General features: G+C 43.5%; 57 protein-coding genes and 4 pseudogenes. 30 read left to right on the forward strand and 31 right to left on the reverse strand.

Annotated elements, in window-relative coordinates; translation table 11 throughout:
• Positions 1-542: 542 nt before the first annotated feature.
• Positions 543-1,571, reverse strand: coding sequence for a Delta(5) desaturase DesA (desA, locus tag SB724_RS17645; protein ID WP_410572153.1), 1,029 nt, complete (start codon positions 1,569-1,571; stop codon positions 543-545).
• A 184-nt stretch (positions 1,572-1,755) separates the two neighbouring features.
• On the opposite strand from desA, the gene SB724_RS17650 reads away from it, so the two are divergent.
• Together SB724_RS17650 and cspC are read left to right on the forward strand one after the other, a co-directional pair.
• Positions 1,756-1,896 (forward strand): molecular chaperone TorD family protein, encoded by a 141-nt coding sequence (locus SB724_RS17650; protein ID WP_410572206.1) that lies wholly within the window; start codon positions 1,756-1,758, stop codon positions 1,894-1,896.
• 403 nt (positions 1,897-2,299) lie between these two features.
• Complete coding sequence (gene cspC, locus SB724_RS17655) at positions 2,300-2,503, forward strand: cold shock protein CspC (protein WP_003156143.1); 204 nt, start codon at positions 2,300-2,302, stop codon at positions 2,501-2,503.
• 663 nt (positions 2,504-3,166) lie between these two features.
• On the opposite strand, the gene SB724_RS17660 is transcribed toward cspC, so the two are convergent.
• Positions 3,167-3,628 carry a CarD family transcriptional regulator gene (locus SB724_RS17660; protein WP_095061564.1) on the reverse strand — a complete coding sequence of 154 codons (462 nt, stop codon included), beginning with the start codon at positions 3,626-3,628 and terminating at the stop codon, positions 3,167-3,169.
• A 450-nt stretch (positions 3,629-4,078) separates the two neighbouring features.
• Here SB724_RS17660 and SB724_RS17665 point away from each other — a divergent pair, with 450 nt between their 5' ends.
• Entirely contained in the window at positions 4,079-4,759 is a 681-nt protein-coding gene (locus SB724_RS17665; protein ID WP_265973408.1) for an aspartate/glutamate racemase family protein, read from the forward strand.
• A gap of 104 nt (positions 4,760-4,863) precedes the next feature.
• Here SB724_RS17665 and SB724_RS17670 read toward each other — a convergent pair whose 3' ends face one another.
• The 3 genes from SB724_RS17670 to cotR all read right to left on the reverse strand — a co-directional run bounded on the left by SB724_RS17670 (position 4,864) and on the right by cotR (position 7,059).
• The gene (locus SB724_RS17670) at positions 4,864-5,433 is read right to left on the reverse strand and encodes a DUF2812 domain-containing protein (protein ID WP_061581802.1); all 570 of its coding nucleotides are present in this window, start codon (positions 5,431-5,433) and stop codon (positions 4,864-4,866) included.
• Positions 5,420-5,737 carry a PadR family transcriptional regulator gene (locus SB724_RS17675; RefSeq protein WP_061581803.1) on the reverse strand — a complete coding sequence of 106 codons (318 nt, stop codon included), beginning with the start codon at positions 5,735-5,737 and terminating at the stop codon, positions 5,420-5,422. The genes SB724_RS17670 and SB724_RS17675 overlap by 14 nt, the downstream gene beginning before the upstream one ends.
• Before the next feature lie 356 nt (positions 5,738-6,093).
• Positions 6,094-7,059: a sporulation hydrolase CotR gene (cotR, locus tag SB724_RS17680; RefSeq protein WP_410572157.1), complete on the reverse strand. Its 966-nt coding sequence runs from the start codon at positions 7,057-7,059 to the stop codon at positions 6,094-6,096.
• Positions 7,060-7,259: 200 nt separating this feature from the next.
• On the opposite strand from cotR, the gene SB724_RS17685 reads away from it, so the two are divergent.
• Both SB724_RS17685 and SB724_RS17690 read left to right on the forward strand, forming a co-directional pair.
• Positions 7,260-7,736 carry a DinB family protein gene (locus SB724_RS17685; RefSeq protein WP_202729431.1) on the forward strand — a complete coding sequence of 159 codons (477 nt, stop codon included), beginning with the start codon at positions 7,260-7,262 and terminating at the stop codon, positions 7,734-7,736.
• Between the two features lie 35 nt (positions 7,737-7,771).
• Positions 7,772-8,137 carry a cupin domain-containing protein gene (locus SB724_RS17690; protein WP_202729432.1) on the forward strand — a complete coding sequence of 122 codons (366 nt, stop codon included), beginning with the start codon at positions 7,772-7,774 and terminating at the stop codon, positions 8,135-8,137.
• A 169-nt stretch (positions 8,138-8,306) separates the two neighbouring features.
• Here the strand turns inward: SB724_RS17690 and SB724_RS17695 are convergent.
• The 4 genes and pseudogenes from SB724_RS17695 to SB724_RS17710 form a co-directional block, all read right to left on the reverse strand.
• A pseudogene (locus SB724_RS17695) lies at positions 8,307-8,414 on the reverse strand (hypothetical protein); the annotation flags it as partial.
• Between the two features lie 290 nt (positions 8,415-8,704).
• Positions 8,705-8,911, reverse strand: coding sequence for a hypothetical protein (locus SB724_RS17700; RefSeq protein ID WP_061581805.1), 207 nt, complete (start codon positions 8,909-8,911; stop codon positions 8,705-8,707).
• 81 nt (positions 8,912-8,992) lie between these two features.
• Complete coding sequence (locus SB724_RS17705) at positions 8,993-10,393, reverse strand: FAD-dependent oxidoreductase (RefSeq protein ID WP_410572160.1); 1,401 nt, start codon at positions 10,391-10,393, stop codon at positions 8,993-8,995.
• A 236-nt stretch (positions 10,394-10,629) separates the two neighbouring features.
• Positions 10,630-10,947 carry an ArsR/SmtB family transcription factor gene (locus SB724_RS17710; RefSeq protein WP_153014813.1) on the reverse strand — a complete coding sequence of 106 codons (318 nt, stop codon included), beginning with the start codon at positions 10,945-10,947 and terminating at the stop codon, positions 10,630-10,632.
• A gap of 380 nt (positions 10,948-11,327) precedes the next feature.
• Here SB724_RS17710 and SB724_RS17715 point away from each other — a divergent pair, with 380 nt between their 5' ends.
• The 6 genes and pseudogenes from SB724_RS17715 to SB724_RS17740 all read left to right on the forward strand — a co-directional run bounded on the left by SB724_RS17715 (position 11,328) and on the right by SB724_RS17740 (position 16,486).
• The gene (locus tag SB724_RS17715) at positions 11,328-12,059 is read left to right on the forward strand and encodes an IclR family transcriptional regulator (RefSeq protein ID WP_061581807.1); all 732 of its coding nucleotides are present in this window, start codon (positions 11,328-11,330) and stop codon (positions 12,057-12,059) included.
• 39 nt (positions 12,060-12,098) lie between these two features.
• Positions 12,099-13,277 (forward strand): MFS transporter, encoded by a 1,179-nt coding sequence (locus SB724_RS17720; RefSeq protein ID WP_061581808.1) that lies wholly within the window; start codon positions 12,099-12,101, stop codon positions 13,275-13,277.
• A 14-nt stretch (positions 13,278-13,291) separates the two neighbouring features.
• The gene (locus SB724_RS17725; protein ID WP_061581809.1) at positions 13,292-13,747 is read left to right on the forward strand and encodes a heme-degrading domain-containing protein; all 456 of its coding nucleotides are present in this window, start codon (positions 13,292-13,294) and stop codon (positions 13,745-13,747) included.
• Between the two features lie 73 nt (positions 13,748-13,820).
• A pseudogene (locus tag SB724_RS17730) lies at positions 13,821-13,940 on the forward strand (class D sortase); the annotation flags it as partial.
• A gap of 481 nt (positions 13,941-14,421) precedes the next feature.
• A complete protein-coding gene (locus SB724_RS17735; RefSeq protein ID WP_410572164.1) occupies positions 14,422-14,742 on the forward strand; it encodes a hypothetical protein in 321 nt (106 codons plus the stop codon).
• Between the two features lie 397 nt (positions 14,743-15,139).
• Positions 15,140-16,486 (forward strand): FAD-binding oxidoreductase, encoded by a 1,347-nt coding sequence (locus SB724_RS17740; RefSeq protein WP_061581811.1) that lies wholly within the window; start codon positions 15,140-15,142, stop codon positions 16,484-16,486.
• Between the two features lie 73 nt (positions 16,487-16,559).
• Here SB724_RS17740 and SB724_RS17745 read toward each other — a convergent pair.
• Positions 16,560-16,986: pseudogene (locus tag SB724_RS17745) on the reverse strand (VOC family protein).
• A 192-nt stretch (positions 16,987-17,178) separates the two neighbouring features.
• On the opposite strand from SB724_RS17745, the gene SB724_RS17750 reads away from it, so the two are divergent.
• Both SB724_RS17750 and SB724_RS17755 read left to right on the forward strand, forming a co-directional pair.
• On the forward strand, positions 17,179-18,120 hold the full coding sequence (locus SB724_RS17750; RefSeq protein ID WP_410572166.1) for a cation diffusion facilitator family transporter: 942 nt from the start codon (positions 17,179-17,181) through the stop codon (positions 18,118-18,120).
• A 65-nt stretch (positions 18,121-18,185) separates the two neighbouring features.
• A pseudogene (locus SB724_RS17755) lies at positions 18,186-19,223 on the forward strand (flavin-containing monooxygenase).
• A 98-nt stretch (positions 19,224-19,321) separates the two neighbouring features.
• Here SB724_RS17755 and SB724_RS17760 read toward each other — a convergent pair.
• Positions 19,322-19,954 (reverse strand): hypothetical protein, encoded by a 633-nt coding sequence (locus SB724_RS17760; RefSeq protein WP_038461219.1) that lies wholly within the window; start codon positions 19,952-19,954, stop codon positions 19,322-19,324.
• A 472-nt stretch (positions 19,955-20,426) separates the two neighbouring features.
• On the opposite strand from SB724_RS17760, the gene SB724_RS17765 reads away from it, so the two are divergent.
• The 3 genes from SB724_RS17765 (at position 20,427) to SB724_RS17775 (ending at position 22,864) form a co-directional block, all read left to right on the forward strand.
• On the forward strand, positions 20,427-20,969 hold the full coding sequence (locus SB724_RS17765; RefSeq protein WP_038457061.1) for a cupin domain-containing protein: 543 nt from the start codon (positions 20,427-20,429) through the stop codon (positions 20,967-20,969).
• A 434-nt stretch (positions 20,970-21,403) separates the two neighbouring features.
• Positions 21,404-21,787, forward strand: a complete 384-nt coding sequence (locus SB724_RS17770) for a hypothetical protein (protein WP_108654910.1) — start codon at positions 21,404-21,406, stop codon at positions 21,785-21,787.
• Between the two features lie 114 nt (positions 21,788-21,901).
• Complete coding sequence (locus SB724_RS17775) at positions 21,902-22,864, forward strand: arsenic resistance protein (RefSeq protein WP_410572169.1); 963 nt, start codon at positions 21,902-21,904, stop codon at positions 22,862-22,864.
• 59 nt (positions 22,865-22,923) lie between these two features.
• On the opposite strand, the gene SB724_RS17780 is transcribed toward SB724_RS17775, so the two are convergent.
• A complete protein-coding gene (locus SB724_RS17780) occupies positions 22,924-23,973 on the reverse strand; it encodes an NAD(P)-dependent alcohol dehydrogenase (protein ID WP_410572171.1) in 1,050 nt (349 codons plus the stop codon).
• Between the two features lie 159 nt (positions 23,974-24,132).
• Between SB724_RS17780 and SB724_RS17785 the strand changes: the two genes are divergently transcribed.
• Both SB724_RS17785 and SB724_RS17790 read left to right on the forward strand, forming a co-directional pair.
• The gene (locus SB724_RS17785) at positions 24,133-24,537 is read left to right on the forward strand and encodes a MerR family transcriptional regulator (RefSeq protein WP_007409338.1); all 405 of its coding nucleotides are present in this window, start codon (positions 24,133-24,135) and stop codon (positions 24,535-24,537) included.
• A 223-nt stretch (positions 24,538-24,760) separates the two neighbouring features.
• Complete coding sequence (locus SB724_RS17790) at positions 24,761-26,050, forward strand: Na+/H+ antiporter NhaC family protein (protein ID WP_410572174.1); 1,290 nt, start codon at positions 24,761-24,763, stop codon at positions 26,048-26,050.
• Between the two features lie 30 nt (positions 26,051-26,080).
• Here the strand turns inward: SB724_RS17790 and pdxR (SB724_RS17795) are convergent, their stop codons facing one another.
• Positions 26,081-27,463 carry a MocR-like pyridoxine biosynthesis transcription factor PdxR gene (gene pdxR, locus SB724_RS17795; protein WP_410572176.1) on the reverse strand — a complete coding sequence of 461 codons (1,383 nt, stop codon included), beginning with the start codon at positions 27,461-27,463 and terminating at the stop codon, positions 26,081-26,083.
• A 118-nt stretch (positions 27,464-27,581) separates the two neighbouring features.
• Here pdxR (SB724_RS17795) and SB724_RS17800 point away from each other — a divergent pair, with 118 nt between their 5' ends.
• Complete coding sequence (locus SB724_RS17800; RefSeq protein ID WP_061861897.1) at positions 27,582-28,202, forward strand: FMN-binding negative transcriptional regulator; 621 nt, start codon at positions 27,582-27,584, stop codon at positions 28,200-28,202.
• Positions 28,203-28,244: 42 nt separating this feature from the next.
• Here SB724_RS17800 and SB724_RS17805 read toward each other — a convergent pair whose 3' ends face one another.
• Together SB724_RS17805 and SB724_RS17810 are read right to left on the reverse strand one after the other, a co-directional pair.
• Positions 28,245-28,613, reverse strand: coding sequence for a hypothetical protein (locus SB724_RS17805; protein WP_410572178.1), 369 nt, complete (start codon positions 28,611-28,613; stop codon positions 28,245-28,247).
• A gap of 214 nt (positions 28,614-28,827) precedes the next feature.
• Positions 28,828-30,018 (reverse strand): MFS transporter, encoded by a 1,191-nt coding sequence (locus SB724_RS17810; RefSeq protein WP_410572180.1) that lies wholly within the window; start codon positions 30,016-30,018, stop codon positions 28,828-28,830.
• Between the two features lie 260 nt (positions 30,019-30,278).
• Between SB724_RS17810 and SB724_RS17815 the strand changes: the two genes are divergently transcribed.
• Positions 30,279-30,857 carry a TetR/AcrR family transcriptional regulator gene (locus SB724_RS17815; RefSeq protein ID WP_326353274.1) on the forward strand — a complete coding sequence of 193 codons (579 nt, stop codon included), beginning with the start codon at positions 30,279-30,281 and terminating at the stop codon, positions 30,855-30,857.
• Positions 30,858-30,934: 77 nt separating this feature from the next.
• Here SB724_RS17815 and SB724_RS17820 read toward each other — a convergent pair whose 3' ends face one another.
• Positions 30,935-31,819 (reverse strand): DMT family transporter, encoded by an 885-nt coding sequence (locus SB724_RS17820; protein WP_410572182.1) that lies wholly within the window; start codon positions 31,817-31,819, stop codon positions 30,935-30,937.
• Positions 31,820-31,945: 126 nt separating this feature from the next.
• Between SB724_RS17820 and pdxR (SB724_RS17825) the strand changes: the two genes are divergently transcribed.
• Positions 31,946-33,334, forward strand: coding sequence for a MocR-like pyridoxine biosynthesis transcription factor PdxR (gene pdxR, locus SB724_RS17825; protein ID WP_410572184.1), 1,389 nt, complete (start codon positions 31,946-31,948; stop codon positions 33,332-33,334).
• Positions 33,335-33,399: 65 nt separating this feature from the next.
• Here the strand turns inward: pdxR (SB724_RS17825) and SB724_RS17830 are convergent, their stop codons facing one another.
• From SB724_RS17830 to SB724_RS17865, 8 genes are all read right to left on the reverse strand, one after another.
• The gene (locus SB724_RS17830) at positions 33,400-33,699 is read right to left on the reverse strand and encodes a spore coat protein (protein ID WP_014417026.1); all 300 of its coding nucleotides are present in this window, start codon (positions 33,697-33,699) and stop codon (positions 33,400-33,402) included.
• 15 nt (positions 33,700-33,714) lie between these two features.
• Positions 33,715-33,912 carry a hypothetical protein gene (locus tag SB724_RS17835; RefSeq protein WP_029974162.1) on the reverse strand — a complete coding sequence of 66 codons (198 nt, stop codon included), beginning with the start codon at positions 33,910-33,912 and terminating at the stop codon, positions 33,715-33,717.
• 18 nt (positions 33,913-33,930) lie between these two features.
• Positions 33,931-35,067, reverse strand: coding sequence for a zinc-dependent alcohol dehydrogenase (locus SB724_RS17840; RefSeq protein ID WP_410572187.1), 1,137 nt, complete (start codon positions 35,065-35,067; stop codon positions 33,931-33,933).
• Between the two features lie 18 nt (positions 35,068-35,085).
• Positions 35,086-35,454: a spore coat protein gene (locus SB724_RS17845; RefSeq protein ID WP_003156070.1), complete on the reverse strand. Its 369-nt coding sequence runs from the start codon at positions 35,452-35,454 to the stop codon at positions 35,086-35,088.
• A 17-nt stretch (positions 35,455-35,471) separates the two neighbouring features.
• Complete coding sequence (locus SB724_RS17850) at positions 35,472-35,717, reverse strand: hypothetical protein (protein ID WP_015416919.1); 246 nt, start codon at positions 35,715-35,717, stop codon at positions 35,472-35,474.
• Between the two features lie 172 nt (positions 35,718-35,889).
• On the reverse strand, positions 35,890-36,666 hold the full coding sequence (locus SB724_RS17855; RefSeq protein WP_410572189.1) for an MFS transporter: 777 nt from the start codon (positions 36,664-36,666) through the stop codon (positions 35,890-35,892).
• On the reverse strand, positions 36,557-37,081 hold the full coding sequence (locus SB724_RS17860; protein WP_327020556.1) for an MFS transporter: 525 nt from the start codon (positions 37,079-37,081) through the stop codon (positions 36,557-36,559). Before SB724_RS17860 ends, SB724_RS17855 begins: the two co-directional genes overlap by 110 nt.
• The gene (locus SB724_RS17865) at positions 37,078-38,115 is read right to left on the reverse strand and encodes an ROK family protein (protein WP_061581822.1); all 1,038 of its coding nucleotides are present in this window, start codon (positions 38,113-38,115) and stop codon (positions 37,078-37,080) included. The genes SB724_RS17860 and SB724_RS17865 overlap by 4 nt, the downstream gene beginning before the upstream one ends.
• Positions 38,116-38,261: 146 nt before the next feature.
• On the opposite strand from SB724_RS17865, the gene SB724_RS17870 reads away from it, so the two are divergent.
• From SB724_RS17870 to SB724_RS17885, 4 genes are all read left to right on the forward strand, one after another.
• Entirely contained in the window at positions 38,262-38,798 is a 537-nt protein-coding gene (locus SB724_RS17870) for a sugar O-acetyltransferase (protein ID WP_025284328.1), read from the forward strand.
• 156 nt (positions 38,799-38,954) lie between these two features.
• Positions 38,955-40,172, forward strand: coding sequence for a sensor histidine kinase (locus SB724_RS17875; RefSeq protein ID WP_081111621.1), 1,218 nt, complete (start codon positions 38,955-38,957; stop codon positions 40,170-40,172).
• Complete coding sequence (gene ydfI, locus SB724_RS17880; RefSeq protein WP_031378615.1) at positions 40,165-40,800, forward strand: two-component system response regulator YdfI; 636 nt, start codon at positions 40,165-40,167, stop codon at positions 40,798-40,800. Before SB724_RS17875 ends, ydfI begins: the two co-directional genes overlap by 8 nt.
• 98 nt (positions 40,801-40,898) lie before the next feature.
• Positions 40,899-43,052: an MMPL family transporter gene (locus tag SB724_RS17885; RefSeq protein WP_410572193.1), complete on the forward strand. Its 2,154-nt coding sequence runs from the start codon at positions 40,899-40,901 to the stop codon at positions 43,050-43,052.
• Between the two features lie 34 nt (positions 43,053-43,086).
• Here the strand turns inward: SB724_RS17885 and SB724_RS17890 are convergent, their stop codons facing one another.
• The 4 genes from SB724_RS17890 to SB724_RS17905 form a co-directional block, all read right to left on the reverse strand.
• The gene (locus tag SB724_RS17890; protein WP_094296439.1) at positions 43,087-43,809 is read right to left on the reverse strand and encodes a gamma-glutamyl-gamma-aminobutyrate hydrolase family protein; all 723 of its coding nucleotides are present in this window, start codon (positions 43,807-43,809) and stop codon (positions 43,087-43,089) included.
• A gap of 126 nt (positions 43,810-43,935) precedes the next feature.
• Positions 43,936-45,564 carry a ribosomal protection-like ABC-F family protein gene (gene abc-f, locus SB724_RS17895; protein WP_410572195.1) on the reverse strand — a complete coding sequence of 543 codons (1,629 nt, stop codon included), beginning with the start codon at positions 45,562-45,564 and terminating at the stop codon, positions 43,936-43,938.
• Between the two features lie 277 nt (positions 45,565-45,841).
• Positions 45,842-46,369, reverse strand: a complete 528-nt coding sequence (locus tag SB724_RS17900) for a GNAT family N-acetyltransferase (protein ID WP_410572197.1) — start codon at positions 46,367-46,369, stop codon at positions 45,842-45,844.
• Positions 46,370-46,485: 116 nt separating this feature from the next.
• Positions 46,486-47,343 carry a YitT family protein gene (locus tag SB724_RS17905; protein ID WP_410572199.1) on the reverse strand — a complete coding sequence of 286 codons (858 nt, stop codon included), beginning with the start codon at positions 47,341-47,343 and terminating at the stop codon, positions 46,486-46,488.
• A 282-nt stretch (positions 47,344-47,625) separates the two neighbouring features.
• Here SB724_RS17905 and SB724_RS17910 point away from each other — a divergent pair, with 282 nt between their 5' ends.
• Both SB724_RS17910 and SB724_RS17915 read left to right on the forward strand, forming a co-directional pair.
• Entirely contained in the window at positions 47,626-48,759 is a 1,134-nt protein-coding gene (locus SB724_RS17910) for a glycerol dehydrogenase (RefSeq protein WP_014304447.1), read from the forward strand.
• Between the two features lie 147 nt (positions 48,760-48,906).
• Complete coding sequence (locus SB724_RS17915; RefSeq protein ID WP_410572201.1) at positions 48,907-50,118, forward strand: Bcr/CflA family efflux MFS transporter; 1,212 nt, start codon at positions 48,907-48,909, stop codon at positions 50,116-50,118.
• A gap of 28 nt (positions 50,119-50,146) precedes the next feature.
• Here SB724_RS17915 and fabF read toward each other — a convergent pair whose 3' ends face one another.
• Positions 50,147-51,382 (reverse strand): beta-ketoacyl-ACP synthase II, encoded by a 1,236-nt coding sequence (fabF, locus tag SB724_RS17920; RefSeq protein ID WP_033575020.1) that lies wholly within the window; start codon positions 51,380-51,382, stop codon positions 50,147-50,149.
• 108 nt (positions 51,383-51,490) lie between these two features.
• Between fabF and SB724_RS17925 the strand changes: the two genes are divergently transcribed.
• A complete protein-coding gene (locus SB724_RS17925) occupies positions 51,491-52,330 on the forward strand; it encodes a helix-turn-helix transcriptional regulator (RefSeq protein WP_007409314.1) in 840 nt (279 codons plus the stop codon).
• Between the two features lie 41 nt (positions 52,331-52,371).
• On the opposite strand, the gene SB724_RS17930 is transcribed toward SB724_RS17925, so the two are convergent.
• Together SB724_RS17930 and SB724_RS17935 are read right to left on the reverse strand one after the other, a co-directional pair.
• Positions 52,372-53,115, reverse strand: coding sequence for a sulfite exporter TauE/SafE family protein (locus SB724_RS17930; RefSeq protein WP_410564800.1), 744 nt, complete (start codon positions 53,113-53,115; stop codon positions 52,372-52,374).
• Between the two features lie 156 nt (positions 53,116-53,271).
• Complete coding sequence (locus tag SB724_RS17935; RefSeq protein WP_101670059.1) at positions 53,272-53,730, reverse strand: GNAT family N-acetyltransferase; 459 nt, start codon at positions 53,728-53,730, stop codon at positions 53,272-53,274.
• Between the two features lie 123 nt (positions 53,731-53,853).
• On the opposite strand from SB724_RS17935, the gene SB724_RS17940 reads away from it, so the two are divergent.
• Entirely contained in the window at positions 53,854-54,675 is an 822-nt protein-coding gene (locus SB724_RS17940; RefSeq protein ID WP_285980177.1) for a MerR family transcriptional regulator, read from the forward strand.
• Between the two features lie 214 nt (positions 54,676-54,889).
• Positions 54,890-55,762, forward strand: a complete 873-nt coding sequence (locus SB724_RS17945) for a DMT family transporter (protein WP_044803011.1) — start codon at positions 54,890-54,892, stop codon at positions 55,760-55,762.
• Positions 55,763-55,864: the final 102 nt, after the last annotated feature.

A 55,864-nucleotide genomic window follows, 5' to 3' on the forward strand; every position in this document is an offset into this window, starting at 1 on the left:
TGAGGTGTTACAAACCGCGAGTTCTGCTGATTAAAAAAATGGAAAGATAAAAAGCTAGATCAAATCATAGAAAAACATCATCAAGCCGGAGTTCATTATAAAACATGGAGAACTAGCCATTTCAATTGTTCTTATAAAAAATGTTGAAATGTAATTAAGTTAGGCGGTTACTCTAATAGACATGTCACCAGTAACAAGACATTAACTGTCTTGAAATGAAAACCTACTCCATTTTTACCCCAAAAAAATAAATCGAAGTAAACACTCATAACCAAAATAAACAAATGCTGATATTATAGGCTTTTGTAATTCATAATAAAGAATCACTTTATTGAGAGCCCAGCGGGTGAATAACCGTGTGGAGCTTCAAGTCCTCTCGGCCACATCCCAATGATACCAAGGGTTTTGACACCTTTGGTATTTTTTGTTGTAAGTGCATGTGGCATTAAAAAAGTGCTGACCTCTGCACAAAATCTTTGCGCGAGTCTGCACTTTTATTCTGCAAGATACACTGCCCATTATCATCGATTATGGGCGTTTATTTAATCCGTTCTTACCCGAGCTGATACCTGGCTTTTAGAAGTTTTTTTTAAGTGGGTAAAACCAACAAATTTTTTGCCTTCTTCATCCCATAGGCGGAACTTTAACGACTTAATACTTGTTGCCAGTGTGATGGTCGGAACGTTTTGCAATGGTTCAGTGTTGTTATGCACGATTTCAAGCTTATAGTTTGGGACTCTTGGGCTTAAATGATGAACATGATGGAAACCGATATTGCCTGTTAACCATTGCATGACTTTTGGAAGCTTATAAAAAGAGCTTCCTTCAACGGCTGCTTTTACATATTCCCAATGCTCATCTTCTTCGAAATATGAATCCTCAAACGTATGCTGAATATAAAACATCCAAATTCCGAGGGATCCCGATATCATAAAAATTGGCGTCTGGACCAGCAGAAAGTTTTGCCAGCCGATAGCCCAACATAAAAGTGCTGCCAAAGCGACGATCCCCAGGTTGGTTACATATGTATTCATCCGTTCTTTGCGTTTTGCCCCTTTACGATTAAAACGATTGGTAATCCCGAAGACGTAAATCGGTCCGATAATAAACATAACAAACGGATTTCTGTACAAACGGTACATTATTTTTGTCTTAGTTGAGGCTTCTTTATATTCCTCAACAGTCAGTACCCAAATATCGCCCGTACCGCGTTTGTCCAGGTTGCTGCTTGTCGCATGATGGACAGAATGATCGTGTGCCCAATGATCAAACGGATGCAGAGTCAGAATTCCTGTAATTGTTCCAAGGATTCGATTCGCCTTTCGGTTCTTAAAAAAGGAATAGTGGCAGCAATCATGAAAGATAATGAAGGTTCTCACTAAAAAACCTGCCGCAACGACAGAAATCGCTGACGTAAGGATATAAGAAATCGACAAGCTCTTATAGGCCAAATACCATAACAGGAAAAATGGCACCAATGTGTTAATGATTTGATAAATACTTTTTTGTAAATCGGACTTTTCATAAGGGGTAACCAGTTTTCTCAAAGTCCTTAGGTTTTGTTCATTCATTTTTAAAAGCTTCCCCTTCCCTGATGTTCTTAATCTGCGTATAGAAAACGTTTTATTGCCTTTGAAGTTCCAGCTGTCATATTCCATGTATAATAAGTATCTTTCCTAATCCTGTGTAAAATTATTGAAGGTCAGAAAATGATCTCCATCTCGATTAAATCTTTATTAGCAATGGACAGCCGGGATACAAAAAGCGTATGAAGATTATACCCAGCTCTTTATCTGGCCAAACTCTCTCCATGCTCCCCCATGTGAATCAGTTTATTTAGACCGTAAACTTGATTGTTTGAGGAACAAACATGACAAGTTAATAGCGTTAAAATAGGGGTATACCTGAGTGATCGTTTGGAAACATGTGCAGAAACAAAGCTATACCAGTGAACAGCCAAGAATATCTTGTACTTGAACAAGAAACAGCTGAGCTTTTTAAAGAAACCTTTAACAATCAATATGAAGTACTGGGTTTGAAGGCACTCGTGATTCATTTTCACGGTGTTTTCAAACCATAGCTATTAATAGGCATCTTATTTTGCACTGGTATCGACAGGTTTAACAAATAAAACATGAATGAACACATTATTAATTTGCAGTTATTTCCGTTTCGTGCTATGATAAAGGAGAATTATTTTTGTTCGTGTAAAGGATAGTATGAATATCGACTTTTCGTCTTGATGATACTTTGGGCAAGGATAGTAATACAATGTGTAACACACTAGGAGGCAACAAAAATGGAACAAGGTACAGTTAAATGGTTTAATGCAGAAAAAGGTTTTGGATTTATCGAACGTGAAAATGGAGACGATGTATTCGTACACTTTTCTGCAATCCAAAGTGACGGATTCAAATCTTTAGACGAAGGTCAAAAAGTAACGTTTGACGTTGAGCAAGGTGCTCGTGGAGCTCAAGCTGCTAACGTTCAAAAAACTGCTTAATCTTCAATCGTTTATACAAACAGGCTCTTTATATAGGGCCTGTTTTTTTATGTTCTCTTTATCATACTGAATAAAAAAACCCTACTCAACGTTCGAGTAGGGACAGTTGCTACAAGGTAAGAAAAAGGTTTAAAACCTCAAAGGATTGTTTACAGTATAACATACCGGATTGACGATATGTGGAATATATATAAATGATTTGTTTTTATGTTCTCAATATAACTGTATGTTATTCTTTGTTACAATTCGCATATCTCTTTTATGAAAAGAAGATAAACAACTGCTATTCACTGTCGCAAGAGATGTAAGAAATTCTTAAAGATAAAGAGGGGAGTGGTTGTTTTTTCTTCTGGAAATAATCACTTAGACCTAAAACAATGAAAGCCCTGCCTCTCTTCCATCCTTACGGCTCCTTGTCCGTGCCAGTGTGAATCAGGATTACAAAAATCAAGTGACTATTTCATCGAGTTTTTTGATAAAACATCAAATGTTCGTTGAAGAAATTTTTAATAATAAAAACAGATTAGATTGTAGGAATAATAAAAGAGGTTAATGTTCTAAAAGTAAGTTGATGAAGTTAAGCGTCTTCGAAATATTTTAATCGTAATATTCCGAAAACTCGTGGGTGCTTTTTGGAATGCAAAACATTATTTAAAATTAACTTTAGCAGAAACTTTTTATTTGTTTTTCAGTGATTCCTTTAATGACTTCCAGTTCACTAATCAAAAATTCATATGCATGATCCAACATTTTTTTTTCGCTTGAATTAAGTGCTTTTTCTTTCTTCATTCGCATTAAATCACGTACAACTTCAGCGCCTTCTTGTATTTCACCCGTTTTTATTTTGTTCGTGTTTACTACATACCTTTGCTTCCATGGCAGTAACCTATCTGATTCACCATGCTGAAAAATGTGTATAATGTGTTTTAATGCACGTATATCAGTAACTGGCCGTATACTTGAACTCAATATTTTACGCGTTGGAATCATAACTGTCATATTACTGATTGACATTCTTATGACATAATACTGTTGTTTTTCCTCCAAGAATTGTTTTTCTTCTATGGCTTCAATTGTACCTGCTCCGTGCATTGGATAAACAATGTTATCGCCAATTTGAAACATATAATCCACCTCCATATATGGGAACTTAACTTAAGGTTACCATATATGGAGTGAGATATCAAATTTTTAATGATAACATGGTCATTTATTGGTGTCAATAACTTTTTAAAAAAACAACATCAAAATAAGAGGGAACCTGTGGGATTCCCAAAAAAGGAAAGATCAATTTGTCCGTGTATATCTTGGAATCTCGACTAATTAACAGAGATCAGTTTTTCGTTGAAAATGAGTTATTAAATCTCCTTTAGGAGTTCATGACTTGACATCAACGACACGTTTACTAATCTATATGGGCACAATTTAATCACCGATTTTTAACCATAATTCAATTAATGAAATGATAAAATAGGAGAAGACAGCCAAAAAGAAATGAGTGCAGATTCAGATGAGAAACACAAGAATAACTCATCGTGATCGTATTCGTACATATTTTTACAGAGGAGGACAATTATGATTGGAATACTGGCAGGAATGGGGCCAAAATCTACTGGGCCATTTGTAGATAAGGTAGTAGACGAGTGCCAAAAAATATATGGAGCAATACATGACATGGATTTCCCTCATATGATGATTTATTCTTGTCCGACTCCTTTCTATATGAATAAACCTCTCAATCATACGGACATGGAAAAGGCAATTATTGAGGGAGCTGTAAAGCTTGAAAAAACGGGTGTTGATTTTATTGCCATCCCATGTAATACCGCACATATCTATTTTAATCAAATAAAAAATGCGCTTTCAGTCCCTTTACTAAACATGGTTGATGAAACCATAAAAAAAATATCTAAAGGTTCAAAAAAAGCAGCTCTTTTAGCCACCGTCCCTACGGTTCAATCTGGAATATTTCAAGAAGCGTTAAACAGAGAAGGTTATGATTTTTTACATCAAGATAGTTGGCAAATCTATGTCGATCACATAATAGAAAAGATTAAACAAGGTCAAATCGATGAGGCTGGTACATTCTATGATGAATTACACCGTGAATTAGCAGAAAAGGTTGATACGGTTATCATTGCATGTACGGATTTAAATATTGTCACGGATCAAAAAAGAAGCGAACTTACCTTTGTTGATTCATCAGCTTGTCTCGCTCAAGCCATTGTAAATAAGTATGTATCATTAACAAAATAAGCCGTCTGATTTATCAGCAAATGCAGGGCGCTTTTTTCCGTTAAAGCGCCCGGCTTCGGCAGATATATAATCCTCGATTACTTCTTGAATGTAACTTCCCCGTGTTATTGTTCCTTTAACATTGAATATTTTCGATACGCTTTATAGTAACTGATGCCGAAGACAACAGCCATAAGAGCGGGAAGCGACCTTAAAAGGGCAAATGGAGTTTCAAATAAAAATGCTTTCCAAAACATTGCGCCTTCCATACTCCACAGACCTTCAGCTAAATACAAACCTGAATCCTTGTAAATCAAATAAGAATAAAATAAGCAAAGTAAACCAAAACAAGATGAATAACTCATTAATCTTTTATAATAACTACTCTTTGATTGGCGATCCGAGAAGATTTCATTTTGATCATCATCTTCTTTTTGCCAATATCGAGTTCCGCTGAGCCATGGGCTGTTTATATAACTCCAGCCGAAGTCTTCATATATCTCTCTGTAGTTCTTGAATTTTTTCTTTGATAAATAATCATGATAATCCAGTCTCATCACATATCTCTTGTCGGTTTTTTCGAAAGTGTATATTCCTAATCCGCTGATATTTGTGCAGTGATAGCCTTTTTGTAATTGCTCGTTCAGCCATTGCTCCTCTTTTTCAATATCAAAAAACATCTTAAATGTCTTCATTCGATTCACTTCCTTCGTACAGGGATAAAATATGCAGTAACCTGTTTTTTTCCATTTTCAAAATGGCGCTTCCTTCCGCAGTTATCATATAAACTTTTCTCCGGCCCGACTCTCCAACAGGTTCAATCCAGCCATGCTTATTCAAGTTTTCAATCGCGCCGTATAATGTGCCGGCTGCTAAAATAACAGTTCCGTTACTCATCTTTTCGATCTTCTGCATGGCGGCATAGCCATGAAGCGGCTCCCGCAAGGCTAATAAAATATAATGCATGGTTTCAGACAGCGGTAATAATTTATGTTTCATATCCTCATCCTCTATTCAGTCTGACTATATAGTTAAACTTAATACAGTCCAACTGAATAGTCAATGGTCTTTTCAAAATTTGTCAAAGGAACTTGAAAATCAAATCTAAAAAGTCGCTTTTCTTACGTAATGGGAAGCGGCTTCTGGGTAGTCCTATTCAATTAAATAGCCCGATTGTTGGATGTAATGCTTAACTTCAGTGCTTGAAATGCCGGGCGGTAATAAGCTTTCACTTTATCGAATGCCCAGCGTATAAATACCCCATGAAGGTCCAAACCCTCTCAGCCGCATTAAAAATACCAAGGGTTTTGAGTCCCTTGGTATTTTTTGTTCATTGTTTTAAGATGTGAATTTCCTTAGTGGCTGTCGTTCCAGTTTTTCTCTATAAATGTATTCGCAGGCTGTAAGTTGGTTTTGTTCGCAATTTCAATGACAGCGGGCACCACGGAAGGGTCTGTTTTGGAGAAGTTAGGAATCCGCGGATCTAACCGGAAAAAGCGATCTCCCAGCAGATTCGCGCTGACCATGGATTCATAGTAGCCATTTCCGCCGGAGATCATCTGAAGAAATGGCAGTAAAGGTTCATTAGGCGACCTGTCCAAAAGGACTCCCCAATTTGGAGGAAGGTTCTTCAGATTTTCGGGACGTATGTTATCAGCACTCACCATTCCCCATCCCCTCGTATCTCTTCTTAACCGAGTCGGGGCTTCACCTGTACCGATGGATAGCGCCGCAATTTGATCCAGTGGCACGTTGGCTTTACCAACCGCAAACGCGATACTGGCCGTACTGGGGTTCGTTGCCACTACATATCCGTCCACGTAGTTTTGATAGGCTCGTTGCGTCGCGGGAGCACCGCTGCTCCGCAGTATGACATCACTCACTTTCTCATTTAAATAGGGAGAGCCGGGAAAGTTGTGAAATAATACGGGCGTCCAACGATCCAGTGCGGGGGAGTATAATTTGAATGAAGGGACAACAATTCGTTTTTTTACATCTTTAAGACGAAGGCCTGGCGGGAAAAAGTTTCGTACCGCTTTAATAAAACCGGAATATGGTAATTGTTGATTGAAAACAGGTCCGCCCGGCCGGGAAGTGCTGAATGCGGGCAGGATTTCATCCTCAAAATACTGAAGTGTTTCCTTCGGAGATCTTCCGCTTGCTAATGCAAGGGCAGTAAATGAACCGATTGAATTTCCCGCAAATACATGGGTTCGACTTATTAATGCTGGATTTTCTTCAGCCAGTCTGTTCAATAGTTGTAAACTTAAAGCACCTAAGGTACCGCCCCCGTCAAATGTCATGATCCGATATTTTGCCAAAGCTGATTTCTCCTTTCTGATGAAAACTATCATTCAGTATATGTTCAACCAGAGTCTATTGTATGGATGAATGAATATCTCATACCATAAAAATTGCTCAATTTATCAATCTAACGGGGTGGGAAAGAATATATTTTTTATTTAAAGAGGTTTTTTCCGGGAAGAAGGAGAATTATTTAAAAATAAAAGGGGGAAAACACTTGAATACGATTGACCTTATTATTTTAAATTTTGAAGAAGTAAGACGGCGAAGCATCAAGTTATGGACAGCTATACCTCAGGAAAAAATGGGCTGGCGCCCGGATTCCGAAGCAATGTCGTGTGAGGAAATGATAAGACATGTATTAGAAGCGGAATTTCTTTATCATCAAATTTTAATGAAAAATATGAGTGAGTTTTCAGAGGAAACTATTAATCCTTATGAATCAAAAATGTTTACCACTGTAAGCGAAGAATTAGAATTTGCAAAACCGTATCGGGCCGAGTTTTTGACATTCATCAAATCGTTAAACGAAACAGATTTAACAAATATAAAGATTGACAGGTCTGATGTTGGATATATTCGCGAACTAGGAGACATGTTATTAAGAATCGCTTACCATGAGTCCGTACATACCGGTCAGCTTTTAGACTATCTCAGAACTGCTGAAGTGGACAGGCCTTTAATTTGGGACTAGTTAAATGATTGAGTTTTACACGGGAAGGGGAAAGAATGGAATATAGACCGATTAATTTTCAAGAGAAATTAGCTGCGTTCCAAGATCAATGGTCTCCAAAAGTAATCGCTGAAATGAATGATTATCAATTTAAACTTGTTAAGGTACAAGGGGATTTTGTTTGGCATAAGCATGACGAAACAGATGAAGTCTTCATTGTCATTAAGGGTAATTTAATCATTGAATTTCGTGATGGAGAAGTAAAATTAAATGAAGGTGAAATGTTTGTCATTCCGAAAAATGTTGAACATAAACCTTATGCAGAATCAGAGTGTAACATTTTGCTTGTAGAACCTAAAGGTGTTGTGAATACCGGGCAGGAAATAACTGATCAAACAGCTGAAAATGATGTCTGGGTCTAGCCTGTTTCAAAAAAACGATCAAAAATATAATCATTACCTTACAGATGTTAAAAAACTCCGCGGAGGTTTAAATCCTCCCGGCTTCATCTCAATGATACCAAGGGTTGTAGAACCCTGGTGTTTTTTTATGTTCTTTTTTGTTTCTGAAGTTTACTCCTTTTTACTCCACTTAAAATAGCTCATCCAACTTGTCAGGAGTTACTTTCTGTTTATTCTGAAATAAGTGACCATAAACATCAATTGTTGTTTTTATTGAAGTGTGCGCTAAGCGCTTTTTTCATGTTTTACAATTTCACTTCATGGTTATGCATCTAGTGAAAACAAACATTAGTCTGGGACAACGGCAGAGAAAAAGCGGATTGACAATGCTAAGCGTGTTTTCAAGATTACCCCTGATAGTTGGTCTATATTTTGATCCTTTCGAGTTATGCACTTCACATCTTTAATAAATAGGCAATGCAATGTATAAACATGGAGTTTCCTAAAAATAACAAAGTGATGATATATGACGAAGAGGACTGACTTGTTAAAGGAGACATGCTCATCCCCACCTTCTTTATTGAGCTCTCATTTTTCAGATCCTTTTAATTCTTTATAAGCTAAAAGGAAATTTTCATAAGATCTACGGCCTAAGCTATTAGTTTGTGCTCCGAATAACCGTTGAAATGCTAGTTCTTTCGCTTGATCGACTGTATTTTGATGTGCATTCATAATCAGGTTCATATATGAAAGAAAATACTCTTTATTTAATGTACCTGCATGATTAATAGTCATGATTTATATCCTCCTTCAGATTAAACTATACTTTTTTAAAAAAAAGGGAGTAAACAATATGATTACTCCCTTTCTAACCTCTTATTTAACAACCACAGTTTGAACTGTTACTACCGTACTACATGAGTTTTCTTGATGTAGATTTATACTACAAACACCCGTTTCAGGTAAATCAAGTTCTACTCTTCTCGCGGATTCATAATCCCCTGCAAGAGCAGCCGAAATTGATCTCACCTGCTCATAGCCCGTTGCCATGAGAAACGTTGGTGCACGTCCATAACTCTTAGCTCCTACAATGTAAAAGTCTTTCTCAGGTTGACGAAGCTCTTCTTCTCCATGTGCACGAACCGTGCCGCAGCTATGAAGGTTAGGATCAATTAATGGAGCTAAGTCTTTTACACTTTCTGTAATGGAGTCAATAGATGTACGCAATTCGCTAATGATTGTAAAATCCGGACGATTCCCTGCATTTACGATGATTTCGTCTATATTTGAAAGGATTTTCTCTTGTTCATTTTGATTTCCTATCATCTTCATACCATTCACTGAGGCTGTAACATGGTGAATTCTATATGGAGTTATGACCTCTACTTTTCCAGAATCCACAAGATGATGAATACGGCTTCCAAGGGCTCCTCTTGCCGCAAGAGCATCCTTTTCTTCTCCGCCATATGCATCTTCGACCTTTGGTTTTCTCATAATCCAAAGAATTTCAGTTTTCGGATACGTTTCTTGCAATTGGGCTAACTCTAATAAAGCGTTGATAGCTGAATGACCGCTGCCCACAACGGCAACACGCTTATCAGCATAACGATCCTTTTCTTTCTCTGATACATTAGGAATGCCATAAAAGATATGCTCTTTCAGTACTTGTTCATCTTTTAACCATACACCACTAGAATTGACAGGGTTAGGGTTTCCCCACGTGCCTGAAGCATCTAAGATTGCTCTTGCTTTGTATGTTTGAAGCACCCCGCCTTTTTCTGCATAGACGATGAATGGTTTATTCTCACGGCCTGCCGTTTTCATTTTATCTGTTTCCTCACGTGTAATGGAAAGGACTTTGGTATTTACAAGTACATATGGTTTAATTTCTGCAATATTTGCTAATGGCTCTAAGTATTGTTCTACAAGCTCTTTTCCTGTTGGTAATGTTTCTAAGTTTGGAGATATCCATCCATGGTGTTCTAAAAGAGCCTGTGCAGCCTTATCAATGTTATAGCGCCAAGGAGAGAATAAACGAATATGCTTCCATGTTAAAATATTGGCTCCTACTTGCGATCCAGCTTCTAATAAAATAAAAGGCTGTCCTTGCTTTGTTAAGTGTGCTGCAGCAGCTAATCCAATTGGTCCTCCTCCGATAATGACTACAGGCAAATGTCTGTTTTTATTGACTTCTTCTTTCATATTAACTGGAGAAGAATTAGTTTCTGTTGAACAACAAGACACAGTATTTAATGGAATATTATTAATAGGTTTCATAAGAAATCCTCCTTGTTTTTTAGTAATGAAATGCTCTAGTTAATTGGAATATCAAAAAAAATTGATTTATTAGTTATAAAAAAAGAACTGGTTATCTTCACCACCTTTTACGTCTCCCTGCAATAAGAGCCTACTCCCTTCTTACTAACAGTTAAATCACTTCGTTTAGGTTTAATATATATCAAAAAAAATTGATATATATGTTAAAAATGTATATGAGCTATGAAAGCTCAATATTACATTGGTCGGAAGATGCAACATAATTGTTCTGATAACAGCGCATCTACTTCCTCTTTATTAATACTGTAATAATTCCATGTTCCTTTTTTTGTTTTATGAAGTAAGTTTGCATCTAACAAGATTTTTAGATGGTAAGAAAGTTTAGACTGTGAAAGGCTAAAAAGATCTGTCATATCGCAAACACACAGTTCCCCACTTTGGCACAGCTCATAGAGAATATGTAACCTTTTCTCATCTGCTAATGCTTTGAATTTTTTTTCGTATATAGAAAATGAATTACCCATTACTTCGTTATAGAAAGGCAGCTGTTTCATAAAATTCTCCTTACATCAATTTTTTTTGATGTTATCAGTATATCCTCATTTTTATCTTTTTACAACTGTTAAATCAAAAAAAATTGATGTGTTAATAAAAAATACTAACCTCCTTGAGGCATCATTCCATTTTTCCTTATCGAACGATACCTGCAGGAACTTCCGCTCAATTATCTCTTTGAAAGATCCCGCTATTCATAATTCCTTCAAGGGAAATAATTCGTTCATATTTTGTGAATGCTACATCTAAAAGATGAACATTTCGTAATACAATCGTTATATTTAAGGTGTTGTTTTAAATATAGAAACTTTTATTCTTTTTTTGATTTTTATTTCTCGACATTTTATGATGAACATCGTACGAGAGAGAGGTGAATCCATTGAAGCAATACGAAGTAGCTACACTGAAAAAAGGACTTCTAATTTTAGATGCTTTACAAGAAAAAGGTATGACCCTTAGTGAAGTTATACAAACATTCTCATTTAATAAATCAACAGCTTTTCGTTTGTTATATACCCTTGAAATAATGGGCTATATCAAAAAAATTGATAATTCCTACAGTCTTACTAATAAAGTGGGATCTTTATCTACTTCCTATAATTCAAAAGCAAATTGGTTATCGGTTCCACCTTTACATGAGTTGAGCAGAGAAGTTGGGGAAACAGCCTATGTTGGAATCCTTTATGGAACGGACGTAGTGACAGCACAAGTTGTTGACGGCTCCCATTCTATGAGGGCACACTCAGAGGTTGGTGACCGGGCTCCTGTACACTTAAGCGCTCTGGGAAAAGTCATATTAGCCTTTATGGACAAAAACAAACTCGAAGGAGTCCTTAAAGAATTGATATTAGTGCAAAAAACTAAAAATACATTTGCGGACTTGCATTTATTGAAAGAACACCTAAAGGTCATTCGTAAGCAAGGATACGCAGTAGATGACGAAGAGACAGAATTAGGCCTGCGCTGTATCGCTGTACCGGTTATTTTTGAGGGGAATGTGGTTTCAGCTGTGGCGATATCTGGTCCGGCATTTCGTTTAAATAAAAAATTAGATAAGGCTTATAGTAAGAAACTTATTCAATGTAGTTCGCGTATATCAACAATGCTTTGATGGAACACATCATAAATGCTGAGGAGGGGAATGTGAAAAATGTCAACAAAAGTATACATCGCCTTATTTTCTTTGGCCATTAGCGCTTTTGCCATTGGAACAACCGAGTTCGTCATTGTAGGCTTACTTCAAACAGTTGCTGATGATCTATCTATTTCTGTAACTAAAGCTGGTGCTTTAATTTCTGGTTATGCAGTAGCAATAGCTGTTGGAACTCCGATTGTAACAGCTATTACAGGGCGCATTCCTAAAAAAGGCTTTTTACTCATCTTAATGATGGTTTTCATATTAGGTAACGCAATGTCAGCCATTGCTGAAACATATGAAGTATTAATGGTCTCACGAGTTATTACTGCTATCGCTCATGGGGTATTTTTTGCAATTGCAGCTACAGTCGCTGCCGATATCGTACCAGAAAACAAAAAAGGAACAGCTATTTCAATTATGTTTACTGGGTTAACAGTAGCAACCATAGCAGGTGTTCCAATGGGGACTTATATTGGACAACACTTTGGTTGGCGCGCTACATTCGGTGCGGTAGCTGTACTCGGCATTATTGGGCTGATTGTAAATATATTTGCCGTTGATAAAGTAAACAGACAAACAAATCCTCCTACTCTAAAAGATGTAGGGAAACTTGTGAAAAACCAACGTATTCTGCTGGCATTATTAATGACTGCTCTAGGATTTGGCGGAACCTTTGCTTTGTTTACCTATCTCGCTCCTATTCTCCAAGAAATTAGCGGGTATTCATCAGGATCTATTTCATTGTTACTTTTAGTTTACGGGGTTGCCGTGGCAATTGGAAACATAGCAGGTGGGAAAATGGCAAACCGGCATCCTGTTAAATCGTTACGTTTTGTATTTTTATTTCAAGGAATCGTACTTTTATTACAAATGGTACTACTGCCTAGTAAAAGATTAAGTATCTTATCCATTATTCTGTTAGGTTTATTTGCATTTATGATGTCTCCAGGAGTTCAAGCGTACATTGTAACGCTTGCTGAAAAATTAGTACCTTCTGCAAAAGATATTGCCTCTGCATTAAATATATCAGCCTTTAATGTAGGGATTGCTGGAGGATCTGCCTTAGGCGGAGTAGCAGTAGACTATTTAACGTATTTGGATACGGCATGGATTGGTGCCATTATGGCAGCATTCGCATTTCTTCTATCCGTACTGAATTATAAATTAGATAAAAAACAAAAATTATTTTAAGGGAGAGTTTATTCATGAACTTGCAACAACTGGAAAACGTAGAAAATGAATTACAATTTGAAACATTTACAAACGAAGATGCTTTAAATCTCGGTATGACATTAATTTATTATGCAAAAGAAAATAATAAAGCAGTAGCTATCCACATTGAACGTAATCGAGTACCTTTATTCACCCACTTAATGGATGGTACATCTGAAGAAAATGTATTCTGGCTATATCGAAAAAAACGCACAGTGGATCATTACAACCGAAGCTCACATTATATTGGAGCAAGATTCGACGAGCAAGGAACGACTCATGATGAAAGCTCTCTTCTTCAATCATCGGATTATCAAGCTGTAGGCGGCTCGTTCCCTATTCGTATTAAAGGCGCAGGGGTAATTGGAACTGTAACAGTAGCAGGGCTTACCCCTCAACTTGATCATGATTATGCTGTCGAGGGAGTAAAACGTTTCTTGAAAAAATAAGGTGTTAATGAACGAAAATCAATTAAAGGTTAAGCTGTCATATGGAAGCTTTTCATAAATCGCAGACTAAACAGATACGTCTATTATTACGCTGCAGCATAACAAAGAGGAGCTCATTCTTACTTCTTGTTACGCCTTTTCATATTTCGGTAACGCTCCAAAGCGATATAACATTTATGCAAAACGGATATGAGGAAATCAGAATATCAAAAAAAGGCTGACGAAAATTTTCGTCAGCCTTTTTTACTTACGGGACACAAACCCATGTAAGTGTTAACTGTTGAAGTTGCTCTTAGGGAAAGGTATTGGTTTCTGTTATAAAAAAGATAAGGAGCAACCTTGTCAGGATGCTCTTTTAAAATATTATAACCATATTGATCCAGGACGTGTGTATTGCATTGAGCGGGGCTCCCAGTAAAAACAGTGAAAAATTCTGTAGGTTATTTTCATTCTTCGATCCCATAAAGAGCTTGCAGTCTTTGGTGCAGCAGTAATCTTGTATTCACTTTTACTGAGAGAAAGTGCCTTAAAATCATGCAGTCATCCAGAATCTGTTGTATCGATAAATGAAAATTGCCCTAAAAATGTGTCGGTTAATCAAAATACCAGTCCAAGCTGCAGTTATTTCTTTACATAGTATGTAGAGATTAAAAAATGAGAGAAGGAGTGGCGTAATGTATTATAACGAAGGTGACGATCAACAGTACGTCCAGAAGAAAAAGCCATACAACGAGGCCTGTGACCTTGGCCATGATTTTGATATGGCGGACGACGCAGCAAGAGCGGAAGCAGCAAGAGAAGCAGAAGCGAGAGCCAGAGCGGAAGAGGCAATAGCAAGAGCGGAAGAAGCAAGAGCCAGAGCAGCAGAAGCGGCAAGAGCAACAGCAGAAGCAAAGGTAAAAGCGGCAAAATTAGCAGCAAAAGCGAAATGTAAAAAACATCATAAGAAAGAGAAAAAACAGGATTGCAAACGTAAGCACAAGAAGAAAAAATAAGAGCTTTTCATCATGTAAAAGATAAGATTCAATGTGTATTGATGTTATCCGTACAGGGGTGCAAAAACGATAAAGAATAAGATTCTTGTCGGGGGTCAAGCAGAAAGATTGCTCAGCCGGTGTCTCATCAGAACCGCGCATGGCAGGGCAAACATAATTTCTATGGACTTCCATAGTTAAGTCGGGATATCACGCCAATAAATGTAAGTGCCTATCATGATATAAAAGGCAGGAGAGACAAGAGTTTCGGCAGCTTGCCGCTCTTGTCTTTTTTTGTTTTTATATCATCTTCGCGTATATGTGTCTATTTTTAAGTTTGCAGAACATCTGTCTAAGAATTTGTCCAATTCCTACATATACTGGTATCGGAATCAAATGCTTATTGGGAGTGAAATAGATGGGATCAGCACAGTTAACAGGACGCGTCATCTTCAAAGGGGACCCCGGCTATACAGAGGCGGTTAAGAATTGGAACCCTTATGTTGATGTCTGTCCGCTTGTCTTTGTTTTTGCACAAAATTCATACGATGTAAGTAATGCTATTAAATGGGCTCGTGAGAAGAATGTGCCTATGCGTGTCAGAAGCGGCCGCCATGCTCTGGATAAAAATCTTTCCACGGTAAGTGATGGGATTGTTATTGATGTGAGTGACATGAATAAAGTTTTCTTAGATGAAAAAAACGCGGTAGCAACCGTTCAAACCGGCATTCACGTCGGCCCGCTTGTAAAAGGTTTAGCTCGGGAAGGTTTTATGGCCCCGTTCGGAGACAGTCCAACCGTCGGAATCGGAGGAATCACAATGGGAGGCGGATTTGGAGTGCTTTCCCGATCGATCGGCCTGATAAGCGATAACCTTCTCGCACTGAAAATGGTAGATGCCAAAGGCAGGATTATTCAAGCAAATCAATCCCGCAATGAAGATTTACTGTGGGCTTCCAGAGGCGGCGGGGGAGGCAATTTCGGATATAACACCCAATATACGTTCAAAGTTCACCGTGCCCCTAAAACCGCAACCGTCTTTAATATTATTTGGCCGTGGGAACAGTTAGAAACGGTATTTAAAGCGTGGCAAAAATGGGCGCCGTTTACAGACGAACGATTAGGATGCTACCTTGAGATTTACAGCAAAGTAAATGGCTTGTGCCATGTGGAAGGATTGTTCCTCGGTTCAAAACCAGAGCTGGTTCAATTATTAAAACCTTTATTAAATGCCGGAACGCCGGCACAAACAGTAATCAAAACACTATACTACCCGGATTGTATAGATTTCTTAGATCCTGACGAACCGATTCCCGGCAGATCGGATCAGAGTGTTAAATTCTCCTCGGCGTGGGCGCTCAATCTTTGGCCGGAAGAACCTATTGCAGTAATGAGAAAATTTTTAGAAAAAGCGACCGGGACAGAAACCAATTTCTTTTTTATCAATTGGGGCGGCGCGATAAGCAGAGTTCCAAGCAGTGAAACAGCCTTCTATTGGCGCCGGCCATTGTTTTATACGGAATGGACGGCCAGTTGGAAAAATAAATCACAAGAAGCTTCGAATCTTGCATCAGTTGAAAGAGTGCGTCAGCTGATGAAACCATATGTAACAGGTTCATATGTGAATGTTCCGGATCAAAATATCGAGAACTTCGGAAAAGCATATTATGGCTCAAACTTTGCAAGGCTTCAAAGAATAAAGGCGAAATACGATCCCGAAAATGTATTCCGTTTTCCGCAAAGCATCCCGCCATCGTATAAATAGTTTGATCGTTTTGGGAAACAAATAAAAAACACACCAGAACATTCAGGTGTGTTTTTATTGTTGCTAAATTTGGTTATTCAATTGCATCCCAGTGCGGATTCCAAACGATTTCCCATAAGTGTCCATCGGGGGGGTGTCTTGGAAGTGACGGCATATCCGCCCCAAAAAGTATCATGAGCGGGATCAGTTATCGTTGCTCCTGCCTGTTTTGCCTGTTCCATGACTTTATCGACTTCAGCTTTACTGCTGACGTTATGTCCTCATGTAAATTCCGCAGTACTTGGAGCAGTGAACGTAACGTTTGATTCATGTGCGATGTTTTTGCGGTCCCAAAGGGCAAGTTTCAGTCCCGTTTGCAAGTCAAAAAAAGCAGCTGCGCCATGTTCAAATTCTGTACAGGCTATTCCTTCTGTAGGCAGACCCAAGCCATCCCGATAGAAGTGAAGAGATTTTTCTAAATTGTCTGCGCCTGAAGTAATTGCTGTAATCCGCGGCTTCATAGCAATCATTGATTAAGAGCAATATAAAGTATTGGACATTTTCATTGAAAAGATTTTGACATTTCAGTAAAGAACCTATATATTCATATATGAGCACATAATCATATATGGTTATTTTTGTGTCCATGTTAGAATGCTTCATAAAAGAAAAGAAATAATAAATGGAGTGTATGAGATAAGGAGGAGATTTTTATGGGTCACAATCACAATCACGCTGGCGGATCCAATAAGAAGGTTTTATTGATCTCTTTTATCGTGATTACAGGTTATATGATAATAGAAACGATAGGCGGATTTTTAACCAATAGTTTAGCGCTTTTATCAGATGCAGGCCATATGCTGAGTGATTCAATCTCATTAATGGTTGCTCTGATTGCTTTTAAATTGGCCGAAAAAAAGGCAAGTCATCATAAGACATTCGGCTACAAACGATTTGAGATTCTTGCAGCTGTGATAAATGGTGTTGCATTAATATTGATTTCCCTTTATATCATTTATGAAGCAATCAAACGTTTCTCTCATCCGCCGGAGGTAGCAACAACCGGCATGCTGACGATTAGTATCATCGGGTTAGCTGTAAATATATTGGTCGCTTGGATTATGCTGAACGGCGGAGATACAAAGAATAACCTGAACATAAGAGGGGCTTACTTACATGTGATAAGTGACATGCTCGGATCTGTAGGTGCCATACTGGCTGCGATCCTTATCATCTTCTTCGGGTGGAGCTGGGCAGATCCAGCGGCCAGTGTCATAGTGGCTATTCTTGTTCTGAGAAGCGGTTACCATGTGACGAAAGACTCCATTCATGTATTAATGGAAGGAACTCCGGAAAATATCGATGTCACTGACATCATTCATACAATTGAAGAGACAGAAGGAATTCAAAGCATTCATGATTTGCACATATGGTCTATCACAAGCGGATTGAATGCTCTTTCCTGCCACGCTGTTGTTAACGATCAACTGACCATTTCAGAAAGCGAAAGTATTTTACGCAAAATTGAACATGAACTTGGAGATAAAGGCATTACACATGTAACCATTCAAATGGAAACAGCAGCGTATAATCACGACAATACGATTCTTTGTCAGGCTCAAACTGAGAATCCGCATGACCATCATCATCATTAAAGGAGGAAATAGGGGACTCACTTTGTCTTCTGACAATTAAGATAAAACCGGAGGGGGGGATTCATATGTACGACAGAATAGTAATCGGAGCTGGTCAGGCAGGAATCTCAGTAGGATATTATCTAAAGAAGTCAAAACAAAAGTTTATCATTTTGGATAAAAGTCATGAAGTGGGAGAAAGCTGGAAAAACCGGTATGATTCATTGGTTTTATTTACTTCTCGAATGTACAGCTCTTTGCCTGGAATGCAGCTTGAAGGAGACAAGCATGGACTCCCTTCAAAAAATGAAATTGCTGCTTATCTGAAAAAATATGTTGAAAGATTTGAAATCCCAATCCAATTACGGACAGAAGTAATAAGTGTCCAAAAATTAAAGAACTATTTCTTAATAAAAACAAACCGGGAAGAATATCAAACGAAGAATCTTGTGATGGCCGCAGGTCCTTTTCATACCCCTAACATTCCATCAATATCAAGGGATGTAGCCGATCATATTCATCAATTACATTCTTCATAATATAAACATTCAAAACAACTGGCGCCTGGGAATGTACTGGTCGTCGGCGGCGGGAATAGCGGGGCTCAGATAGCTGTTGAATTATCCAAAGAAAGAGTTACATATTTGGCTTGCAGTAATAAACCGGTTTATTTCCCTTTATGGATTGGAAAAAGAAGCATCTTTTGGTGGTTTGATAAATTAGGAGTTTTACATGCAAGTCATACATCAATATTAGGCAAGTTCATTCAAAAGAAAGGCGACCCCATATTTGGGTATGAATTAAAACATGCAATAAGACAGAAGAAGATCATCTTAAAACAAAGAGTCATAGCTGGAAAGCAAAATGAAATCATTTTTAAAGACTCATCTTCATTAGAAGTAAACAATATCATTTGGGCAACTGGTTTTAAGAATCCGCTTTGTTGGATGAAAATAGAAGGTGTTTTGGATAAGGAAGGCCGAATTATACATCACCGGGGTGTTTCAGCTGTGGAAGGATTGTACTTTATTGGTTTGCCTTGGCAGCATAGGCGAGGTTCAGCGCTGCTTCAAGGTGTAGGAAATGATGCTGAATACATTGTAAAACAAATGAATGGTGGATAGACTGAGGAGAGCAGTAACTTACGTGTTTACTGCTCTTTTTTGTGTTGAATAAGTCCGGTTATGTGACTGTGAAAAGCCGAAAAAATCTTTTGGCTTAATTAATAAGAAGATCCCTGACTCATTGATTGTGCAACATTCTGACGTACTTCCCGAGCTAACTGCGCGGCACGTAAGGAAGCCTGCCAAATAGCCGGACTCACTGCAGATTGACTGATGGATAATGCCTGTTGTGTGGCTGGAACCATTGGTCTTAGGAGATTTTCCGCCTCGTCTACAGATGACGCGTATTGGTGACCGGCTGCTCTTCGCAGGTCTGCTATCGCTGCGGGGAAGTTTGACCATAGACGAAGTATTGAATTCATGCAGCCAACCATAAGAGGAAAATGAGGAGCCCGGCCTTGTCCGGAGGCGAGAAGCTCTGCTGCGCCTAAAGCGGAATAAACGTGATAGCTCAACGGAGTAAGATATTTTGCGTGTACAGTATGAAGTTCTCGTAATCCCCAAGTGTCTGGAAGAAATCTGAATTCTGAACTCATACCGCATCCCAGAGCGAGTGCTCTGCTGACAGCCTGCAAGTGTTTCACTACCGCAGCCATTGATTGTTGAAAGGAGGATGAGTGTATTGGAATTTGTTGAATCGCAGATAAATGGCTTCGCATTTTATGATTTGCCTGACTTAAATCAGGCTGCTGTCTGTAATCATATACATAATACGGATAATAATAATACATATCTAAACTCCCTTTATGAATGACTTTTAGGAGCAGGATATGCACCCAGATTGTTTTTGATAAGGGCATGTGCCTAAGTTATCCATCAGTGCAACTATTTTAGTCCGCGCATATTCAGTTTGAACTAAATGGATTCACATGGAGCGCGTGCTTTACTCCTCGTTCAGACTCTCTAATTTAATTCTTTCAAGCAAAAGTCGAAATAGCTCAAATAACAAGCCAGAAAACACACTATCTCTGGTTGTCGGACTGGTGAGTGCATACCCCGGGCAGGTTCAAGTTTCTCGGTTGCAACAGTGTTATCACGAGTTACAGACCTTTGGTACTTTTTATGCAAACGGATTTTGTGGCCAAAACGTTTCTGCTAACTTAAGTCTTTTAGGCTGAACAAGGGAATTTCTTAGTGTGGCACACTCTCATTACAAAAAGCATAGGATAATATCACAAAAATTTAAAATTGCGGGGATGAAAAATGTATTATATACCTTTTTCGCATCAATGTTATTATTGTGTGAATGTACCGATGTATAGCGATGGAAGATCTGTTTATTGGACTGTTCCAAATAACTATGGTGATTTGCGTCCTTCATACGAAGATAGAAACCTTCTCTTGAAAGATTATGGACCAAAACCATTTGTCGTGAATATCAATAAAGCCGCAAAACAAAACAATACGTTCCGTACGGCCCTATGGACAGGAGAGCATTTTCAAATTACTTTGATGAGTCTTGGTATTGGAGAAGATATCGGTTTGGAGATCCATCCTCACGTAGATCAATTCTTACGGATTGAGCAAGGCCGAGGGATAGTTAAAATGGGCAAGAGTAAAAATAATTTAAGTTTCCGAAGAAATGTCTATGATGATTATGCCATTGTTGTCCCTGCCGGCACTTGGCACAATGTTATTAATACGGGTAATACGCCGTTAAAACTATATTCAATTTATGCTCCTCCCAACCATCCGTTTGGTACAGTTCATGTGACAAAGGCCGATGCAGCGGCTGCGGAAGATTAGTATAGGATTCCAGAGGACTTTGCTGCTGCAAAGACTATAGAAAAAATGGTATTGGGACAGCATGATGAAATGGCTGAAACACAAAATATTAACGTTTCAGCTTGTCATAGTGCAGTTGATGCGATGCTTTATTCCACAACTTTTCAACAGCAAATGTGGTTTTTGTCTGACCATTTTAATTGATTGGCAGTCAGTGAAAATAAACAATCCGCAGGACATTTGCAGTGAATTCCTTTTTTATCCTGATAAGGGGATGTAATGTAAAGGTTTCTGTTTCTCTTCAAACCATTTGCTGATACGGCTTCGCGGAAGAAAATGACACGCTTTATTATGATTCATTCATCAATTGACTTCATATTATTTCATTTGATAACATAAAATGGTTATTATGATTGAAAAAAAGATACCCGTTTTATAAAAAAGGAGTCATAACGTTGCTGAAAAGGTTTTTTCTTGTTTTTCTTACGCTGATAATGTCTATATTTGCTGTATTCGCGGCTGCTGAAGAGTCTCCCGGCGATCGTGTCATTTCCTTTGACGAGCCTATGATTTTATTGATCTCACTCGGGATCATCTTATGTTTGTTCATTCCTCCATTCGTCATGTCCTTTTTTGGCAGTTTGGTTGTGAGAATCATATCCGGAGTCTATCAATGTTTTATCGTCCTCACGTTTGCGGGGCTCATTCCGATTGGATTTCTGATTCCCAATGGCTTTTTGACAATTCTTGCTGCCGTCCTGGGAACTTTGGTCAGTTCAGCCAGTGTTGCGGCCACCTTATTCGTTGGCAGGACAGAGAACACAAGTAAACTTTCATAAGCGGTTTTGACAACAATAACCCGCGTTCCAAAAACACCAAGTGTCACAGACCCTTGGTGTTTTTTAATTCCGGAAGAAAAGAAGGTATAATGAGCGGGGAAGAGGTGTCAGCCAATGAAAATAACCAGAGAGACATTAGAAAAACAGCAAATTTGGATATATGGTGTGACTCTTGTGATCGGAGGAATAGCGGGGATCGCCGGGAAAGATTCAGGACTTCGCTGGGGATGGACGATATCACCGCTTATCGCTGTTCTCATGTATGCCATGTTTGCCCAAATCCCATTCTTGAAGCTGAGGGAAGCCATGTCAAACCTCAAGTTTATGGCGGCTTTACTGATCGGTAATTTCTTAGCTGTACCTGTCGTTGTATGGGTGTTAACCGCCATTTTTCCTCAATCTCCTCCTATATTATTAGGGGTTTGTTTGGTATTGCTTACACCTTGTATTGATTACGTCATCGTCTTTACTCAGCTCGGCAAAGGAAATGAGAGATTAATACTGGCTTCCACGCCGGTTTTGTTCGCCGTTCAGATGGTATTGCTTCCGTTATACCTGTGGCTGTTTATCGGGAAAGAAGTGATAGGGGCTGTTCATGCGGGACCGTTTCTGGAAGCATTCTTATTGTTAATAGCAGTGCCGCTGCTGGCGGCGGTGATAACTCAATTATGGGCTGATAAGAAGCCGGCGGGAGAAAAGGTGTTAGAGTGGACGGCATGGCTGCCTGTTCCTTTTATGGCTCTGGTCTTACTGGCGGTCGTCGCCACACAAATCGGCAAGGTCATCAGTGATGCTGACATCATTATACGTGTGATCCCAATCTATTTGTTATTCCTGCTCATTATGCCGTTCGTTTCCCGGTTTATCGCAAATGCGTTCCGTCTGGATACAGGCGAAGGAAGAGCATTGATCTTCAGCACGGGCACAAGAAATTCTCTCGCAGTCCTTCCGTTAGCACTGGCCTTGCCGGATGCTTGGGCCTCATTAGCCGCCGCTGTTATCGTCACACAGACGATCGTTGAATTGATAGGCGAATTGGTTTATATAAAAGTGGTGCCCGGCTGGCTGCTGAAATAAAAAATAATCTGAACATAAAAAAACATACCAATAGATATTGGTATGTTTTTTTATGAGAATTATAAAGTTGCAATATCAATAACGAAACGGTAGCGGACATCGCTTTGGAGAACCCGTTCGTACGCTTCGTCGACTTGATTGGCGGGTATCACTTCAATTTTAGGAGCAATGCCGTGCTCGGCGGCAAAATCAAGCATCTCCTGAGTCTGCGGAATACCGCCGACGAGTGAACCCGCAATGCTGCGGCGGCCCGTGATTAAGGAGAACACACTGTATGAGTCCGGCTTAGCTGGCGCTCCCACATTTACCAATGTACCGTCAATTCGAAGCAGAGATAAGTAGGCATCTACGTCAAGGTTCGCGGATACTGTATTTAAAATAAGATCAAAACGTCCGGCCAGCTCAGTAAATGTATCCGGATCGCTTGTTGCAAAGTAGTGATCGGCTCCAAATTCAAGCGCCTCGTCTTTTTTGTTCATTGAGCGGCTGAGGACGGTGACCTCTGCGCCTAAAGCGTGCGCGAATTGAACGGCTAAATGTCCGAGCCCGCCCATTCCGACAATCGCCACTTTTTTGCCGGGGCCGGCATTCCAGTGTTTCAGCGGAGAATACGTGGTAATGCCCGCGCACAATAGCGGGCTGGCAGCATCCAAATCCAGCTGATCCGGAATCCGGACAACGAATCTGTCAGTGACAACTATTTTTTGGCTGTAGCCGCCGTACGTAGGGTTTCCGTCGTAGTCCAGGTTGTTATAAGTTTGAACAACGCCTTTTGTGCAATATTGTTCGTCTCCGTTAAGGCAGTATTCACATTCCCCGCAGGAGTCTACAAAACAGCCGACACCCACACGGTCGCCGACGGCAAATGTGGTGACTTCTTCACCCACGGCTTCCACAACTCCGGCAATTTCGTGCCCGGGAACCATCGGAAAGATTCCGCCGCCCCATTCATCGAATGCACTGTGGATGTCTGAGTGACAAATCCCGCTGTACTTAATATCAATCAGGATATCGTGCGGCCGTAATGCTCTTCTCTCAATCGTCGTCCGTTCAAATTTAGCTTTTGCATGCGGAGCGCTTAATACACGAGTCGGATGATTATTACACATGGTTATCTTCCTTTCCAAGATAAAGTGATGAATCCTCTGTTCGATTTTACTTTAAATGTTAAAGCGGACTTTAAGTCAAGGAGTTTGGTTTATTTTTTTATGAAATGATATTCTATAATGGCACGCTTATGAAAGGTATGAAGGACGGGTGGTAAGAATATGAAGATTGCGCAGGCTGCAAAGCAGGTTGAGTTATCAGCCGCGACGCTTAGGTATTATGAAAGTATAGGACTGATTCCTCCGGTAAAACGCGATGAAAGCGGCATCCGCGATTATGACGAAGATGATGTGAATTGGATTCAATTTATAAAATGCATGAGAAGTGCCGGGCTGTCGATTGAGGCGCTGATTGAATATACCGCTTTATTTATTGAAGGAGCCGATCATACGATCGAACCCCGAAAAAACATCCTGATAAATGAAAGGAAAAGGCTGACGGAAAAACAGAGGGAAATTGATGAAACCATAAAACGATTAAACAGGAAGATTGAGGATTACGAAGATATCCTTGAAAATGAAGCGAAACTTAAAAACAGATTGAAAGCTGAATGTATTTCTGAATGAAGAGAAGGTGTCCCGGACGCCGGGCCGCATGAAATGTACCAAGGGAAACGAGCCTTGGTTTTTTTATTTTTTAAAGAGAGGAAACAAAACAGCTTTTTCTATCTTATCAATCATTACTTATCCTTTTTTCAGCTTGACTTTTTTACTGCAGACTTTTAAAGTGTGAAATGTTGCTTAGACTGTGATTAGCGACTTTAATGCTGAAAAGAGGTGGTTTACCCAGATGAACAATAAAAAGAACCCTTGGGCGTTATTGCCTTTAGTCTTATTCGTAGGGCTTTTTGTCGGCTCTGGTCTGGTGACCGGAGATTTTTATAAATTGCCGATCTTGATTGCCGCGATCATTGCGTCAGTTTTTGCGCTGTTATCTAACCGGAAGAAATCGCTCAATCAAAAAATAGAATGGTTCGCTTCCGGTGCGGGACATCCTGATATTATCATTATGGTTATGATTTTTATATTGGCAGGTGCCTTTGCTTCAGCGGCTGAAGCGATGGGGGCGGTGCATTCAACTGTCAATCTTGCTTTGAGCTTTATTCCGCAGCAGTTTTTGCTGCCGGGGCTGTTTATCATTGCTTGTTTTATTTCTATATCGATGGGAACATCAATGGGCACGATTGCGGCGGTTGCGCCGATCAGCGCGGGTTTGAGCGGCGAGCTTGGCATCTCCGCCGCGATTCCGATTGCGGCTGTGGTCGGCGGAGCTATGTTCGGAGATAATCTTTCTTTTATTTCCGATACGACCATTGCGGCAGTCCGGACGCAAAAAACACAAATGAGGGATAAATTCAAAACGAACTTTCTGATTGTTTTGCCCGCTGCCATTGTGACTGTTATTATCTTATTTTTTATTCCGGCAGGCCACGCCGTCCATACGGGAACTGCATCTTACAGCTGGATTAAGGTGCTTCCTTATATCGCCGTGTTGGTTTTTTCGTTAATCGGTATTAATGTGATGGCTGTCATATTCGGCGGATTGATTTTGACGGGAATCATAGGGTTAGCGTGCGGCAGCCTGACGTTTGATTCTTATTTTAAGGCGATTACGGATGGAATTGCCGGAATGAGCGATCTGATCATCCTGTCCATGCTGATCGGCGGGATGGTCGGCGTGATGAAACAAAACGGCGGGATCGACTTTTTACTGGAGTTCATCACGAAACGAATCCGTTCGAAAAAAGGAGCCGAAGCCGGCATTGCCGGACTGGTCAGCGTGACGAATCTGGCTGCGGCCAATAATACGATCTCGATTATCGCAGCCGGGCCGATTGCAAAGAATATCGCTGATAAATTCAACATCGACAACAGAAAATCGGCAAGTATTCTGGATATCTTTTCGTGTATGATACAAGGATTGATTCCTTACGGCGCGCAGCTGTTATCAGCCGGGAAATTCGGGAATATTTCACCAGTCAGCATCCTGCCATACTCTTTCTATCCCGTTTTAATCGGAATCTGCGGCATCGCCGCCATCATATTTGGACTGCCGAAATTCACAAGAAATACGAAATAAAAAAAGGCGCCGTTCGGCGCCTTTTTTCTTTCATGACAGCCAAGCATTTCTCAAAAGCTGTACGCCCTGTGTGATCTGATCCGTATCGAGATGGGCGAAACCTAGCTTTATGATCGGCGGTTCGGGTTTTTCGGCAACGAAATAAACGGCGGTAGGATATACCTTCACTCCGTACTGAAAAGCGCGTTCGATTAATGTTTCTTCTGTATAATTCAGGTGAACTCTCACCAATATATACAATCCCGACTGCTCGCCGATGATCGTCACATGATCGCCGAACTGCTGCTTTACATGTGAAATCAAGTGCTGCATTTTTCGCCTGTAAACAATGCGCATGCGCTTAATATGGCGGGTCCATTCACCGGCCTTCATCAATTCAGCCATGGTCAGCTGGTTAAGCGAAGAAGCGGTGCTTTCGAAATGAATAAACCGTTTTTTATACCGGTGCAAAAGGCGATGCGGCAAAACCATATAGCTTATGCGGATGCCAGGAAGAAAGGATTTTGAGAAATTCCCTAAATAAATCACCCGGTCTGATTGAATGGAAGCAAGAGCGGGAAACGGCTGCTGTGTATAACGGAATTCACTGTCATAATCATCCTCAAGAATATAACCCTCTCTATGATTCACCCAATTGATCAGAGTTTGGCGCTGCTGAATGGACATGCTTACGCCGTAAGGGCTGTGATGGGATGGGGTCACATAGATTAATTTTTCTTTCATTGCATGTAATTGAGAAAAATCAGCTCCGTTTTCATAGACAGGCATCGTTTCCAGAGATAGCCCGTGAAATTGAAATGCCGCTCTGGCACCATCAAATCCCGGGTCTTCAACGATCATTCCCGAAAAATCCTCTTTCAGAATCCGGCTGAGATATATCAGCATCTGCTGGGTGCTGCTGCCGATGATAATGGAATCCGCATCTGTTTTCACTCCGCGGGATTCCAAGAGATAAGCGGCAATTTGTTCACGCAGGTCTCTCTCGCCGAACGGTTCACCGTACAGAAAGCTTTTCTCTGATGTCAAAACTTGATTGTATAATTTTCTCCATGTTTTCAGAGGAAAATGCTTTTGATCGACGGCTCCGGCGCGAAAATCAATCAGAACCGGCTGAGTTGATTCGGATTTTTCAGCGTAAACAACATCGTTTTCTTTTTGAAATAAAGAGGGTTCTACTTCATTTGCAAAATAACCTTTGCGTGTTTCTCCGCGAATGTATCCCTCCGCTAAAAGGAGATCATAAGCCATCAGCGTTGTATTACGGCTTACCCGCAGGGAATCTGCCAGTTCCCGAATCGAAGGCAGCCGCTCATCTGCCTGAATATTTCCCTGCTCAATCAATGTTTTAAATTGCTCGTAAATTTGTTTGTATTTCGGGGTGTCGCTCCCGAAAGCGAAAATCATATTTTTCATCAGATGTTCTCCTCTGACATGTATATTTATTGAAAACTGCACCTTTTTAAATGTCAGTTGATATCTTATTATAGCGGAAAGAGCTTTATCAATCCATGTTCAGAGAGGAGAGTTTTGTATGTATATTCCGGCTCCATTTCAGCTGAGTGAAGCTGAAGCGTGCGATGTAATCAAAGAGTATGGTTTCGCAGCATTGTTTTCAACGGCGGAAGGCATGCCGTATGCAACCCACCTGCCATTGATGATGAGTAAGGATAACGAATGCTTATACGGTCATTTTGCATTGCCGAACCCCCAATGGAAAGAGATTGATGGCCAAAACGTGTTAGCCGTTTTTCAAGGGCCTCATTGTTATATCTCGCCTAAATGGTATGAGACGAATCAGGCTGTACCCACTTGGAATTATGTGGCGGTTCATGTTTACGGAGAGGCGGAGCTTTTGGATGAGGAAGAAACCGTGCAGTCGATGAGTGATCTCGTATTGAAATACGAAAGCCCCGACAGCCCGTACAAATTAGAGGATGTCGATGCGAAATTGCTGGCAGGCATGAACAAAGGGGTAAAAGGGTTTAAAATCAAAATCAGCAAAATAGAGGGGAAAGCAAAGCTGAGTCAAAATCATTCAGCCGCAAGACAAGGGCTGGTCGTACAACAGCTCAAACAGATTCCTCATACAAACGAACAGCTCATTTCCGGCTTGATGGAAGAAAACATCAAACGGATCACTGCGAACAACTGACAAGCATATTAAAAACATACCGGCAGCATGCGGTATGTTTTTTCAGGTTATGAAGCTTTTCTCAGGGATGAATAACGACTCAAACAGCACATAAATCAACGGCGCCATTAAAATGAAGAAAGAATGAAAAATAGCATATGGTATGAGTAAGTAAACGATAAGTTTCAATAGAATGGTAGACAGTTTATTGAATGTCCAACGGTTCTTCAAGATATCAGTCATACAAGCTAAAACAAGGCCGACCGTCAAATATCCGGCTGCTATGTACAGATAAATAAAAAGGTAAAACGGGTAAGAAGACAACGGCGGTGTGTCCTCTTGTGTCATTTTTAAACTCACGTAAAAGACTAATAAAAAGCAAACGGACGAAACGAGAGCTAACAAAAGGTGTTTATATAAATACTTCTTCATGTGTTCACCTGCCTATGGCGCAATTATTTCTTAACATATTATGACATGGTTTTACCGCTGCTGAAAGAATTGGAAGTCCGGCTATATGAGCGGGGCGTAAAGAATCAATATCATCTTTTCATGAATCCGGATTTTTTGTTCGGATGGATGTAAAGAAGAATACACCAAAAAAAGCTGTCAGCTTGGCCCTGACGGCTTATTTTTGGTGAAAGGCTTATTTCTCCGTGGTGAAATAAAGCAATGCTATGACCGGAAAAGCGATTCCAATCCATAATGTGATACTCCACCCGCCTGAGGCGTATGCCCATCCTCCGATTGATGATCCTATAGCACCGCCCAGAAAGAAGATTGCCATAAATAATCCGTTTAATCGGCTGCGAAATTCAGGTGCCAACGAAAAAATGGCACGCTGACTGAGTACGAGATTGGCAGATACCCCCATATCCAACAGGATAGCTGCGGCCACCAGAACTGCTATTCCGACAGGGGAGCTGCTCTGAATCATGAGCGGGAGTAATAAAGAAGCGATGACAACACCGAGAGCGATTCCGGTGGCAAGCCGGGTCAAGCCGCGATCAGCCAGACGGCCGCCTATCGGTGCAGCCGCTGCACCCGCAATGCCCGCTAATGCATACAGTGCGATTGCCTTTTGAGAAAAATGAAAAGCAGGGCCGGACAATAATAAAGGTACAGTCGTCCAGAACAAGCTGAAAGCTCCAAATACAAACGCATGATAAATGGCACGGCGGCGTAGGACCGGAGTTGTGCGCAGCAGCTTCCACATTGAACCGAGTAAGACGGTGTAGCTTGTGTTTGCTGTTGGTTTTCTGGCAGGAAGCACTTTTGATAAGACGATTGCCAGGACAACACTTAACGCGGCGGATAAAGCAAATATGGCATTCCACCCCCATATATCAGCGACCAGACTGGATATCGGACGGGAAAGCATAATACCGAGCAGCAGGCCGCTCATCACATTGCCGACAACCCGGCCGCGTGCGGCGTCTGGCGCAAGGTATGATGCGAACGGAACTAGCACTTGGGCTGCAATTGATCCCAGTCCGATGAAAAACGCAGCGGCTAAAAACAGTGTTCCATGCTTTGCAAATGCTGTCAGTGTCAAAGCGGCTGCGCTTAGAAGGAGCGATACAACGACAAGTTTTTTGTTTTCGATAATGTCTCCCAAAGGGACGAGAAACAGTAAGCCGGCAACGTATCCGATTTGAGTCAGCGTGACAATCAATCCGGCGCTGCTTGGAGAAAGCCCGATTGCCGCACTAATGAATCCTGCCAAGGGCTGTGCATAATAAAGATTAGCGACAATGATACCGCATGCCGTTGCGAGAAGAAGGGTTAAACCAGGTGAAATTCCCTGATCTGCTGTTTGTTTGGTTTCTTTAGCCATATGAATGAACTCCTTTTTAAGTGGTTTTTATAATGCTTGATAAATGATTTGCTGATTCATCTCCTTTACGCAGAGGCTTTTGGAGTCTGTGTTTCATCAAGACTTCACTCAAGTTATTTTGTAAACTAAACGTTTAGTTTTTTGTTATAAGCAAATGATATACTAAACGTTCAGTTTTGTAAATGGGTTTCTGTTTTCTTTTTTTATACAGGTTAAGTATACTGAACGTATCGTTTATAATTCGGGAAGGAATGATTCATGTGCAGAGTAAACGAGGACGGCCGCGCGATGAAGGAACACATAAGGCAATTCTTTCTGCAGCGTATAACCTATTGTTGGAAAATGGCTTTGACGCGGTGACAGTCGATAAAATTGCTGAGCGTGCCAAAGTGAGTAAGGCAACGATTTATAAATGGTGGTCAAACAAGGCTGCCGTTATCATGGACAGCTTTCTTTCGACCGCTACGGACAGACTGCCTGTGCCCGATACAGGATCAACAGTGCAAGATATATTGACCCACGCCACGAATTTAGCAAGATTTTTGACGAGCCGGGAAGGAACCGTTATTAAGGAATTAATCGGTGCGGGGCAGCTGGATGCAAAATTGGCGGAAGAATATCGCACGCGATTTTTCCAGCCCCGCCGCCTCCAAGCGAAAGGCCTTCTGGAAAAGGGAATTCAAAAAGGTGAATTAAGAGAGAATCTTGATATTGACGTTAGCATCGATCTCATTTACGGACCGATTTTCTATCGCCTGTTGATCACAGGTGATGAGGTGAATGATTCTTATGTGCATGATCTGGTGATGAGTGCGTTTAAGGGAGTTCAGCCTGCCTGAAAAATATCCGGATCATGTGAAAGAGACGCAGACTTTTGCTGCCTATGGGCGGAACATAATGAAAAGGCCGAACAAGTTCATTGTTCGGCCTTTTCTGATTGATTTGCGAACCGCCGGGCGGCCGCCACGCAAGCGATAACGCCGGCATTCACCGCCGCAAGTTCCCATCCTGCTTTTTCATCGAGAATCATGGCGGCCAGTAACAGTCCGAAGAAAGGCTGCAGAAGCTGCAGCTGTCCGACCGCGGCGATGCCTCCCTGGGCGAGTCCGCGATACCAGAATACGAAGCCGATCAGCATGCTGAATATTGAGACATATGCAAGACTGAGCAGTGCGGGCGCGCCGATGTTTGACCATGAGTCCGGCATGAAGCAGAAAGACAGGATGAACATAAGGGGAAGCGATAAAACGAGTGCCCAAGAGATCACCTGCCAGTTGCCAAGCTGCCGGGAGAGGCGGGCGCCTTCGGCATAACCGAGACCGCACACGATAATCGAAGCGATCATGTACGTATCACCGAGCGGAGAGGATTCTCCTCCTTGCAGCAGAGCATATCCGGCTACGAGGATGCTGCCGGCAGCCGAGAAAATCCAAAAGACCGGCCTGGGCCGTTCGCCTCCGCGCAGGACGCCGAAGATCGCCGTCGCAAGCGGAAGAAGCCCGATGTAGACAATGGCATGAGCGGATGTGACATGCTGAAGCGCTAAGGCTGTAAGCAGCGGGAAACCGATCACGACGCCGAGCGCTACTGTTATTAGTGAAATGATGTCGCTTTTGGCAGGGCGTTTCTCCTGAAAAATAAGGAGCAGAGCGCCTGCCAATATACCGGCTATCGCGGCGCGGCATACGGTGAGAAATACCGGGTCAAAGTCCGCTACAGCCAAGCGGGTCGCAGGAAGCGAGCCGCTGAAAATGAGCACGCCGATAAATCCGTTAATCCAGCCGTTTGCGGCTTTATTCATTCCAATCACTCCAATAGATATTTCTAAACCCATTTTCAAAGTTTATAATGACTATAAACTGAAATTGGCCTTATACAAATGGCCAGTTTTTATAAAAAGAAGAATGCCAGTTTGGAGGGAGTAAAAATGGATATCACGCCATTTTTAAATAGAGATCTGGATATTCCGCTTTATCAGCAGCTTTATCGGCATTTTAAGGAAAATATGCATCAGGGCCGTATTCCTAAAGGACTGAAGCTTCCTTCAAAAAGGCTTTTGTCAAGTCAGCTTTCCGTCAGTCAGACGACTGTGGAGCGTGCCTATGAACAGCTTGCCGCCGAAGGCTATATTGTCAGTAAGCCGAGAAGCGGATGGTTTGCCGATTATGACTCGGACGCCGTCTATGTGAAAAAGCCGGGCGCTTCGCCTGTTCAAACAAAGGCGAAGGAAGACCGCCAATGGATTGATTTTCACTACGGCACTGTGGATGCCGCTCATTTTCCTTTTTCGGCATGGCGCAAAAGCATGGTTGCAAGCTTAGATCAATACGGGCATGAGCTTTATCGGCCCGGGGATGATTTGGGCGAGCTTGAACTGAGAACGCTCATTTCAGAATACTTATATCAGTCGCGCGGCGTGAATTGTCTTCCTGAACAAGTGATAGTCGGCGCCGGGAACCCTGCTCTTTTGCAAATGCTGTGCAAAATATTTGAAGCAAATCTATCCATCGGATATGAAGATCCGGGTTATCCGAGAGCGAGGGAGATTTTTAAAGCCAATCACATGAAGATCATTCCGATACCCGTTGATGATGAAGGAGTCTGTATCCGGAAGCTGAATGAAGAGCGGCCGCGTCTTGTATATGTCACGCCTTCTCATCAATTTACGTTAGGAACGATTATGCCGGTAAACAGAAGGATTCAGCTGCTGAAATGGGCGGAGGAACATCAATCGTTCATTATAGAAGATGATTATGACGGTGAATTCCGATACACCGGCCAGCCGATCCCATCATTGCAGGGGCTTGATCAGCATCACCGTGTCATTTATATGGGAACGTTTTCCCAATCTCTGCTTCCGTCGCTACGCATCAGCTATATGATTCTTCCTTTGACGCTTATCGAAAAAGGCAGGGAAATCGCTTCTTTATATAAACAGACCGTCTCCTGCCACAGTCAGCTGACGCTGGCTCAATTTATCAAAAGCGGAGAGTGGCAGAAACATATTAACAGAATGAGAAAGCTGTACCGGAGAAAAAGAGCGGTATTATTAGAGGCCGTGCGGCGCGAGCTGGGACAATACGTCAGGATTCGCGGAGAAAATTCCGGGCTGCGGATTTTACTTGACGTTCATCTGCCTTTCAGCGAAAAAGAGCTGATTGGAAAGGCGGAGGAACAAGGCGTCAAAATCTATCCCGTGTCTCTTACCTATCAAAAACAGGTCCCTGAAAAAACAGTTTCCCTCGGATTCGCGGGGGTTTCTGAAACCGATATACAAGAAGGCATAAAAAAACTGAGAGCCGCCTGGGCGCTGTAAAAGGCAGCTCTCAGTTTGACATACTAAAGCTTAAGCAAGAGGTGCTGTCTCAGCAGCAAAACGATTTATAGGACGGGCAGGCGGAGCGCCGTATCAATATTTTGCAAATTGAGCCGGACTTGTTCATTTGTGTTCCACGGGTGATACCAGCCTTTTTCCATCATATAGCGTGAGATTTGCTCGTGCATGTCAAGGGCTTCTTCTAAGTGCCGGGTGAGGATCGCTTTCACTTCAGGCGTTCCGGCTTCCGTCGCCGCCATCGCATAGTTCCTGACACCGCTTTTTGCCGAATTCAATAAATCCATTGCGACAATTTGGTCTGTCAGCGCATTCATTCCCGTCAAGTATTCAATAATCGGATTCATTCGTCATTCATCTCCTCATTCATGCTGTGCATCAGATAAAATTGAGGCAAATTCCTGCAATTGCCTTGTTGATGTATCCACATCCTGCTGCATGATTTCTTTCAGCTGCGGATCGGATACGAGCGCTTTCATGGTTTTAGATTTCGTCAGACAAAGTGACTTAAAAGAAGCCATCTCCTGAATTTCAAGTAATTCATGTAAGGCGCTGGTCATTTCTGTAGCCTCCGTTCTCTAAGGTTTGAGTACAACTTTAATACAATCATTTGTTTTCGTGTCAAACATCTCATAGCCGTGCTTCGCTTCACTAAGCGGAATGACATGGCTTACAACATCGCCCGGATCAATTTTGCCGGTTGACACCAGTTCAAACATATACGGCATATAGTGGATGACCGGAGCTTGTCCTGATCGGATATTGACGTTTCGCTGCATGATATCGCCAAGGGGAAACCCGTTGTATCTGCCGCCGTACACACCCGTAATCTGGATCGTTCCGCCTTTTCGCACCGCTTGAGACGCGATGACCAATGCGCTCATCGCCCCGCCCTGAAGTTTTAATCCGCTGGTGAGGAACTCAAGATCCGTCATTTTTCCGTCCATGCCGACGGCGTCAATGACCACATCAGCGCCGCCTTTGGTGATTTCCTTCAGATAGCTGCCTGTATTTTCGTGGTCTTCGAAGTTCACGATTTCCACTTTATTCGTCCGTTTCGCATGCTGGAGACGGTAGTTGACATAGTCTACGGCTATTACGCGTTTCGCTCCCTTTAACCAGCAGAATTTTTGAGCGAAAAGGCCCACGGGCCCGCAGCCGAGAACGATAACTGTATCGCCTTCTTTTACGCCGGCATTGTCAACGCTCCAAAAGCCGGTTGTCATCGCATCGGAAATAACACTCAGTTTCTCATCCGGTTCTTCGCATGTTTCGGGAACTTTAAAATGGGTAAAGTTCGCAAATGGAACGCGCAAATACTCCGCCTGGCCTCCCGGATAGCCGCCGGCATTTCCTGAATAGCCGAAATAAGCGCCTATATCGCCGTTCTCATTTGATTGATCACATTGGCTTTCCAGGTGATTTTTACAATAAACGCATTCTCCGCAGGCGATATTAAAAGGAATAATGACGCGGTCGCCTTTTTTGACTTTCGTCACGCCGGGACCGGTTTCTTCCACGATACCCATCGGTTCATGGCCGATGATGTAGCCTTCCTGCAAATTCGGGATGAGTCCGTGGATTAAATGTAAATCTGATCCGCAAATTGCCGTGCTTGTGACTTTTATAATCATGTCATCGTTTTTTTCAATCTTCGGATCAGGCACGTCTTTGACAACGACGTTTTTCACTCCTTGATACGTTACGGCCTTCATGCTGTAATACCTCCAGTGTTAGTGTTCATCAGGTGTGCGGTCAAACATCCCTTTTCTGTTTGTTTCAACGGGAAACAGGTTCATATTTCCGACCATGAGGGTATTTTTCGCAGAGAGCTGATCCAATTTATACTGTTCGCTCAGATCATGCGGGTGAAACCACTTTTTGCTGACCATCAAGTCTGTTATCTCCTGATGCATCGCGATTCCCTGCATGAGCTGTTTGCGCAGCAAAGCTCTTACATCAGGTGAAGCGGTTTCTGTTAAAGCAACGGCGGTATTTCTGACGCCTTCTTTGGCGCGTATGAGAAAATCCATTGCGAATGTCATATCCGCAAGTTCAGGGACATGTAATGAATTGATCGGATCTAAATGGTCATGATTCAATGATGCTTACCTTCCTTTCAATTGATGATCGAAGTCGGCCGGTTTTGAGGAACGGGGGCCTGAAACGTTGCCCGTTCATAAACCGCTTGCAGATCAGCCAGGTCTTGAGAGGCTTGCTGAACGTCTTTTTCCATTAACGTTTTCAGATCCTGATCAAACACAAGCCCTTGCATGAGCTTGGATTTCGCGACACAAAGCGTCTTGAAGTTAATGATTTCATGTAAGTCCAGCGACTCGTGAGCCGCTAATTCACGCTTATCCATAATCGTCTGAAACCTCCCTTTGTAGAAATACGTAGTTAATTTCCCCTGAGAAAAGAGGTCTAGTCTTACAAATTTTGTTTGTGAGAAAAAGCGGAGAAAAAGCCTGACGGTGCATCAAAAAAAGGAGAAAGCACAATCGCTTCCTCTTGTTCACATGGAACGGCTGTTGGTGTCATGAACATTTTTCTGATGCGGGCGGTTTTACCGCGCGGGAGACGAGCCCGCTGAGCACGATGCCGATCAGTACGATCATCAGCGCTCTGACAAGGCCGAATTCTTCACCGAGCAGTCCGAGAACGGGAGGGCCGACTAAGAAGGCGCAGTAGCCGACGAAGGAGATTGCTCCGACCCGCTTAACTGCTCCTTTTGGGTCATCGCCGGCTGCGGAAAGGCCGACCGGGAAGCCGAGGGAGGCGCCGATTCCCCAAAGAAAGACGCCGATTACGGCTGCTGTGAGGTTTCCGCTGAAAATCACAAGGGAAAGTCCGATGACACTGACGGCGGTGCAGAGACGAAGAACGGGCACGCGTCCGTACCGGTCCAAAAATGCCCCGCCAAAGATCCGGGCGATCAGCATAGCGGTGAGGAAGACGCCGTAAACCGCCGTGCCTTGCGCGTGCGTCACGTGAAAACCATCCGTCATGGTGAGCGGAAGCCAGTCATTGGCCGACCCTTCTGCGAAAGCCATTCCGAGCACGATGAGCCCGATCATCAGTGTGCGCGGCTCTGTCCAGACGTTTACCGGCTTTTCGCTTGAGACTTCCTGCCGCCTTGAGACGGCATCTTCTTTCCCGGTGTCCTCCGGCAGAAACCGGAAGAAAGTAAAAATCAGGATAAACTCAATTCTGGCAATGAGCAGCAGGTGAACGAGCACGGGAACCTTGAATAAAATAGCGAGAGAGGAGAGTCCTGCGCCTAGCAATGTGCCGGCGCTGAACGATGCGTGCAATGCCGGGCATCATGGTTTTCTCTGCGGCGCGTTCAAGGGCGGAACCATCTACATTAAGGGCCACTTCCGCAAGTCCGTAGCCGAGCCCGAAGATGATCAGTCCGGCAAATACGATGCTTTTGAAAGCGGCAAAAACACCTGCGCTGATAACGAATATCCCGATAATGACAATCAGAACGCTGATCAGAGCAACGAATCTGGTGCCTTTCCGCGAGATGATCCGGCTGGCGCTTAACAGGCCGATCAATGAGCCGAGCGCCAGCCCGAAAATAATCAACCCCATCATTGACGTCGAGGCTTTCAGCGTTTCTCTCACCTCAGGCGTGCGGGAAATCCAGGATGAAAAAGCAAGTCCGGGCAGCGAAAAAATAATAAAAAGGGCAAGTTTCCACTTTTGAATGCCCTGTCTACTCATGAAATCAGCTCTCTCTCTGTCAAATGAAGCGGAAAACGCAGAGATTTTAATGTGATGGCAATCAATCCTTTTTGGTAATAGGGCTGGATGTCATCAATAAGAATCAGCTCCGGCATGTGTTCTTTCGGGACAAAAGCGGAGCATGCTTCATAAACCTGTTCCATATCCAACCCCTTTGATAATTCTCCGATAAACGCAATGGCCTGCGGATTGATGATTGAAATCATGGCGCTTGTCATCTTAACAGCCAGTTCCGGAAAAGAATCCGGTGAATAGAGCTTTTCAAGCTGCTGCTTGCGTGTCGATTCAAATGGAATATAAGAAATTTCTCCGGCGAATTGTGTATTGCCTTTGACTAAGCGCCCGTCTATAACAAAGCGCGCTCCCGGAGGATTGTCTTTGACAAATGCGGCCATGGCGATGGTTTTCGGGACGGTATATTGCTGATCGCGATAAAATCCGTACAAAGCGTAATGCATCTCGTTTTCTACATTGACCTTGACAGAATATCTGGCTTCAAGTCTTTCCTGCATCGGGATATCACACAGCTCTTCAGTGTCACAAATGCCGATGACGCCGTGGCTGACCACACCCTGAACCCCCATGCCGATTGCCTTTATATTGGGAAACCGCCTTATCCATTCGTCAGTAAGCCGTTCGATGACGTCATAATTGATGACATCATAAAAGCGGCTGTCTTTTTCAACATAGTCACCGTGCCAATCTGCCAGCGCGACGTCAATCGAATGGACGCCGCCTTCTGTTTTAACGGATATGCCGAGTACCAAATGACTGTCCGCATTTAACGTAAACTGCCTTGCTTTTCTTCCGCCTGTTGAGGCGCTCGGTTCCATCTCCATGACTTCGCCGCGTTCTTTTAATTCATGTAAAATGTTTCCGCACGTGGCGGCGCTGAGCCCTGTTTGTTGAGAGAGAAAGGAAATGGTGGCCGCATCCGTTTTCAGCAGCGCTTCAATGATGGTTTCTTCATTCGTTTTTTTTACAATGGATGTATTATTAATGGTATTCGCCATGATTCCGCACTCCTTTATTAATCACTTTTTAAAAGACTTATTAAAAGTAGTTTAAAATATACTTCCCGAATCAGTCAAGACGGTTTAAAATTGTTTTCAAACGGAGAATAAATAGAATATCCTTGCTGAGAATGGAGGCTCGACACATGAGTTCTGATAACAAAATCTATTATGAACGCGGAACGGAAGAGCTGAGGAAGAAAAACATCCGGGCGCATAGGCTTGTCCGGGAATTAAACGGCGCCGATCCGGAAGCGTTTGAAACAAAAGAAGCGATCATCAGAGAACTGTTCGGGACGGCGGGAGAGAAACCGAGCATTGAGCATAACTTTCATTGTGATATCGGAACCAATATTCATGTCGGCGATCATTTTTATGCCGGCTATAATTGCACCATTTTAGACATGGCTGACGTGCGGATAGGCGATAACTGTATGATAGGGCCGAATGTCGGGATCTATACAGCCGGGCATTCTCTGCAGCCGGAAGGAAGAAATAAAAGCGGTTACGGCATTCCGATTACGATCGGCAGCAATGTATGGATCGGAGGAAGCTGTGTCATTTTAGCAGGCGTCACCATCGGCGAAAACTCCGTCATTGCGGCCGGTACAGTCGTTACGAAAGACGTCCCGCCAAATTCCGTCATGGCCGGAAACCCGGGAAAGGTCATAAAAAAGATATGAACAAAAAAGCAGCTTGCGAACAATCCCGCAGGCTGTTTTTTCTTTCACCCGTCATGCAGGAACAGAAGGGGAAGGTGAGAAAAAGACACTTATGGTATGATGACAAATAGAATAAAACCTCGTGAGGCCGGTCGGCTAAAAGGAAGTGGACAGAGATTGTTTGGTACAAAACATCAAGAAGACTATGTCTCCCGTGACAGACGCTCATTGCATATGCTTGCGCTTCGGGTGCCCGGTCTGGCGTTTATTTTTATGGTATATGCCGCATCAGTCTCTTTGCAGTACATTTATGAAAGCTGGACGGTTTTTTTGCTGCTGTTATTCACGATATTGATCGTCATTTTTACCGTGCTGCATTGGCATTCCCATCGCTGGGTCAAGAAAAAAACGTTTCTTTATTTCATCATACAGGGATTTATCATATATACATCGGCTAACTTGATGGCCGGCGGTTATATCGCGGTAGTCGTCGGTCTCTATGCCTTTTTAATCGGGCAGATTATCGGAATGGCGGATAAGGGAAAAACGCTGCTCATACTCTATCTTTTCATTTTAATGTCCATAGCAGCCCTGCACCAGGAGCATCCGCATCATCTGCTTCGTTTCATCGTTATCGCCGCTCCCATCATGATCGTGATTATCACGTATGCGGCCACATTTTTCGCGCAAGTTGATGAAAAAATAAAAACACAGCTGACGCTTGAAAAATTAGAGCTCGCTCACCGGCAAGTGAAACAGCTGACGCTTCAAAATGAAAGGCAGCGGATGGCGAGAGATTTGCACGATACGCTTGCACAAGGGCTGGTCAGCTTGCATATGCAGCTTGAAGCGGTGCAAGTTCATCTTTCGAAAGATAACACTGACAGAGCGAAAGACATCATCAGCCAGTCAATGGACAGAGTGAAGGGCACATTGGCTGATGCGCGCTCGGCCATTGACAACCTTCGCAGCAAATCAGAAGAGATCGGGTTCTTAAAAGAAAGCATCACTGAACAAATCAACCATTTTACAGAAGCCTCCGGGCTGTCTTGTTTTTTAGATTACAGCGTGCATCATGTGCTTGACGTTCATACGGCGGAGAATTGCCATTACATGATTGGAGAAGGCCTGACAAACGCCGCCAAGCATGCAGAAGCAAAGAATGTCTGGGTATCCGTTCAGGAAGAAGAGGGACAAATCCGCATAACCGTCAAAGATGACGGGAAAGGCTTTGATGCCCGAACAGAAATGAGAAAAAGCGGACATTACGGGCTGCTTGGGATACAAGAACGCGTCAATATGATGAACGGCACTTTCCGTATAACAAGCGCCAGATCAGCGGGGACTCAAATTGAAATCATCATACCAATTCAAGGAGAGGCAGAACATGTATAAAGTGTTAATTGCTGATGACCATCTTGTCGTCAGAGAAGGTCTGAAGCTTTTGATAGAAACAAATGACCATTACACCATAACGGGAGAGGCGGAAAACGGGAAAACCGCCGTCCGCCTCGCAGAGGAACTTAAGCCCGATGTCATTCTCATGGATCTGTACATGCCGGAAATGAGCGGGCTGGAAGCCATTAAACAGATAAAAGAGCATTCTGATGTGCCGATCATTATTCTGACGACCTATAATGAAGATCATCTGATGATAGAAGGCATCGAATCAGGCGCGAACGGTTATCTGCTGAAGGACACAAGCTCAGAAACCTTATTTCATACGATGGATGCGGCGGTCAGGGGAGAAGTGCTTCTGCAGCCGGACATCTTGCGCCGTTTCCGGGAAATGAAAATGGAACGGGCAAATGCCAATGAAACACAGCTGACGGACAAGGAAATCATAGTTCTAGAAGCCGTTGCGAAAGGACATAAAAGCAAAGCGATCGCCTTTGATTTAGGAATCTCAGAGCGGACGGTAAAAGCGAGATTAACATCGATTTATAACAAATTAGGCGCTGATTCGCGGACGGAAGCCGTCACCATTGCCATGCAAAAAGGCATTCTGAAACTGAATATATAATGAAAAACTGCCCAAACGTACATGTCCCTATGTACGTTTTTTTTATGTGAATGTGAACTACAATTAGGCAGAAAGTAATGATTGGAGAGGAGTATTCGATGTCTGGTTTTTTATATAAATTAGGGGGATGGTCTGCCCGCAACCGATTAAAAATAATCAGTGCGTGGCTCGTGATACTGATCGCTTCGGTTGTGATCGCCATCTCGTTAAAACCTGCTTTTTCTGAGGATATGTCAATTCCCGACACACCTTCTGAAAAGGCAATGGATATGATTCAAAAAGAATTTTCAAAGGGTCCCGATAAAGGAAGCATCCGGGTTATTTTCGGAGCTGAAGATGGGAAAAAACTGACGTCAAAATCAGAAAAACAAGCGATCGAAGATACTTTAAAGAAGATCAAAACAGATCATTCAGTCGCTTCGATTGCAAGTCCTTTTGAGACAGGAACCATTTCTAAAGACGGATCAGTGGCATATGCCGATATTACGTACACAAAAGCGGCGGATGACATTACGGCCGCGTCTGTTTCACATATGAAACACAGTCTGTCTGCCGCAGGAGACAAGGGCCTGCAGACGGAGCTCAGCGGTGATGTCCCGGGGGCCGGTGTTGAGGTCGGCGGTGTATCTGAAATTGTCGGCGTTCTGCTGGCATTCGTCGTACTGGCTATTACGTTTGGTTCATTAGTCATAGCGGGGCTGCCGATTGTCACGGCCCTGATCGGATTAGGCGTAAGCGTCGCGCTGACGTTAATCGGGACACAGTTCTTTACGATAGCCTCGGTCAGTCTCTCATTATCCGGAATGATCGGCCTGGCCGTCGGGATTGATTATGCGCTGTTTATCTTTACGAAGCATCGTCAGTTTTTGGGCGAAGGTGTACAAAAAAATGAATCGATCGCTAAAGCCGCGGGAACGGCAGGCAGCGCCGTCGTTTTTGCAGGACTGACCGTGATCGTCGCGCTTTGCGGATTGACCGTTGTCGGCATTCCGTTCATGTCTGCCATGGGGTTGACAGCGGCACTCAGTGTGCTGATGGCTGTATTGGCATCAGTAACGCTGGTTCCTGCGGTGTTGTCAATCGCGGGAAAACGGATGATTCCGACATCAAATAAGAAGAAAGAAAAGAAAAGCGCCGGCACGAATGCCTGGGGGCGCTTCGTTACAAAGAAGCCTATTCTGTTAAGCATTTTCAGCATTATTCTTTTAGCCGTCATCAGTCTGCCGGCCATGCATTTAGAGCTGGGGCTGCCTGATGCGGGAATGAAAGCGAAAAACAGCCCGGATCGCCGCGCCTATGATCTTTTGTCTAAAGGATTCGGCGAAGGCTTTAACGGCAAGCTGACAATTGTTGCCGATGCAAAAGGGGTCAAGGGGAACAAAAGTGAAGCATTTCAAGACGCCGTGAACGAAATGAAGGACTTGCACAATGTGGCGAGCGTCACCCCTGCCATGCCGAACGAAAAAGGGGACTATGCCATCATTACGGCAGTGCCTGAAACCGGGCCGAACGATACGGCAACGAAAGAGTTGGTGCAGGATATACGGAAACTGTCAGACAAAAACGGCATCCGTCTGCTCGTCACCGGGTCAACCGCGGTGAACATTGATATTTCAGATCGGTTAAACGATGCCATTCCGGAATTCGCCATTCTTATTGTCGGGTTTGCATTTGTATTGCTGACCGTCGTTTTCCGTTCTCTTCTCGTGCCGCTTGCGGCCGTTCTTGGCTTTTTGCTGACAATGACCGCAACACTCGGGTTATCGGTATTCGTCCTGCAGGATGGACATTTCACCGGCTTGCTGAGCATTCCGGAAAAAGGCCCGATTCTTGCCTTCCTGCCTATTTTAGCAATCGGTATTCTTTTCGGACTGGCGATGGATTATCAAGTATTTCTTGTCAGCAGAATGAGAGAAGAATATGTCAAAATAAAAAATCCGGTACAAGCCATCCATGCCGGATTAAAGCATAGCGGGCCTGTCGTAACAGCGGCGGGGCTGATCATGATTTTCGTCTTCGCGGGATTTGTCTTCGCTGGGGACTCTATGATCAAATCCATGGGATTGGCAATGACCTTCGGTGTTCTTTTCGATGCGTTCATTGTAAGAATGACCATTATTCCGAGTGTCATGAAGCTGATGGGACATGCGGCCTGGTACTTGCCGAAGTGGCTGGATAAAATCATTCCGAACGTGGATATCGAAGGCCATAAGCTGACACAAGGCAAAACACCGGAGAAACCGGAAGAATAAAATGAAAAAGCAGATCGTTATGATCTGCTTTTTTTTATGTGCTGATCGCATTCATGAACAGAGTAAAAAGCTTTTTCATGTCTTCATGTTTTTTTGTCAGCATTTCGGGATGCCATTGCACACCGACGACAAATAATTCACCCGTCCGTTCAATCGCTTCAATGGCCCCGTCTTTCGCATAAGCCGCGGCTTTAAACGAAGGCGCCGTCTCTTTTATGATCTGGTGATGGAATGAATTCACCCGCGCTGAATCGCCAAACAAAGAATGGAGACGTGTCCCTTTTTCAAAGGAAACATGATGGGTTTTTAACGGCGGATCTTTTTCTTGGTCATGCTTAATGTCAGCAAACGAAGCGTGTGCCAGGTCTTGATATAAAGTTCCCCCGTAAGTGACGTTTAACATATGCATCCCCCGGCAGATGGCCAGAATCGGCTTTTCTAAAGCAACCGCCGTGAGAATCAGCTCCTTCTCGTAGGCGTCCCGATCAGGAAAGGTCTTTCTTAAAGCCTGTAAAGGTTCTTCGCCGTAAAACAGCGGGTCTATATCCTGGCCGCCGGACAGAATGATCCCGTCAACATGAGAGACCTGTTCCTTTAAAAGCGCCGTCTCTTGAATCACCGGCAATATAAACGGCACACCGCCGGCCTCAGAAACAGACTGAATATAATCATTATTGACATATGCCCGATTATAACCCGGGAAAGGACCGGATTGATCAGCCATAATGTTTCCCGTAATTCCAATGCGTTTGGCCATTCTTCGCCCCCCTGAACCATGCTCATAATTAATCTGAACGTAGGTTGTACAAATCAGTTTGAAATTATTCTTCATGATACGTGAGCTTTCCAAAACAAAACCCGTGACAATCACGGGTTTTTACATTCATTTCAATTTCTTGATTTCTTCCGTCAGCTCTTTGAATTTTTTATCAAGCTCACGATATTGTTTATCAGCCGGAGTCATGAAGCTGAGTTTTCCGAGGACTTCCTGCCGTTCGGTTTCAAGCTTTAATCGCAGTTCTTCAGCATCGTCCCTGACGGAGGGAGATTCTTTCCATTGTTTTCGGACGCTGCCGTTTGAGATATCAAGCCGGATGTCCGTCGTCTTTTCGACAAAGTAACGATCATGAGATACGATGATGAGCGTTCCGTCGTATCGGGCCAAAGTGTCTTCAAGCTGCTCGCGTGACGGCAGATCAAGGTGGTTTGTCGGCTCATCCAGAATCAGCACGTCTTTCTCTTCCAGAATAAACGCCATCAGTTTGCATTTGACCCGCTCTCCCATGCTCATCTTGCCGATGGGTTCCGTCCATTGCGCTGCGGTAAATCCTAAATGCTTCATGAGGGATTGAACATTTCCCCTTGCTTCGAACGTTTCTTTGTAAAAAAGCTGTTCGGGGGTTTTATCAAGCGGAAGGTCGAATACTTCCTGGGTTAGATATCCGACATTTGCAGACGGAGAAATCCATATGCCGCCCTGCGCTTTTTCCTTACCGAGGATGACCTTCAATAATGTTGTTTTCCCGCTGCCATTCGGGCCTGTAATCGCAATCTTTTCACCGTGCATCACAGTGAAATTCACGTTTTTGAAAAGCGTTCGGCCGTCATATGACTTTGTGACATCCCTTACTTCTAAAAAACGCTTTCCCGCTTTTTTGCGGTGCTCAATGGAAAAACGGACTTCATACTCCGCTTCAACCGGTTCTGCTTTCGCTTTTTCAAGCTCTTTTTCAAGACGCTTCTGCTTTGATTTAATCTGGGCGTCCGTGCGTTTTGCTTTTACGCGATGGTATTCTTTAAAGCCTTCTATTTTCGTTGATTGGGCATGGGCTTTTTTTGACCAGGCGCTCAGCTCGTTCATTTGAGCTTCAATCCGTCTGATCATATGCTGCTGATTCTCATATTCCCGCTGCTGTGTCAGCCTTCTCTGTTTGCGGACCTCCATATAGCTTGAATAATTCCCTTTATGCTCAATGAGTTTCTTTCCTTCGATGGCCCAGATTTTTGTCGCCGCTGCATCTATAAAAGCACGATCATGCGAAACAAAAATAATGGTGCCTTTGTAATTCTTGATCTGATTTAGCAGTATTTCTAAACTGTGCTGATCGAGGTGGTTCGTCGGCTCATCTAATAACAAAAGGCTGCTTGAGGAGGAGAAACCTTTAGCAAGACGGGCTTTCAATTTTTCTCCGCCGCTTAATTGCGAAAAGGCGCGTGCGGGCACGTTCCACTTTTCTAACAAGGCTGCCTCCGCAGGCTCTGGATGGCCGGAATCATAAGCTTCCGTTTCTTGTTCCACCATATATACGTTCACATCTTGCATCATCTGAATCTGTCCTTGTGACGGCGCTTTTTGATTGCAGATCAATTGCAGCAATAAAGATTTGCCGGCGCCGTTTTTACCGATAACGCCGATGATGTCACCTTGCTGAACGCTCGCGCTGATCTGTTCAAAAAGGGGAACGCTGTTGATTTCATAACTGATGCCGCTTATTTTTAACATTTCTTTCATATGTCAATCCCTCGCTTTAAAGAGAGGACCAAAAAAATCCTCCCAATTGATTTGGAAGGATTAGCCGTACCTGTGCATGATCAAATAAGCTATTTTTACATAGCTTTCGTATCGTATAGAAAATGGGCAGACTAATCCTATTTTTTCTGATTTGAAATATTTGATTTCAAACGGTCAAAATAAGATTAGTTAATCATTGTCCACCCATCATCCCTTCGTGTTTGTTACGAACAGTGTAGCACACACTTATCTGTAAAAGCAAAGGGTATAAGCCTTTTTATTCCAGATTAGAGACTTTCCACTCTTCTTCTAAAACGGCATAATAATATTCATCCCACCATTCATTATCATGGGGGATGCATTTTTTAAAAAAGCCTTCCCGCCTCATCCCGATCTTTTCCATCACCCGGTGCGAAGCCATGTTTTCCGGCTGACATGTCGCAATGATCCGGTGTAATTTCATCTTGTTAAACCCGAATGCCAGCACGGCGCGCGCCGCCTCTGAAGCATATCCTTTGCCCTGATATTCCGGGTGAAACACCCAGCCGATTTCATACGTATGATCGCCAAAATACTGAAAAAAAGCAATGTGGCCAATGACCGTTTTCTCATCCTTCAATAAAACGGGAAACTTCCCGGCATGTTCACCGCTGTTTTCAGTAACGAATTTCCTGGCATCATCTTCGGTAAAGACACCTTCTGGTATGTATTTCATGACATTCGGATTTGAGGTGTACGCATAGACATCCTGCCAATCTTCCGGTTCAAATGTGCGAATGACGAGCCTGTCAGTTTTGATATTCATTTTTTATGTTCCTCCATCAAAAAAGGTTTCATTTACTACTTCGATTGAAAGAGGTAAAAACCTTTGAGCGGGGAAGAGCCGAATAAAAAAAGCCTGCAGCTATACACTGCAGGCGGTTATTTTTCATTTGCGGCGGCGGGCAGGTTTGTAAACCCGAATTGCCCTCCGACAGCTTCTTTTACTTCATGAATAACGATAAATGATTTCGGGTCAATTTTTTGAACATGTTTTTTGATTTTCAGCAATTCGTTCTTTTTAATGACGACATAGATAATGCGCTTGTCTTTGCTGCCGTAATACCCGTATCCGTAAAAAATCGTCGCCGCGTTTCCGTACTCGGAGGTGATGGCTTTGGCGATTTCTTCGTATTGGTCAGACATAATGGTGAGGGCTTTTTTATTATGGAAACCCTCAATGACAATATCGACGATTTTGGCGCACAGATAAACGAATATAAACGTATACAGCATATGATTGAGGCCGATCGCTAAAACGGATGCGAAAATGATGACACAATCCATATAAAACATGCTTTTCGAGATGTTAAAGCCCTTTGTGTAATTTAATAAATACGCCAAAAGCGTGGTTCCGCCGGTAGATCCGTCAGCGATAAAGATCAATGCCAGCCCCGCTCCCATCAGCAGAGCGCCGAATACAATCCCGAGCACCATGTCGTGCACGCCGAATGGAATAAAGCTGACGATGCTGAGAAAAACAGAAGTCATTCCCGTCCCGAGTATCGTGTATAAAATCGTTTTTTTCGTTAAAAATTTATAAGCCAACCCGATAAAAATCAAATTTACAACCAGAGTCGTAATACTTGCAGGTATATGGAAAAGATAATATAACACGAGAGCGATTCCCACGGTGCTGCCGTCCCCTAAATGATTCGGGATGACGAAAAATTCCACGGACGTCGCAATAAGAAAGGCTCCGGCCATAATCATCAGTATATCCTTGCAAATGTTCTTCATGTGCAAACCTCCTCCGCAGTCAAAAATATATATAAAACAAAAACGCCTCAAAAATTATCCAGAAGAACTAAATAATTTTTAAGACGAATCATTCACAATCTCGTTTGTTCATTCAGTAAAGAATGATCAGCTTCAATATCGAAGATTATATAGACACCTTCACATCTTGTCAATGCCGTGAAAATTGATTTTTCTGCAGTGTATATGAGGTTTAAATCAAGTTAAAACGAGGAATTATATCAGGAGAGTTTTCATTTCTGCTCTATCAATAAGAGAAATGTAATGAGAGACAACGAAGAAGGGATGATGACATTGGAACGAATTTTTATCAGTCCGGCCAAATACGTGCAGGGAAAAAACGCCATTGAAACGATCGGCGGACATCTGGAGGGCGTTGGTGAAAAAGCCGTCGTCATCGCGGACAAAACCGTATGGGATATCGCGGGCCACAAGGTGACGGCTGAATTAAAGAAAAGCAATATTTCTTCTGAAGAGGCGGTTTTCAACGGCGAAGCCTCCCAGGAAGAAATGAAAAGAATTGCCGGCATCGCAGAAAAAGCAGGCGCGACTATTGTCATCGGAGTCGGCGGCGGTAAAACGCTTGATACGGCCAAAGCCGTATCAGATGAAATAAACGGCTATACCGTTATCGTGCCGACGGCCGCTTCAACGGATGCTCCGACAAGCGGGCTGTCTGTCGTGTATTCTGAACAAGGCGCGTTCGAAAACTATCGTTTCTATCATAAGAATCCTGACTTGGTTCTGGTCGATACGAAAATCGTCGCGGAAGCTCCGCCGCGCTTTTTAGCATCAGGGATTGCCGATGCGATGGCGACGTGGATAGAGGCGCGCAGTGTCATCGCCAATGGCGGTAAAACGATGGCAGGCGGAATTCCGACAATCGCCGGAGAGGCTATCGCGGAAAAATGTGAAGCGGTATTATTCAAATACGGCCGTCTCGCTTATGAGTCTGTGAAAGCGAAAGCCGTTACGCCCGCATTGGAAGCGGTGGTTGAAGCCAATACACTTCTGAGCGGACTGGGATTTGAAAGCGGCGGCTTAGCTGCGGCGCATGCCATTCATAACGGATTTACCGCGCTTGAAGGTGAAATCCATCACTTGACCCACGGTGAAAAAGTGGCATTCGGCACGCTCGTTCAATTGGCGCTGGAAAAACGCTCGCTTGAGGAAATTGAGCGGTATATCGCGTTTTATATCAGCTTGGGGCTGCCTGTCACACTTGAAGACATCAAATTGAAAGACGCATCTAAAGAGGACATTATGAAAGTGGCAGAAGCCGCGACGATTGAAGAAGAAACAATTCATGCCGCTTTTGACGTGACGGCTGACGACGTGGCGGATGCCATTATAGCGGCTGATCAATACGCAAAAGCATTTAAAGAAAAACACGCGTAAAACCTTTTACCGCGTGACCCGGAACCAAGGGCTGTTACAGCCCTTGGTTTTTTTTTATGCCCTTTGAAAACTTTTAAAAATAAAGAAAAAATTATGATACAATATACAAATGTTTTGAGAGATTGACAAAGGAAAGGTGGGAACGATATGCTGCATAATCCGACCGGTAAGGAGCGGCTTGCGCTGGCTTTTCTTCTCGGAATGCTTGCGATACTGGGGCCGCTCAATATAGATATGTATCTGCCGAGTTTCCCTGAAATCGCCGAAGATTTAAGCGCCCGCGCTTCGCTTGTCCAGCTCAGTTTAACCGCTTGTCTGATCGGACTGACAATCGGACAGGTTGTTGTCGGCCCGTTAAGTGACGCGAAGGGAAGAAGAAAACCGTTATTACTATGTATTTTTTTATTTGCGTTGTTTTCTCTGTTTTGCGCACTTGCACCGAACATTGCAACACTAGTGATTGCCCGTTTTCTTCAAGGATTCACCGCTTCGGCAGGACTCGTTTTATCCCGTGCAATCGTCAGAGATGTGTTTACGGGAAGAGAGCTTTCTAAATTTTTCTCGCTGCTGATGGTCATTACCGCCGTCGCGCCGATGGTGGCTCCGATGACGGGAGGCGCGATTTTACTGCTTCCGTTTGCATCATGGCATACGATTTTTCTCTTTTTAACGTTTATCGGTTTTTTGCTTGTAATCATCATTGCGCTCAAGCTGACAGAAACCCTGCCGCCGGAAAAGCGGATTCCGAGCTCCATCGGAAATTCCGTGCGGACAATGGGAAGCCTGCTGAAGGATCGGTCATTTATCGGCTATGCGCTGACGGTCGGTTTTATTCACGGCGGGAGCTTTGCGTATGTCTCCGGAACGCCTTTCGTGTATCAGGATATTTACGGAGTATCGCCTCAGGTATTCAGTGTTTTATTCGGCATAAACGGTCTGGCGATCATTACCGGAAGCTTTATCATCGGGCGTTTCGGCGGGATCATTCACGAAAAAAGCCTGCTGAGAATCGGCGTGATTACAGCGATGGCGGCGACTGCCGTTCTGCTCGTCATGACGATCATTCACGGGCCGCTTGCGGCACTGGTGATTTCAATTTTTATTTATATGATTACGATCGGCATGACGCTGACAAGCACCTTTACATTGGCGATGGAAAAGCAGGGACACCGCGCGGGAAGCGCAAGCGCACTGCTCGGCATGCTTCCGCTTCTTCTCGGTTCCATCGTGTCGCCGCTTGTGGGGATGAATGAAGCGACGGCCGTGCCGATGGGGGCAATTATGTTCACGACATCCGTTATCGGTTCCATCGCTTTTTTCGCCTTAACAACAAAACCGGAGAAAGCAAAAAAGGAGTGAAATGATTCACTCCTTTTTTTGATGCCCGCTATTCATATTTCTTCAGCACGATCGCCGAATTATGCCCGCCAAAGCCGAATGAGTTGGAAAGGCCGATCGTTAACGATTGCTGGCGGGGCCCGTCTGCTACATAGTCCAAATCACATGCCGAATCAGGGTTTTGCAGATTGATCGTCGGCGGAATAATGCCGTGTCTCAGGCTTTCTGTCAGAGCGATGGCTTCAACTCCGCCTGCCGCGCCAAGCATGTGGCCGAGCATTGATTTGTTGGCCGTAACCGGAATGTCATACGCAAGCTCCCCGAATAATGTCTTGATGGCCAACGTTTCAGAAAGATCTCCGGCTTTTGTGCTTGTCGCATGGGCGCTTACGACATCAATGTCTTCCGCTGAAACGTTCGCCTTTTTCAAAGCGTTTTTCATCGCCAGGTATGCGCCCGTTCCTTCCGGATGGGAGGCCACCATATGATAGGCGTCAGAGCTCGCGCCGTAGCCGAGCACCTCACAGAGGATCGGGGCGTTTCTGCCGATTGCGCTATCCAATGATTCCAATACTAAGATGCCCGCGCCTTCACTCATGACAAATCCATCGCGATCCGCGTCAAACGGACGGCTTGCCGCGGCGGGGTCTTCGTTTCTCGCTGACAGCGCATGGGCATTGCCGAAGCTGGCTAATGACAAATTCGTAATCGCCGCTTCCGCTCCCCCGGCAAACATGATATCTGCGTCATCATTCCGAATGGCGTTGAATGCTTCCCCGATCGACGTATTGCCGATGGAACACGCGGTGACGGGAGAAAGTGAGGGGCCGAGCGCGCCTAATCTGATGCTGATTTGAGCGGCGGCCGCGTTTGAGATCATCATGGGGACAAGGCTTGGGCTCACTTTTCGCGCTCCACGTTCATTTAAAGTATGAACGTTATCAATCAAAGTCGTGATGCCGCCGATTCCCGAGCCGACGTACACGCCGAGGCGTTCACGGTCAATCTGATCGAGCTGAATCCCGGAGCTTTCAAGCGCCTGTTCCGCTGCCGCTAGAGCAAACTGGCTGAAACGGTCAAGCCGTCTCGCTTCTTTTCTGCCCCATCTTTCTTCTGCGTCAAAATCACGGACGGTACCGGCTATTTTTGTCTTTGAGCCGGAGACATCAAACGAATCGATGAAAGAGATTCCCGATTTTCCTTCCGTCAGGTGTTTCCAAAATGTATGCACATCATTGCCGAGAGGTGAAATCACTCCCATTCCGGTGATCACAACTCTTTTCATGGTCATTCCTCCTTCGGTATGTATTTATTGTAACTCGCAATTATCCTATTACAAGTTGTTGATTATCCTAGTATAATGAATACCAGGGTAAGAGAGGAGAGATTCGGTATGATACCAGAAGGAAGATTGCAGGCGCTCTCAGAGTTTTTAAAAACGCAGCGGGCCAAAATTTCTCCGCAGATGGCCGGGCTGCCGATGGGCACACGGAGAAGAACGCCCGGACTCCGAAGAGAAGAGGTCGCGCAATTAGCCGGCGTAAGCACCACGTGGTATACGTGGCTGGAGCAGGGCAGAGACATTAAAGTGTCCGCAGCCGTATTGGACGCCGTTTCCGATGCGCTGCAGCTGAACAAAGATGAGAGAAATTATTTATACGCGCTTGCCATTGAGGAGGGCGTGAAGCAGCCGTTTGCCGCGGAGGAAGAAGCGGTTATCAGCCCGTCGCTTTCAAAAATCCTGCAGGAGCTCCGTTATTGTCCCACCATTATCTCGGACAGGCGGTGTCATATCGTGGGATGGAACCAGGCTGCGGCTCACGTGTTTTTAGATTTTGAACAAATTCCTCCTGAAAAACGGAATCTCATAGAGCTATTGTTTTCCAGAAAAGAATTAAGAAGTTTAGCCGTGAACTGGGAGCACTTTGTGAAAGGATTCATCGCCATTTTCAGAACGTATTACGGCCAGTATGTAGCGGATACGTGGTATTCTCAGTTTATAGAAGAAATGGAGAAAACGTATTCGGAATTTCATACGCTGTGGAATGAGAGCGAAGTCAGCTCGGCACCCGAAGTATTAATTGAGTTCCGCCACGCGAAGGCGGGAAAAATGGTCTTTAACCTGACTTCATTTCAGGTTCAGGGCAACAGTGATCTGCGCTGCAGTGTGTATACGCCGGTAGATCATACCGAAACGGAAGCAAAGCTGAAAAAGCTCTTCGAAAACAGGTGAAGAACAGAAAAAAACGGGAGGCGGCCGCCTCCCGTTTCAGTTTAAAATAAAAGCATGAGACCGGCGATGGCCGGTGTTAAAAAGATGGCTGATTTCAGAATGACTTTCGGCACGAGGTTGGTGAATTTCGCGCCGACATATGCGCCGCACATCGTTCCGATCAGCACTTTGACCAACAGCATATAATCGACAAATCCTTCCGTCACATAACCGAGTCCTCCGCCGACCGCAAGCGGGATAATGACAAGCATGGTGGTGCCGACCGACTGGCGGATGGATAAGCGTAAAAGAATCATTAAGCCGATTTGGATAAAAGGGGCAGAGCCGATGCCGAACGTTCCGGACAAGATTCCTGCGATGACACCGAGTACAACGGCTTTCACCCATATATTCAGATTGCTTTGCTGTCCGGAATCTTCTTGTGTGTCTTTTACAATAAATAACCGGACTAAAATAAGCAGAGCAGATAAAAACAGCATGCCCGCCGTCAAGTAATGCAGCAAATCCGCGGGGATAAGGGAAGTAAGCCTTGCCCCGAAAAACGAACCGAATGCCGCAAAAACGCCGACGATGAGACCGATTTTCATCTGAATATTGCCTTCACGGTAGTGGCTGAAAGCCCCCGATAAACTTGTGAAAGCCATTCCGGCAAGGGAGGTGCCCAACGCCGTATGAATCGGTACGTGAAACAGTATAGTTAAAAGTGCAATGACAAAACCGGCTCCCCCGGCGCCGATAAACCCGAGAATAATCCCGAGAAGAAACATAACGAGTATAATAAGCACAATCTTCTCCTCCATTTAGATGCCTGATCACCATGTTCCGCTCCGCTGTATCAGGTTCTAATAATCGACCGTAGTCCGTCGACCGTCGTCTAATATCTTTATGTTACCTCAAATTTAAGGTATTGGCAAGAAGCCAATCGCTTTTATACAGAGGGTTTACAGCTCTTTCACCATCACTTTTTCCCCGTTTGAGTCCAGCTCTCCATTGAATAAGAAGCCGAATTTTTGATAAAGCCGCAATGCGTGCACGTTATCTTCAAACAGGCTTAAATAAATCCGTCTGCAATCATATATTCGAACGAGATGGCGGATAAGGGCATCAAGCAACAGCTTGCCCAATCCCCGTCCCTGATAGCGTTCATCAATAAAAAAACGGTCAAGCCACACTCTGCCGTTTTCATTTTCCTCATCATATTCCGGAAACCATCCGTACATGGCAAAGCCGACCAATTCCCCGTTAACATAAAGACCGGCCGGCTGATAATGCCGGCAATCCTCAGCATCTTGTAAGCACTCTTCCGCGGTTTCAATAAATGAAGTCTGGCTTTCCCTTACATGAAGCGCCAGTATATCGGCACGGTTTTCTTCTGTGACTGCTCTGATTTCAATCGTCATACTTGATACTCCTCTTCCGCTTTTTTTGAGACGGTAAAGCTTTCAGTGCGTAAGCCATTTGTGAATCAGCCTTCTCAATGATCATCATAAAGGATATGGTTACCGTATAGTCAAGGAGGCATTATGAGCGAAGACGTCAGAAAATACTTCACAACGGGTGAATTTGCAAAACTGTGCCACGTAAAAAAACAAACCCTGTTCCATTATGACGAGATCGGCCTGCTTTCTCCGGAAATCAAAAAAGCGAATGGATACAGATACTATTCCTATCATCAATTCGAACTGTTCCAGGTCATCGGTCTGTTTAAGGAGGCCGGCGTGCCCTTGAAGCAGATCAAACCGCTCTTAACAGACAAAACCCCTGAGGGTATCATCACGCTTTTAAAAGAGAGATCTTCAGAAATCGAAAGCAAAATCAAAAAGCTGGAGCACCTGCAAGGGATGATTCAGACAAAGGTGAAGCTGACCGAACAAGCCTTGGAGACAGACTTTTCCTCCGTCTCATTGCAGCGATTAGATGAAGAGACACTTATGATAGGACGACCCGTACTCCATTTGCCAGAACGGCAATATACTGCCGCCATTTCCGAATTGATCCGCTATATGCGGGTACATGAGCTCGATCAGGGGCATCCGGTCGGCGGACTGTTTGCGCGGGAGCAGATTCTGAAAAAAGAATTCTACAACTACACCCATTTTTATATGAAGACAGATGAAGGCATCGAGAATAGAGACCTCCATATCAAGCCGAAAGGGCTTTATGCCGTCGGGTACCAAATAGGGGATGAAGCGGAAGCGGCTTACCGCAGCATCATGCAGTTTATTGAAGAGTATGGGCTGGAAATGGGCGATTATGCATATGAAGAATATATGCTTGATGAGGTTGTGGCGGACGGGTTTGACAATCAGATCACAAGAATCCAGCTGCAAGTCCGCAATCCATAAAGCCGATGCCGCCGTTCATTTACGTCTTTTAACAAACCTTGTATAATGAGAAAATCAGATTGCAATTGAGGTGAAACACGATATGTTTCTAGCGCCCTTATTTGAACATGATGTACCGGCAGCACTTCTCCGCCCTTAATGGAGGAAAGTGACTGCGCTTCTCTCCGTTAGGGCATATAACGTGACCTAATATGATAACGGAGGGTGCATCAAATTGAAAAATACATTATTCGGTTCGATTTATTTGGCATTGGCCGCCAGTATCTGGGGCGGTATGTATGTCGTTGTAAAAGTTGTGGTAGCGGTCATTCCGCCGCTTGAACTGGTATGGCTGAGATATGCGGTGGCGCTTCTTTCGCTTTTGATTCTCAGTTTGTTTACACGCCAATCCTGGAAAGTTCATAAACGTGATTTATTACTGATCGCTGCGATCGGATTGATCGGCAACACGATTTCGATCGTCACGCAGGAAATCGGCACGAAATTATCAACCGCGCAGATGGGTGCGATTATTACGGCATCCACTCCCGCATTTATGGTTGTATTTGCCCGGCTGATGTTGAAAGAGCGGTTAACGCTGAAAAAAGGAATATCGACAGGGCTGGCGACGATCGGAGTATTGCTCATTGTGGGGAACGGAGATCTCGATATGTCGAGCCAGCTCGGCGGTCTCTCGCTTCTGGCTGCGGCGCTGACATGGGCTTTGATGTCCGTGCTGATGAAACGGGTTCCCGGCCATTACTCACCGCTTGTGGTCACAACGTATTCCATTTGCGTCGCATTTGTCATCCTGACCCCGTTTACAGCGGGCCCGCTTCAGGAGATTCCTTTGTCTCAGCTTGCCCGGCCTGAGATATGGGGCGGACTTTTATATTTGGGTGTGATCTCAACCGCCTGCGCGTTCATGCTTTGGAATCGCGGATTGCAATTGCTGAATGCGGCAAGCGGCGGTCTGTTTTTCTTCTTTCAGCCGCTTTCCGGAACATTGCTCGGCTGGCTGCTGCTGGGAGAGACGATCGGAGGAACCTTCTGGATCGGAGCGGCTCTTATTGTTTCAGGCGTCGTTCTTGTCATGAAAGAAAAATAGAAAATGAAAAAAAAGCCATTCAGCAAAGGGACTGCCCCCCGTTTTTGAGACAGGGGTCAAAACACCTTTTAAACAGCCAATTGCCGATAGTTTATCGGTGAT

The sequence above is a fragment of the Bacillus sp. SIMBA_031 genome (genome assembly GCF_046535225.1).
GTDB classification, from domain to species: domain Bacteria; phylum Bacillota; class Bacilli; order Bacillales; family Bacillaceae; genus Bacillus; species Bacillus velezensis.

Coding starts and splice junctions, on each gene's coding strand:
- desA (WP_410572153.1), bottom strand. CDS start 1,571: ATGAATGAACAAAACCTAAGGACTTTGAGAAAACTGGTTACCCCTTAT.
- cspC (WP_003156143.1), top strand. CDS start 2,300: ATGGAACAAGGTACAGTTAAATGGTTTAATGCAGAAAAAGGTTTTGGA.
- SB724_RS17660 (WP_095061564.1), bottom strand. CDS start 3,628: ATGTTTCAAATTGGCGATAACATTGTTTATCCAATGCACGGAGCAGGT.
- SB724_RS17665 (WP_265973408.1), top strand. CDS start 4,079: ATGATTGGAATACTGGCAGGAATGGGGCCAAAATCTACTGGGCCATTT.
- SB724_RS17670 (WP_061581802.1), bottom strand. CDS start 5,433: ATGAAGACATTTAAGATGTTTTTTGATATTGAAAAAGAGGAGCAATGG.
- SB724_RS17675 (WP_061581803.1), bottom strand. CDS start 5,737: ATGAAACATAAATTATTACCGCTGTCTGAAACCATGCATTATATTTTA.
- SB724_RS17690 (WP_202729432.1), top strand. CDS start 7,772: ATGGAATATAGACCGATTAATTTTCAAGAGAAATTAGCTGCGTTCCAA.
- SB724_RS17700 (WP_061581805.1), bottom strand. CDS start 8,911: ATGACTATTAATCATGCAGGTACATTAAATAAAGAGTATTTTCTTTCA.
- SB724_RS17705 (WP_410572160.1), bottom strand. CDS start 10,393: ATGAAACCTATTAATAATATTCCATTAAATACTGTGTCTTGTTGTTCA.
- SB724_RS17710 (WP_153014813.1), bottom strand. CDS start 10,947: ATGAAACAGCTGCCTTTCTATAACGAAGTAATGGGTAATTCATTTTCT.
- SB724_RS17720 (WP_061581808.1), top strand. CDS start 12,099: ATGTCAACAAAAGTATACATCGCCTTATTTTCTTTGGCCATTAGCGCT.
- SB724_RS17725 (WP_061581809.1), top strand. CDS start 13,292: ATGAACTTGCAACAACTGGAAAACGTAGAAAATGAATTACAATTTGAA.
- SB724_RS17735 (WP_410572164.1), top strand. CDS start 14,422: ATGTATTATAACGAAGGTGACGATCAACAGTACGTCCAGAAGAAAAAG.
- SB724_RS17740 (WP_061581811.1), top strand. CDS start 15,140: ATGGGATCAGCACAGTTAACAGGACGCGTCATCTTCAAAGGGGACCCC.
- SB724_RS17750 (WP_410572166.1), top strand. CDS start 17,179: ATGGGTCACAATCACAATCACGCTGGCGGATCCAATAAGAAGGTTTTA.
- SB724_RS17760 (WP_038461219.1), bottom strand. CDS start 19,954: ATGTATTATTATTATCCGTATTATGTATATGATTACAGACAGCAGCCT.
- SB724_RS17765 (WP_038457061.1), top strand. CDS start 20,427: ATGTATTATATACCTTTTTCGCATCAATGTTATTATTGTGTGAATGTA.
- SB724_RS17775 (WP_410572169.1), top strand. CDS start 21,902: ATGAAAATAACCAGAGAGACATTAGAAAAACAGCAAATTTGGATATAT.
- SB724_RS17780 (WP_410572171.1), bottom strand. CDS start 23,973: ATGTGTAATAATCATCCGACTCGTGTATTAAGCGCTCCGCATGCAAAA.
- SB724_RS17785 (WP_007409338.1), top strand. CDS start 24,133: ATGAAGATTGCGCAGGCTGCAAAGCAGGTTGAGTTATCAGCCGCGACG.
- SB724_RS17790 (WP_410572174.1), top strand. CDS start 24,761: ATGAACAATAAAAAGAACCCTTGGGCGTTATTGCCTTTAGTCTTATTC.
- pdxR (WP_410572176.1), bottom strand. CDS start 27,463: ATGAAAAATATGATTTTCGCTTTCGGGAGCGACACCCCGAAATACAAA.
- SB724_RS17800 (WP_061861897.1), top strand. CDS start 27,582: ATGTATATTCCGGCTCCATTTCAGCTGAGTGAAGCTGAAGCGTGCGAT.
- SB724_RS17805 (WP_410572178.1), bottom strand. CDS start 28,613: ATGAAGAAGTATTTATATAAACACCTTTTGTTAGCTCTCGTTTCGTCC.
- SB724_RS17810 (WP_410572180.1), bottom strand. CDS start 30,018: ATGGCTAAAGAAACCAAACAAACAGCAGATCAGGGAATTTCACCTGGT.
- SB724_RS17820 (WP_410572182.1), bottom strand. CDS start 31,819: ATGAATAAAGCCGCAAACGGCTGGATTAACGGATTTATCGGCGTGCTC.
- pdxR (WP_410572184.1), top strand. CDS start 31,946: ATGGATATCACGCCATTTTTAAATAGAGATCTGGATATTCCGCTTTAT.
- SB724_RS17830 (WP_014417026.1), bottom strand. CDS start 33,699: ATGAATCCGATTATTGAATACTTGACGGGAATGAATGCGCTGACAGAC.
- SB724_RS17835 (WP_029974162.1), bottom strand. CDS start 33,912: ATGACCAGCGCCTTACATGAATTACTTGAAATTCAGGAGATGGCTTCT.
- SB724_RS17840 (WP_410572187.1), bottom strand. CDS start 35,067: ATGAAGGCCGTAACGTATCAAGGAGTGAAAAACGTCGTTGTCAAAGAC.
- SB724_RS17850 (WP_015416919.1), bottom strand. CDS start 35,717: ATGGATAAGCGTGAATTAGCGGCTCACGAGTCGCTGGACTTACATGAA.
- SB724_RS17860 (WP_327020556.1), bottom strand. CDS start 37,081: ATGAGTAGACAGGGCATTCAAAAGTGGAAACTTGCCCTTTTTATTATT.
- SB724_RS17865 (WP_061581822.1), bottom strand. CDS start 38,115: ATGGCGAATACCATTAATAATACATCCATTGTAAAAAAAACGAATGAA.
- SB724_RS17870 (WP_025284328.1), top strand. CDS start 38,262: ATGAGTTCTGATAACAAAATCTATTATGAACGCGGAACGGAAGAGCTG.
- ydfI (WP_031378615.1), top strand. CDS start 40,165: ATGTATAAAGTGTTAATTGCTGATGACCATCTTGTCGTCAGAGAAGGT.
- SB724_RS17885 (WP_410572193.1), top strand. CDS start 40,899: ATGTCTGGTTTTTTATATAAATTAGGGGGATGGTCTGCCCGCAACCGA.
- SB724_RS17890 (WP_094296439.1), bottom strand. CDS start 43,809: ATGGCCAAACGCATTGGAATTACGGGAAACATTATGGCTGATCAATCC.
- abc-f (WP_410572195.1), bottom strand. CDS start 45,564: ATGAAAGAAATGTTAAAAATAAGCGGCATCAGTTATGAAATCAACAGC.
- SB724_RS17900 (WP_410572197.1), bottom strand. CDS start 46,369: ATGAATATCAAAACTGACAGGCTCGTCATTCGCACATTTGAACCGGAA.
- SB724_RS17905 (WP_410572199.1), bottom strand. CDS start 47,343: ATGAAGAACATTTGCAAGGATATACTGATGATTATGGCCGGAGCCTTT.
- SB724_RS17910 (WP_014304447.1), top strand. CDS start 47,626: ATGAGAGACAACGAAGAAGGGATGATGACATTGGAACGAATTTTTATC.
- SB724_RS17915 (WP_410572201.1), top strand. CDS start 48,907: ATGCTGCATAATCCGACCGGTAAGGAGCGGCTTGCGCTGGCTTTTCTT.
- fabF (WP_033575020.1), bottom strand. CDS start 51,382: ATGAAAAGAGTTGTGATCACCGGAATGGGAGTGATTTCACCTCTCGGC.
- SB724_RS17925 (WP_007409314.1), top strand. CDS start 51,491: ATGATACCAGAAGGAAGATTGCAGGCGCTCTCAGAGTTTTTAAAAACG.
- SB724_RS17935 (WP_101670059.1), bottom strand. CDS start 53,730: ATGACGATTGAAATCAGAGCAGTCACAGAAGAAAACCGTGCCGATATA.
- SB724_RS17940 (WP_285980177.1), top strand. CDS start 53,854: ATGAGCGAAGACGTCAGAAAATACTTCACAACGGGTGAATTTGCAAAA.